Raw genomic sequence first — 57,671 nt, 5'->3', positions numbered from 1 at the left:
TGGAATTGCCATCGCCCAGCCTTTTCACTGCAGCTATAGCTTCACGATTGCTCTTCACTTGGATCCCAATTCGACGAGTCGATCCCAATGAGCTTTCCAGCTCCAATAATATGTCAACGCCGTTGTCCCGGAAGCTTTGGGTCACATTTACCTCGTTACCCAACCGCTTGTAAGAGCGTAGCATCGCATCCACTCTTTGCTTCAGTTCTTTGCATACAAAATCGTGATTAGACCAATTAACTTCATTGAACCCCGCCGTGTCGTCAACTGTGCTTTTATTTAGGCGAAATAGTTCAGCCAACATTGCATCGGGTTGGCAGTCGTTTGTTATGCGCATTTATGTCTTTCCGTAGCTTCGATTTTTTTGGTGGCCATTGCACCTGCCAGGACGGGATTTTGGACTGACTGATAATTGTTGAAAGTAACTATCCTCAACCTTGGAAGGATGAGTGTATCCAATTGATTTGAGCATTCTGTAGTGGTTAAACCAAGGTGGATTCCAGCCGGTGTAGGATAGTTCGGGTGCATAAGAAAGCGGTCTTTGAGGCGATATACGGAGGCACTGCACACCTAGCATCTCCAAATACATTTTTTGCCGGTGTCGTGTAACACTGGGAATCCCAGTCGCATGACCGCAATCGCTGCTGACCTGACATCAACTCGCCTTCATTCACCCATACACGTTCGATTTCAGACCACGCTGGCCAACGCCCGTGCAGATGCTGGCTGGGTCAACGGTTCAATCACCCCAACGCCTGCCTCAGCGCCCACGCCGCATCCAGATGCGCCTGGCGGGATTCGGGGATCGCACGGCCCATTTTGATGAATTCGTGCACCACGCCGCGGTAAAGCTCCAGGTCCACCGGCACACCGGCAGCGCGCAACTTGTCGGCGTAGGCCAAGCCTTCATCGACCAGCGGGTCACACTCGGCCAGGCAAAACCAGGCCGGAGCCAGACCCTCCAGGTCGTCAGCCAGCAGCGGGGCAAAGCGGGCGTCATCGCGGTCAGCCTCGCTACGCAGAAACAGCTTGAAAAAATAGTCAATGTGCGCAGCTTCCAGCAGAAAGCCGTGGCCGAAGGTTTTGTGCGAATGCGAATCCTGCCGCGCGGCGCAGCCGGGGTAGATCAACATTTGCAGCGCCAGTGGGATGCCCGCATCCCGCGCCTGCAGCGCGCAGGCCGCGGCCAGCGTGCCACCGGCACTGTCGCCGCCGACCGCGATGCGGCTGGAATCGAGCCCGTGCGCAAAACCCTGTTGGTGCACCCAGCGCACAGCATCCCAGGCGTCGTCAAAGGCCACCGGAAACGGGTGTTCAGGTGCCAGCCGGTAACCCACCGACAACACCGCGCAGTGCGCCAAGTGGCTCAAGGTGCGACACAGGCTGTCGTGCGTGGCGATGCTGCCCACCACAAAACCGCCACCATGAAAAAACACCAGCACCGGCAGCAACGCGTGGTCAGACCGGGGCGGCGCATACAGGCGCACCGGCACCTCAAAGCCGTCACGCGCGGGCAGGGTGAAGGTTTCGACGCGGTGCACTTTGACGGGTGGTATCTCCAGCACATGGGCCCCGACCTCGTAGGCCAGGCGCGCCTGAGCGGGTGTGAGCGCGTGCAGTGGCAGTTTGCCGGCGCGCGCCATGCGGTCCAGCACGCTGTGCATGGCGGGGGTCAACAAACTGCGCGGGTTGCGGTGGTGGGGCATGGGCTAGACCAGACAGGAAAGAGGCAGGGTCGCCAAGGCGAACGCCAAATTATCCCCGCCGCGCATGCCCGGTACAGACGACTCAGACGGACGTCAAGGCGGCATCACGGCGTTGAGGCCGTTTGGCCACAGCCCGGGCCTTGTTAAAGTGGCGCCCATGACCACCCTGCCCCCCACCGCCATCGTCCTGTTTGCCCACGGCTCGCGCGACCCGGCCTGGCGGCTGCCGCTGGACGCAATTCTGGCGCGGGTGCAAAGCCAGCATGCAGGGCCCTGTCGGCTGGCGTTTCTGGAGCTGATGCAGCCGTCTCTGGCCGATACGCTGGCCGACTTGACGGCGCTGGGTTGCCGGCACATCGCCATCAAACCGCTGTTCTGGGCAGCGGGCAAACATGTCAACCGCGACTTGGTGGACATCGTGGCGGCCTTTGCGCAGCGCCACCCCGAGGTCCGAATTGACGTGGGCGCGCCGTTTGGCGACAGCCCCCAGATGCGCCAGGCCATTGCTGACTGGGCTTTGGGTACCAAGCCCGTTCAGACGTGATTCGATATAAACAAATCACCACAATGTAGTTTGAAATATATCCATCGGACCGTACAGTGCATCCCATGCATGACGTCGCTTTCATCCTCGCTGGTTTTTTGGTAGGCACCGTGGTCGGCCTGACTGGCGTGGGCGGCGGCTCTTTGATGACGCCGATCCTGATCTTTGTCTTTGGCGTCAAACCTTACATGGCGGTGGGCACCGACCTGCTGTTTGCCGCGTTCACCAAGATGGGGGGCACCGTGAAAATGGCCCGCACAGGCCTGGTTCCGTGGCGGGTGGTGCTGCACCTGAGCGCAGGCAGCATTCCGGCCGCACTGGTCACCCTGTGGGTACTGAAGACGATGGGCCCGGCCGACCCCGCCGTGCAACATCTGATGACCTCCACGCTGGGTGTGGCCTTGTTGCTCACCGCAGCCGCCACACTGTACAAAGCGCTGCGCGGCAAGGCCGCCCCCAAAACGATTGCCGCCGGTCAGGAAGCCCTGGCCGCCACCGCCCGCCACTGGAGCCTGCCGCTGCTGTTTGGTGCGCTGATTGGCGTGCTGGTGTCGATCACCTCGGTGGGTGCGGGTGCCATTGGCGTCACCGTGTTGATGGTGCTGTACCCGCTGCTGCCGCTGCCGCGCATTGTGGCCGCCGACATTGCCTACGCGGTGCCGCTGACCCTGGTGGCTGGCTTGGGCCACGCCTCGATCGGGTCAGTTGACTGGCACATGCTGACCTTGCTGCTGCTGGGTTCGCTGCCCGGCATTTGGCTGGGATCGCACTTCATGACCCGTGTGCCGGAACGGGCCATACGGTCCTTGCTGTCTTTGTTGCTGGCCTATGCTGGCACGAAATTGATTGCCATCTGACCCCACTGCTTTACCGGACAATCTGTCGCCGCCGCCCAGGCTGGCTTGAACCCTTTGCATCAACCTGACCATGTACCAATACACCGACTTTGACCGCCACTTCATCCACCAGCGTGCTGCGCAGTACCGCGACCAGCTGGAGCGCAACCTCAAAGGCGAGTTGAAAGACGACGACTTTCGCCCGCTGCGCCTGCAAAACGGCTGGTACGTGCAGCGTTATGCGCCCATGTTGCGCGTGGCGGTGCCCTACGGCGAGCTGGCCAGCCGCCAGTTGCGCGCGCTGGCCCGCATCGCGCGTGAGTTTGACCAGCCCAGCGCCGAGGTGCTGAACACCGCACTCGACACCCAGGCCGAGCTCGGCACCACCCACCTGCCGGTCGGCTACGGCCACTTCACCACGCGGCAAAACGTGCAGTTCAACTGGATTCCCCTGACCCAAAGCGCCGACGTGATGGAGCTGCTGGCCAGCGTGGACATGCACGGTATCCAGACCAGCGGCAACTGCATCCGCAACATCACCAGCGACGCGCTGGCCGGTATTGCGCCTGACGAGGCCATTGACCCGCGCCCGTATGCCGAAATCATGCGCCAGTGGAGCACGCTGCACCCCGAATTTGCGTACCTGCCGCGCAAGTTCAAGATCGCCATCACCGGCGCGCTTGAGGACCGTGCCGCCACGCACTGGCACGATGTCGGCCTGCAACTGTTGCGCGACGCCAACGGCCAGGTAGGCTTCAAGGTGATGGTGGGCGGCGGCATGGGCCGCACGCCCGTGATTGCCACGACCTTGCAAACGTTCGTGCCCTGGCAGCAGATCCTGAACTATCTGGAAGCCGTGGTGCGCGTCTACAACCGCTGGGGCCGACGCGACAACCTGTACAAGGCGCGCATCAAGATTTTGGTCAAGGCCGAGGGCCAGCGTTATATCGACGAGGTGAATGCCGAATACCAGAACATTCTGGACCACGACGGCGGCCAGCACACCATTCCGCAGGCTGAGTTGGACCGTGTTGCAGCCTACTTCCAGCCACCAACCGTGTCAGAAGCCGCGCCGTTGGCTGCGGACGCGACGACATCACAGCTGTCGCCCAAAGACCAAGCTGAATACCAGCGCTGGCTGCAGCAAAACGTGCAGGCGCACAAAAACCCGGCCTTGCGCGCGGTGACCTTGTCCTTCAAGCGCCTGGGTTTTGCCCCCGGCGATGCCAGCGCCGACCAGCTCGACGCCGCCGCCGACCTGGCAGACCGCTTTAGCGCGGGTGAGGCGCGTGTCACCCACCAGCAAAACCTGCTGCTGCCCTGGGTGCGCGCCACCGACTTGCCCGCGCTGTGGCAAGCCGCCAAGGCACTGGGCCTGGCGCGCGCCAACATCGGCCTGCTGACCGACATGATCGCCTGCCCCGGCGGCGACTTTTGTGCGCTGGCCAATGCCCGCTCAATCCCGATTGCCGAGTCCATCACGCAACGTTTTCAGGACTTGGACGAGCTGTTTGACCTGGGCGCGATCGACCTGCACATCAGCGGCTGCATCAACTCCTGCGGCCACCACCACAGCGGCCACATCGGTGTGCTGGGCGTGGACAAAGACGGGCGCGAGTGGTACCAGGTGTCACTGGGCGGCTCGGACGGCAGCACGCTGAGTGGCCCCGCCACGCCTGGCAAGGTGATTGGCCCGTCGTTTGCCGCCAGCGAAGTGGCGGATGTGGTGGAGGCGCTGCTGGAGGTTTACCGCCAACAGCGCGAACCCAGCGAGGCGTTCATCGACTGCGTGCGCCGCCTGGGCCTGGAGCCCTTCAAGGCCGCCGCGCAGGCCGCCCGCCACGAAACCCGTGACGCCGGCAAGGTGGTGCATGTGCACTTGAGCACGGCCGACGCGATGACCGACTGAGCCCACCGCACGCCCTAAATTCAAAAGCCTTCAACCGTATTGAACCCGCGCACCTGGAACACGATGAAAACCATCCAATTGATCACTGCCAGCCCCGATGACGACGTGGCGGGGCGCCCCAACGTTTTGCAACTGCCCAACGATGCCGATCCGGCACAAGTCGCGCTCGACGGTGTGCAGCGCATTGACCTGGTCTTTCCCAAATTCACCGACGGCCGCGCCTACAGCCAGGCCTTTTTGCTGCGCCGCCGCCTCGGCTTCAAAGGCGAGCTGCGCGCCACCGGCGATGTGCTGGTGGACCAACTGCAGCTGATGCAACGCAGCGGGTTTGACTGCGCCGTTCTGCGCGCCGACCAAAGCCTGGCCGCCGCCGAACGGGCGTTGGCCCTGTTTGCCGACTTTTACCAAGGTGATGCAGCCCACCCGCAACCCCATTTCAGACCCACAGGAACTGCCGCATGAGCGCCATTGAGCTGAACGCCCGGCCCTCCCCCACCTTTGACGCCAAACTGGCCGACACCACCGCGCTGTTAACTCGGGCCGCGGCAGACTACGCCGCCAGCACACCCGGCGCCGCCGCGCGCATCACCCTGGCATGCAGCCTGGGCGCCGAGGACATGGTGCTGGCCCATTTGGTGAATGCCTTGCAGCTTGACATCGGCATCTTTGTGCTGGAAACCGGGCAGTTGCATCCCGAGACACTGGCTTTGCTGGCGCGCCTCCAAGCCACCTCACGCGCACCGGTTGCGGTCTTCACACCCGTCACTGAATCGGCAGTGCAATTTGTGACCCGCGAAGGCAAAGACGCCATGTACAAGAGCATTGAACTGCGCAAAGCCTGCTGCCACATTCGCAAAATGGAGCCGCTGAGCCGAGCCCTAGCTGGCAAAGACGCCTGGGTCACCGGCCTGCGCCGCGAACAGTCCGGCGCACGCGCTGACGTGCCGCAGATCGACACGTCGGATGCCACCCGCGTCAAATTCAACCCGCTGGCCGACTGGACCTGGGGCGATGTGTGGCACTACATTGCCATCAACCAGGTCGACTACAACCCGCTGCACGACCAGTTTTACCCCAGCATCGGCTGCGCACCGTGCACCCGCGCCATCAGTTTGGGAGAAGACTTCCGCGCTGGGCGCTGGTGGTGGGAAGATGAGGCCGCCAAGGAATGTGGCTTACACGTCAAGGACAAAACCCCCGCATGAACCACCGTACCCCTCCCGAACTGCTGCAAGCCATGACACACCATCACCGCCCCGACCACCTGAGCAACGCGCACCTGGACGCGCTGGAAGAGGAAACCATCTTCATCTTGCGTGAAGTGGCCGCCGCCTTTGAGCGCCCCACGCTGCTGTTCTCGGGCGGCAAGGACTCATTGGTGATGCTCAAATGCGCCGAAAAGGCCTTTGGCACCCCAGCCACCGGCGGCAAGATTCCCTACCCGCTGCTGATGATCGACACCGGCCACAACTTCCACGAGGTGACCGATTTCCGCGACTTCCGCGCCAAAGAACTCGGCGCTGATCTGATCGTGCGCAGTGTCGAGGACTCGATGGCACGCGGCACCGTGCGTCTGGCGCACCCGGGCGAGAGCCGCAACGTGCACCAGTCGGTCACGCTGCTCGAAGCCATCGAAGAATTCCGCTTTGACGCACTCATTGGTGGCGCCCGCCGCGACGAGGAAAAAGCCCGCGCCAAAGAACGCATCTTCAGCCACCGCGACAGCTTCGGCCAATGGCAACCCAAAGACCAGCGCCCCGAACTCTGGACGCTGTTCAACACCAAGCTGCAACCCGGCGAACACTTCCGCGTGTTCCCCATCAGCAACTGGACCGAGCTGGATGTGTGGCAATACATCTCCCGCGAAGCCATCGCCCTGCCCTCGCTTTACTACAGCCACAAACGCGAAGTGGTGGAACGCAAGGGCCTGCTGGTGCCGGTAACCGAACTCACCCCCCTGAAACCCGGCGAAGTGGCCGAACTGCGCGACGTGCGTTTCCGCACCGTGGGCGACATCACTTGCACTTGTCCCGTGGAGAGCCTGGCCGCCACACCCGAGCAGATCGTGCTGGAAACCCTGGCTGCGGATGTGAGTGAACGCGGCGCCACACGCATGGACGACAAGACCTCTGAGGCGTCGATGGAGAAGCGCAAGAAGGACGGGTATTTCTGATGGCCAAGGCTATTGTTGCTAGGTATGCCAAGGCATCTCAAGGTCTTCAAGGCCTTGGGTTTGAACCCGGCGCGGCGACTGGGTAATGTGCATGCGGTTTTGGGGTGAAAACACACGCGAAACCGAGCGTTCAGTTCGCCACCCACCGCAGGCGCGCGCCTTTCACCCCAAAGCCCGGTCACATCACCCAATCACCCCGCCTAGCGCCAACGAAATGAACCCAACCGGAACGACCGCAATGATCCCAACAGCGCCTAGCAGTGTGCGTTGGGTGTCTGACGCAGCGGAATTAAGGAGGAGGCCCGCAGGGCCGGGGGACATCCGCGGAGTTAGATACCCAATGCGCGCTGCGGGTTAAAGCCACATAGACACAACGAACTGGTATTCCAAGCCAACAGACTGCCCGTAACGGAAACGAACATGAACACTACAAACTCAGTAGCTAACAGCCCAGAAGATACCAGGGCTACAGGCCAATTTGACCAACAATCCGCCCTCAAGTTCATCACCTGCGGCAGCGTCGATGACGGCAAAAGCACGTTGATTGGCCGCCTGCTGCTCGACAGCAAAAGTGTGCTGCAAGACCAACTCGCCAACGTCTCCAAAAGCGGCGAGGCCGACCTGGCCCAATTCACCGATGGCCTGAGTGCCGAGCGTGAACAAGGCATCACCATCGACGTAGCCTACCGCTACTTCAACACCGCCGAGCGCAAATTCATCATCGGCGACGCACCCGGCCACGAGCAATACACCCGCAACATGGTCACCGCCGCCAGCAGCGCCGACGCCGCCGTCGTGCTGGTCGACGCCACCAAACTGCAGTGGCAAGACCCCAACCTCAGCCTGCTGCCCCAAACCCGCCGCCACAGCTTGCTGTGCCAACTGCTGCGTGTGCCCAGCATCGTTTTTGCCGTCAACAAACTCGACGCGCTCGAAGACGCGGCCAAACCCGAAACCGCTGGACAAGCCACCGTGGCCTTCAAACACATCCAAGCCGCGCTGGAGAAATTTGCGCAAGCTGCGGGCATTGAAGTGACCACCATCGTGCCGATTTCGGCCCTTAAGGGCCACAACGTGGTGGACGCCTTTGAGGGCTGGTGCGGCTACACCGGCCCGAGCCTGCTCGACATTTTGGAGCTGCTGCCAGTGACACCCGCCGACACCGCGCTGCCCTTCGCTTTCCCGGTGCAGTGGGTCGAAAAATTCAGCAACTCATCCGACACCTCCCAAGGCCGCCGCATTTTCTGGGGCCGGGTTGCCAACGGTGTGGCTCAAGTGGGCCAGCAGGTCAAGGTGCTACCCAGCGGCCAGACCGCCACGGTGGCGCAGGTGCTCGGCACCACACGCCAGCCCGGCACCGTCCAGGCTGGCCACAGCGCCGGTGTGGTGCTGGACCGCGAAGTGGACGTGTCACGCGGTGATTGGCTGCTGGCCCTTGTGCCACCGGCACCAGCGGCCATCACTTCTGATGATGACTTTGGCGACACCCCCAGCGCTACCAGCCTGCCACCCAGCCGCGAAATCAGCGCCACCGTGGCCTGGATGGACGACGAACCGCTGGTCGCAGGCCGCGTCTACTGGGCGCTGCACGGCCACCGCTGGGTCAAGGCAAGGGTCAAACGCGTGGTGCACCGCCTGGACATCAACACACTGGCCGAAGAAAACGCCGACACCTTGCCCGCCAACAGCATCGGTCACATCGAGCTGCTGCTACAGGAGCCAATCGCCGCCCTGCCCTTTGCCCAGTCGCGTGTGTTGGGCTCGCTGGTGCTGGTCGACACCGCCACCCACCGCACAGCGGGGGCTGTGCTGGTGAATGGCTGAATTCACCGGCCTGCGCCGCTTCACCCGGGCTCGGTGGAGTGATGCTTGCGCATCGCGTGATGGACTGGCAAGCACCTCATGAATGTATGGGCGATGCGGAGAGCTTCACACCGAGAGCGCGAAGAAGTTTGAGCATCGTGTCGTAGCGAGGCTTGGCGCCTGGCGTTAGCGCTTTGTAGAGGCTTTCACGCCCAAGACCAGCATCTTTGGCGAGTTGTGCCATGCCACGGGCGCGGGCCACATCTCGCACGGCGGCTAGAAATACGTCCGGGTTGGCATCTTCGAGCGCAGCCGTAATGTAGGCCGAGATAGTTTCTTCGTCGTCGAGATAATCAGCAGCGTCGAATGGGGAAAATTCGGCCATGGTTTACTCCTTGTCCAAAGCCCGCGCCATCTCAATGGCTCGTTTGATGTCGCGCTTCTGTGTGGATTTGTCACCTCCCAACAGAAGCAGATAGAACACCTCACCCCGACGAGTGAAATAGACGCGATAGCCAGGCCCGAAATGAATGCGCATTTCAGAAACCCCCTCGCCGACGGGTTCGCAATCTCCGAAGTTGCCGTGTTCGGCAGATCGAATGCGAAGAGCGATGCGAGCACGACCTATCTTGTCCTTTAATGCCGCGAGCCACGCGTCAAACTCATCTGAGCGGTGAAAGGTGCTCATACGCTTAATTGTATCCAGTCGGATACCAAAAATACGAGCTCTGCAAGATTGTCAGTTATCGAGCTGCTACATGAGCCGATTGCTGCACTGCCATTTGCCCAGTCACGTGTGCTGGGTTCGCTGGTGCTGGTTGATACCGCCAGCCACCGCACAGCGGGTGCCGTGCTGCTGAACTGATTGCCACGAATTCACACCCCGGTAAGCTAGACAAAGGGGTTGCCGTGGGACACTCCTGGCGGGGGGCGACACCCCGACTGGCACCAACATTGCTAGTCAGTCGCTGTCTGTCACCGCTTTATTTGAGACCCACGCATGTCCATCCACGCCGCCCTGAACCACGTCACCCACTATGCGTATGACCGGCTGGTCGCGCTCGGCCCCCAAGTGATCCGCCTGCGCCCTGCCCCGCATTGCCGCAGCAAAATCATCTCGTACTCACTCAAGGTGGAACCAGAAGGCCATTTCATCAACTGGCAGCAAGACCCGTTTGCCAACTACCAGGCGCGCCTGGTGTTTCCGGACAAGACCAAAGAGTTCAAGGTCACGGTGGATGTGGTGCTGGACATGGCGGTGTACAACCCGTTTGACTTCTTTCTGGAGCCCGAGGCGGAAGAATTCCCCTTCAGTTACCAGCCCGAGTTGAAGCAGGAACTGGCGCCCTACCTGACACCCGACCCGGTCACGCCGCTGCTGCAGGCGTATCTGGACAAGATTGACCGAACCAAGCGCCGCAGCGTGATCTTTTTGGTGGACCTGAACCAGTCGGTGCACAAGGCCATCAACTACACCATTCGTATGGAACCCGGCGTGCAAACGCCCGAGGAAACCTTGACCCTCCAATCAGGCTCCTGCCGTGACTCGGCCTGGCTGATGGTGCAACTGCTGCGCAACTGCGGGCTGGCGGCGCGCTTTGTCTCGGGCTACTTGATTCAGCTCAAACCCGACGTGAAGTCACTCGACGGCCCCAGCGGCACCGAGGTCGACTTCACCGACTTGCATGCCTGGTGCGAGGTGTACCTGCCCGGCGCGGGCTGGGTGGGGCTGGATGCCACCTCCGGCCTGCTGGCCGGTGAAGGCCACATTCCATTGGCCTGCACACCGCAACCGTCGGGCGCTGCACCAATTGAGGGCGGCGTGGACGAGTCGGAGGTGGAATTTGCCCACCACATGCAGGTCACCCGCATTTACGAATCACCCCGTGTCACCAAACCCTACACCGAGGAACAATGGGCCGACATCATGGCCCTGGGCGAGGCGGTGGACGCCGACCTGATCACCAGCGACGTGCGCCTGACCATGGGTGGCGAGCCCACGTTTGTGGCGGTGAATGACCGCGACGCACCAGAATGGAACACCGATGCACTGGGACCGACCAAGCGCGGCTTTGCCACCGAATTGGTGCACAAACTGCGCAAGGAATACGGCGAAGGCGGCTTTCTGCACTACGGTCAGGGCAAGTGGTACCCGGGCGAACAGTTGCCGCGTTGGGCACTCAACATTTATTGGCGTGCCGACGGCCAGCCGGTCTGGGCCAACCCCGCTTTGTTTGCGGATGAGCGTGTCACCAGCCACTACACCAGCGACGACGCACAGCGCTTCATCAACGTGCTGGCGGGCAAACTGGGTCTGACCGACAAATACGTGCAAACCGCGTTTGAAGACAGCTGGTATTACCTGTGGCGCGAACGCCGCCTTCCGGTCAATGTGGACCCGTTCAACTCCAAACTCGACGACGAGATGGAGCGCGCCAGGTTGCGCCGCGTTTTCACGCAGAAGCTCGACACACCGGTGGGCTACGTGCTGCCGGTCAAAGTGGCGGGGTATGACGAGGTGTATGGCGCTGCCTGGACCACTGGCCCCTGGTTTTTGCGCGATGAGCGCATGTACCTGATGCCTGGTGACTCGCCCATGGGCCTGCGCCTGCCGCTGGATTCCCTGCCGTGGGTCAGCGAGGCAGACTTTCCGTACATGATCGAGCAAGACCCGTCCACCTTGCGGGGCGACTTGCCGGTGTATGCCGACCTGGCCGCACGTTACGCACCGAGCCAGATGGCTCCTGACTACAGCACCACCACCAGTGGCCCTAGCCATGCGCCCGGCAAAGCTGGCTTGGCACTGGGTGCTGCGCGTCGCGCCGCTGCTGCGACTGCCGCAGCAGGTACCGCTACCGCATCAACCAACTTGCCGTTTTTGGCCGGTTCCCTGCCGCCGACAGAAGCCACCCGGTTGATGCAAAACCCCACGGCCTTCGCCAGCCATACCAGCACGGCCATCAACGCACAAAGTGCCTTGCAGGCGGAGCCTGCCGACTTTGTCAACGCGTCCGAACCGGCTGACTTTGCCCGCGCGCCAGAGCGCCAGGAATCTGCCCACTGGATCACCCGCACGGCCCTGTGTGTGGAAGTGCGCGACCCGCGCCGTGCCAGCGGCCCGAAAGCCGAAGCGGTGGGTGAAAAATCCAGTGCCATCTACGTCTTCATGCCCCCACTGGAGCGCCTGGAGTACTACCTGGACCTGCTCGCGGCTGTGGAAGCCACCGCGCAAAAGCTGGGTGTGCAGATCGTCATCGAAGGCTACCCGCCGCCGCGCGACCCGCGTCTGAAATTGCTCAGCGTCACCCCTGACCCGGGCGTGATTGAAGTGAATATTCACCCGGCCAACAACTGGAAAGAGCTGGTTTACAACACCGAATTCCTCTACAACGCCGCGTTCGAGTCGCGCCTGAGCGCCGAGAAATTCATGACCGATGGCCGCCACACCGGCACCGGCGGTGGCAACCACTTTGTGATGGGCGGTGCCACACCGTCTGACAGTCCGTTCCTGCGCAAGCCCGAACTGCTGGCCAGCCTGCTGCTGTACTGGCACAACCACCCGTCTCTGAGCTATTTATTCAGCGGCATGTTTGTCGGCCCGACCAGCCAGGCACCACGCGTGGACGAAGCGCGCAACGACCAGTTGTACGAGCTGGAAATTGCCATCGAGCAGATCTACAAAAATCGCGAAATCCACGGCCAGTCGATGCCGCCCTGGCTGATTGACCGCACGCTGCGCAACATCCTGATCGACGCCACCGGCAACACGCACCGCAGCGAAATCTCGATTGACAAGATGTATTCGCCCGACTCGGCCACCGGCCGCCTGGGCCTGCTGGAACTGCGCGCATTTGAGATGCCTCCGCACCCGCACATGAGCAGCGTGCAGCAGCTGCTGCTGCGTGCGCTGATCGCCCGCTTCTGGAAAACGCCGTACCGCGCCCCCGCCACCCGCTGGGGCACCGAGTTACACGACCGCTTCATGCTGCCCAAGTTCATCGAGATGGATTTCCATGACGTGATGGCCGAAATGCGTGATGCCGGTTACGCCTTTGACGACAGCTGGTTTGCCCCGCATGTGGAGTTCCGCTTCCCGCTGATCGGCTCAATCTGCACCGCCGGCATCCAGATGACCCTGCGCAACGCGCTGGAGCCGTGGCATGTGATGGGTGAAGAAGGCGCACCGGGCGGCACCGCACGTTATGTGGACTCGTCGCTGGAGCGCATCGAGGTGCGTGTCACCGGCATGAACGAGAGCCGCTATGTCGTCACCTGCAATGGCCGCGCCATGAGCCTGCAGCCCACCGGCGTACAAGGTGAATACGTGGCCGGTGTGCGCTACAAAGCCTGGAACCCGCCCAGCAGCCTGCACCCAAGCATTGGCGTGCACGCCCCGCTGACCTTTGACATTGTGGACACCTGGATGAAACGCTCGTTGGGTGGCTGCCAGTACCACGTGGCGCACCCGGGCGGCCTGAGTTACCAGAGCCTGCCGGTCAACGCCAATGAGGCGGAGAGCCGCCGCCTGTCGCGCTTCACCGCCATGGGTCACACACCGGGTGTCATGAACGTGCCCCCGGCGACCATCAACGTGCCCGGCAGCCGCGAGTTTCCGTTCACGCTGGATTTGCGCCGCGGCTAAACTCCGTGCGCTGTATCTGGCGCCAACCCGCCTGATAAAGCTCCTTAAACCATAGCTTCCAGCCCTTGACCAAAAAGGGCTGGAAGCTAATTTCATTTCAAGGAACGACACCTGTGATCTCCCGCCCTCTTGACCCCGGTGAAGCGTTTTTCTTCTTGTCTGACCATGTGTCGTGCATGAACTTTGTGGTGCTGGCCGAGCGCACCGGCACCTTGTTGCCCGAGCGCATCCGCCGCGCGCTGGACACTGTTCAGCAGGAACACGCGCTGCTGCAAACCCGCATCAGCTGGACCGAAGACACCGGCCTGCGCTTCGAGCCCGCACCCGGCGCAGCGATTGAGCTGCTGTGCCACGCCAGCAGCGCGGCGGGCTGGCCAGGTCCGATCGAGCAGGAGCTCGCCAGCCCCTTCGCCCTGGGCACCGCGCCGCTGATGCGCTGCCTGTACCTGGAACTGGCTGCCACCGAGGCGCCCAATGGCCCGGCCTCTGCCTGCGTGCTGGCGCTGACCTTTCACCACAGTGTGGCCGACGGCCGCTCCGGCACCGAGATCCTGCGCCGCCTGCTGAGCCTGATGGCCCATGACGACACCGACCGCGTTGACAGCGCCGCCCAGCCCCGTGATACGGCGACGCATTTGCCCTCCATGGCCGAGCTGATGCCCGCGCACTACCGCTGGGCCGAGCAGCCCGACGCCGCCAAACAGCTGCGCACCACCCTGCTCGCCGACTACCGCCGCCACGGCGCGCTGGCTGTGATGCCTTGGCTGGCCACTGAGGCAGAGCACCGCACCCCCCGGCTGATCCGCCTGCAGCTCGGTGCCGATGCCAGCCAGCGCCTGCTGGACCAGGCGCGCGCCCATGGCACCACCGTGCATGGTGCGTTGTGCGCCGCGCAGTTGCTGGCGCAGTACCAGTTGCAACAAACTGAGCAGCCCGCCGCGTTTTTCCTGTCCTGCCCGGTGGACTTGCGCCCGCATCTGCAGGACACGCCCCCCACCAGTCCCACCGGGTTTTTCACCTCACTGATCTCAGGCACGTTCCAGATCAGCCCGGACACCGACCTGTGGGCGCTGGCACGCGAGATCATCACCCAGACGCGCACCCAAATCGCCCGTGGCGAAGGTCACCTGCTGTACCACCTGTACGGGCTGGATGGCTCGCCAGTGCCACCTCAGTCCCTGGAGCTGTTCCGCAAAAAAGTGCTGGCCTCGCTGCCCAACACCATGATCAGCAACGTGGGCGCCATTGCGCCCGTGCCAGACGACCCGGCCGTACAGACGATATCGTTCGCCTTGTGCCCGATGCCTTACCAGACCTTGTTCACCGCCGCCAGTTCGTACAACGGCGCGCTGATCCTGAATGTGGGTTATGACGCTGCCCGCCTGTCGGAGGCCACCGCGCAGGCGCTGGTGCAGCACATCCAGCAGACCTTGTCGATCTGAAATAAAAAATCAGGTGTTTTGGCTGGCGGGTTGAGCCAGCGTTTGCAGCGCCTCACACACCTGCGCCAGCACCGGTGTCCAGTCGTTGCCCTTGGGCTGGCGCCATAGCCGCATCACTTGCGGGTACCAGGGCGAATCAGTGCGCTCCTTCAGCCAGCGCCAGTCCGTCATGTAGGCGGGCAGCAGCAGCCAGCAGGGTTTGCCCAGCGCGGCGGCCAGGTGCGCGACGGCGGTGTCGACACTGATGACCAGGTCAAGTTGCATGATGGACGCGGCGGTGTCGGCAAAATTTTGGAGCTCAGGGGCCAAGTCGATGAGCGGCTGCTGTCCCTTGAACCGCTTGACCTCGCGCTCGCCGTTGCCCTTTTGCAAGCTGAAAAACTGCACGCCGGTCGCACGCCACAAGGGCGCCAGCGTCTGCAGACTGGGCAGCGAACGCTGGGCGTCGTTCTCCGACGCCGGGTTGCCATGCCAGACCAGCCCCACCCGCAACGCGGGCCGCGGGGATAAGCGGTCAACCATCTGGCGCCAAGGGTCCAGCCGGTCCGCGGGCGCCCACACATAGGGAATCGCCGCCGGAATGGTGTCAAGCTGGGTGAGCGCATACAGCGGCACACTCATCGCCGGCACCCAGTAATCCCAGTCGCTGACGCTGGTGTCGTCCTCAAATCCAAACACATCACCCACACCGTCCAGCGTTTGCAGCACGGGTTTAAGATCCGGGTGGCTCAGCACATCCACCTGGGCTGCGCCCAGCGCGCGCAACACCGCCACGTAGCGGCAAAACTGGATCGTGTCGCCAAAACCGGCCTCACACATCACCAGCACCACCCGGTCTTGCAGCGGCTGACCTTTCCAGCGGCTGCAACGCAGGCGCTTTTCGATCGGGTTGACCCAGTGCCTGAACTCCAGGTGATGCCAACCCTCGTCAAAACGTCCCTGGCGCAGCAGCAGGCACGCCAGATTGACATGGGCAGCCGCGTGTTTGGGGTCAAGCGCCAGGGCTTTGCGCAGATGGGCTTCGGCTTCGGCATCGCGGCCATTCTGGGCCAACAGCACCCCCAGATTGCGCCAGGTGCCAGGCAGCGTCGGGTCCACCAACAGCGCTTTTTGATAGGCCGCCTCGGCGGCATGAAAAAACTTCAGCTCTGCCAGCTTGGCGCCAAAATTCAGATGAATCCGCGCGTTGTCGGGCTGCGCTTCGATGGCCAGCTCGTAATGCCGCACGGCTTCGCTGACGCTGCCCCGGCGGTCCAGCAGCCAGGCCAGGTTGGCGTGGGCTTCGGCCATACCGGGGTCCATGTCGAGGGCTCTGACCAACAGCGCCTCGGCTGTATCAAAGTGGTCTGCTTGGATTTCGCTGCTGCTTTGGGCACAGAGCCGCTCAGCCTGTTCGTGGAGTGTGTTCATGATGGCGCTAATGTAAACGCTAGGGCTTTCTGGAAGATTCCAATCTGCCGGTTCCAACGAACGCTATTTTGACACCTTGAAAAGCAGCGGTCCACCATCGCATAAGCCATCCGAGATTACCAGCAATTGATAGCCCCGCGGCGTCTCGGTCAGCACGCTCAAAGCCTCGGGTTTGATCTGAACGTCACACGCGCGCTGCTTGACACCCCCGAGGTCCAGACGGGCCAGCAGCTTCGGACTTTTTATCTGGCTACTGGGCGATCCGTCCCAGTGAAAAATGGCCCAACCCGCGCCGTCGCTATCACCATCATCGTCAGGCCCGGCCAGAATCAGAACACCATCGGACACCGCCACCATGTCACGGATGCCCCGATGGGCGCCCAGGACCAGCCGGGTGACTTGTGGCTTGGCATCACCGCCCTCAAACAGCGCCTTGGCATCCACCGCCAAGGTGAATGCCGCACCGTCGATCACCGGCCCCCTGAAGCCAAAGACCAGCCGACCACCCTGCAGCGCCAAGCCTTCGATGTTGATGCCCTGCTGGCCCTGCAGCAAAGGCGCTTTGGGGGGTGGCTTGGTGCCCAGGCATTTGCGCTCACCCACAAAGGGCTGCAACTCGGGTTGCGCTTGCATCAATGCCCAGAGCCGCCCGCTCACTACCTGGCTGCTCGGCACGGCGCGGCCCGTGACCGGGTCCAGCCCCAGGCGCAGCACAAACCGGCTGCCGGGGTTGCTGGCGCAGTCAGCCCGTTTGGCGGAATGGGAGCCGATGATGTACACAAACTGGCCATCGGTGGCCGCGCCTTCGGCATCCAACTCACCAACTAGGCCCGTGAAGCTCAACGCCTGCGGGTCCGGCAGCAGCGCACCCTCTTTGACCGTGGCAAACCCGGCCTGGGTGCCTTCGTCAAACACCACCAGGCAAACACGTTGCTGGCCGGGTGTCACCGTGCAGGCGATGCCACTGGCGGATTGGCGGGTTTTCTGCAGCTTTTTGGCCTTGACGTCCAAGGCAAAACCGTCGCCACTGTCCCAGATCGCCCCGTTGGGCGGCACCAGAGGTGCTGGCGCCAAAACAGCGGTTTGAGCGGTGGCCAGGGTGTGGCACATGAGCGCAGTCGTCATGGCAAGCCACTGCGGCCAAAACTGCCGTAGCAAGTTCAAGGCGGTGCCAGCGTGCGGCACCCACCAGCGACTCAGGTTCATGCCTGTTCCTCCATGTTCAAACCCCCACTGCGCAAAATCTGGGCCGCCACGGCCTGGCGCAACACCCCGGCCTGTGGCACTACCAAGGTCAGCTGGTGTTTGGCGCGGGTGATCCCGGTGTAGAGTAGCTCACGCGTCAGCACTGGCGTCATACGCTCGGGCAGCACCAGCGCCACCTGGTCAAACTCGGAGCCTTGTGATTTGTGCACCGTCATGGCAAACACTGTCTCCACCGCATCCAGGCGACTCGGCAACACCCAACGCACACCAACCACCCCGTCTGCCCCCACCACCACAAAAGCCACGCGCAAACTCCGCGCCGTGGGCAGGCACAGGCCCACGTCACCATTCATCAGGCCCAGGTTGTAGTCGTTGCGTGTCACCATCACCGGGCGCCCCGGGTACCAGCCCTCCAGCGGAAAACCCAGCGCGTGGGCCAAGCTGCGGTTCAGCGCCAGCACCCCGGCCGGGCCATCGCGCAGGGCACACAGCACCTGAAAATGCCCCAGGGCCTTGAGCAGTGCCAGCGCCTGTGCGTCGCTGCAGCTGGCCCCCGGCGCCGACAGGGTATGTAGGCTGGCCAGGGTCGACTGCCACCCGGCGCGCACCAGCGCAGCCAGACCCACATCGCCGCCAGGGCCGGGTTGCAGCCGGGTCACACTGGTGTCCTGCGTACTTGACCAGCGCGGGCTAGCCTCCCACAGCGCGGCCACGGCCTGCCTGTCACCCGCATTCACGGCACTGGCCCACTGGCCAATCAAACTGTTGGCCGCAAAGCGGTGGCTGTGGCGCAGCATCACGGTCTGCTGTGCCAGCGCTGAGCCAGTTCCCGCCCAGGCGCTCACATCCTGGCCGGTGTGGGTCTGCAGCCAAGTCACTGTTTCTGCGCTGTAGCCCCCGGCCTGGGCACCGGCGCACAGCTGGCCCATCACCGCGCCCGCCTCCACCGAGGCCAGCTGGTCCTTGTCACCCAGCAGGATCAGGCTGGCCGACAGCGGCACCGCAGCCATCAGGCGCGCCATCAGCTCCAGGTCAATCATCGAGGCCTCGTCCACCACCACCACGTCCAGCGCCAGCTGGGGTGCGGCGGTGGCCGCCACCGTCGAGCGCACCTGCAGCAGCTTGTGCAGGGTCTGCGCCTGGGTCGGGATATGAGCCTGCATGGCCAGCGGCAGGCGCTGAATGGCCTGGGAAATCGACTCACCCAGACGCGCCGCCGCTTTGCCGGTGGGCGCCGCCAGCGCGATGCGTAGAGGCCGAGTTGATTGCGACTGCAACAGCGCCAGCAGCCGCACCACGGTGGTGGTTTTGCCGGTACCCGGGCCGCCGGTGATCAGGGTGAAGCGGCCGCGTGCCGCCAGGGCGCAGGCGACCTTTTGCCAGTCTGGTGCGGTGCTGGCGTCGACACTGGCCGTTGCTGAGCGAGCAAACAAGCTGTCGAGCGCCTGCGCCAAACCCTCTGGCACACCACAGGGCTGGGCCAGCCGCGCCAGGATTGAGCTGCGAATGCTCTGCTCGGCCAGCCAGTTGCGTCGCAAATACAGGCGTGTGCCGTCCAGCACCAGCGGGCTGGCCTCACCCTGACACCAGGGCAGGCTATTGGCGGCTTCGGCCAGATCACTCGGCAGCAGCGCTTGCCAACGAACCTCCCAGCCCAGGGCCAACACCCCGCTCTGGCGCAGCAGGTCCAGGTCCAGGCAGGCGTGGCCACGACCAAACTGGTGGCTGGTCAGAGCGGCCAGCCAGGCGTGGCGCACATCCTCACTGGGCTGGGCCTGTTGCAGGTAGCGGGCGAAGGCGCGGTCAAGCGCGGTAAGCGGCAGCTCGGGCTCGTTCATTGAGCCATCTGGTAACCAGAAAAGGCTGGGTTCTGGAGCTCGGGAAAGGCAAGGGGTTTGCATCCCTCAGAGGATAACTTTGGGACCGACCTTCACCCGGCCAATCTTTCAATCTTTGTCCACTTGCCCGCCAAATTTGATCAGCTGCGTTTTCGTCGCTTCCCTGGTCAGCGCAAGCTTGCGCTTGGTATCACGGCGCACGCACTGGCCGTGGCTTAGCGCCTCGTATCAGGAGAATGCTTCGGCAACTTCCGCTTGCTCAGGAAGCTCAAAGACGACTCGCTAGGTCACAGATGGACACCAAGCGTTTCGGCAATCTGAGCCAGTGTTTTCCCAGCGGGCGGGTGACTGTCACGCCAATTGGCGCGGCGCGCCAATTCGTCAAGAACTTCCGGGCGTGGCTCTGGTGTGGACCCGGCAGAAAACTCATCCCAGAGGTCTTCCACCAATTGCAAACGCTCGAATCGGCCGAGATGTTCAATGGGTTGCAGTGAGGTTTTCATGTTCAAAGTTTAGTGTGGCCTGGCGCAGCGCACCATCCTGGCGGACATCCTCGCCGGATGACTCGGCATGATCTGGCCGCAGTTGGTGCGCCTTGGCGCGGTGGTAATTGACTATGGCATCAACCGCCTGCAGAACAGGCGCATCGTCGGAGACGTGGACTTTGAAGCCGTGAAGAAAAAAACCGCGTGGATCAACTCGGGGCCCGGCTGCGTTGGCACGATGACCGTGACCATGCTGATCAAAAATTACCCTGAGCAGTGCGCACCGACGGGGTGGCGAGGGTACGGGGATTGGGTCAATGGGGTGGGATGCGGCTACGGTGCGGGGGCATTGATGGGGTTAACGATCCTAGATAGACGACGCTTTGAACCAACCTTTTCACCACATACTTAACCAGGTTTGCTGCGTGATCGTCCTTTCGGAGAACTATCGTCTGAATAGTCAGGCAAATCTCTGACAAGTTTCGCCAGTTCATTTGCTAAGCTTATCGCCCGAGCACGTGGTGATACAGGGGGAGAATCAAAGTGTCCCGTATCCAAGGATGCTTGCCCCTCGCCCCAGCGTGGACGATTTCGAGACTGGAAGGTAAACGATGTTGATACATAGGGGACTATTTCAACCTGCAGCTCACTCGCGTGACCGATTCTTCCTGCCATTGCATCTAATCCCGCACGAGCCACAATCTTAAGCTCCGTATACGAGATGTCTGCAATTGGAGGTGCCAGCTTCTCTTCAACTCTGAGCAAATCACGCATCAAGCGGAATCCCAAGCCACCATGAAGCGAAAGAATTTCCTTCGGATTTTGAAGCGCTGCATATATTGCATACCATGCAAGCAACTCTGGCTTAGACGCGCTTTTGAGCACATCCAGATGCTCTAACGACCCTGGAGCGATTCGCGTAGCCAAGAATGCGCAAGCTGCTGTCATTTCTTGGTTCTCTGCACGACTGCTGATAGAAGCTAATGAACGAAGCGCATCCTGAAGATACAAACCACGCTCCTCCCGAGCCAGGGAATGAAGGTCTTCAATGCTCACAGAACGCGGAAGATGTGCCGCAAGACGCTGCCACGCCACTTCTTGGTCGTCCTTGTTGTTATTCAGAAGTTCAAACGCCAACGCCCCGGGTGCTGTATTGGGTTTGATTCCGATAGTGAGTTGAGCCAAAAGACTAAGTCCACTTACCACTGAGTCAACTGTTCGATTAGCCGTTTCTATTGCAGAAGGTGTGTTCAGCATGGAGTAAACATCCAACCAGCGCTCAGGCAACTCGATGAATGATTCAGGTGCAACGCAAGAGCCCATTGCTTTACCCCATGCATAAGCCAAGGTTCTTTTGCATATGAGTGGGGTCAACTGCTTCAGTCCAAGCCGGCCATCCCCATGAAGTACCGCCTCGACAAATATTAGTGCAGCGAGAGCTGGAAAAACTCGCTCATTCAACGGAAGAGTATCCGAATCAAAATGCTGCTTTGCCTCTTCTTGGGTAATAACTCGACTGAGTGCCGTTATCGGCGAAGGAACTTGTGGCGCGGCAATTACTGCGCTTAGAAGCGACTGAATATCGCCATCAGTAACGATGACCAAATTGGGAAGAGCAATTCTTTCAAGAGGATGCGACTCCCAAACCAAAACGAGATCGCTACCACTTTGAACGTTGATCTGCGAGTTTTCAGAGACTCGACTTTCAACATTTTTAGTGGAACCCATATAGAATTCAAAAAATTCACGTCGATTAACTTTTGCTGTCCACATGGTTATACCTTACCGAAGAGCTGTTTCTTAGTGACGGGGGCTTTGGGCGGAGAAGCATTTTGTATCGCCGACTCTAGGTATCCAGGAATTGACTTATGCCAATACATTGTTAAAGAAGTTTTAGCACGTGTAATTCCAGTATATATAAGCTTTTTTTGAACACCACCCATGCGACAAAGGTAGTCAAGACCGGCAATGTGCAATGCGCGAAACTCTAGTCCTTTAGCCGCAGTAAGGGTGGATAGCCAAATGGGAAAAGTTGGGTCAAAGTTCCTTGAATTGGCCCGTGTAATGCTAGTACCCAAGCCGGCACGAACCAGTCCGGTATGCACGGCATCTAATTCTTCATTGCGAGGGCATAGGATTCCAATAAGCTCATCTGGGTACGCAAACCTTTGGTCATTAATCTGCGCAACCATCGCAGAAATTTGGTCATCAAGCGAGATTCCGCCTTTTGGTAGAAAAGTCGATGGGTAATCACTCTCCGTGTAGTTGGTGTGCATTTTCAGAGGAATGTAACCCGGTGTGTTCTTGAATATCCCATCAGCAACACGACATATCGCCATTCCATTGAGAAAATGAAACGTCAGTTGATGAACTTGGTCCGTACATGCCCGAAGTGCTTCGGTGCAGTCTTCAACGTTATAAATTTTCTGTCGAGAATCAGCAGTCGCGATGAACACCTCCGTTAGGCTCCGCATCAGCCTGATTTCCTGTGGTGAGTAGTCTTGTGCCTCGTCCAGTAACAGTGCTTCAAACTGCTTTCCGACTCGACCTGCATCAACTAACTCTTGCAGTTGGTTCGCTCGTGCGACTCTGGCGTCATTAAGGTCAAGATCTTCACCATCAACTCCCAGACCCTCAGCGCGCAAAATGTCGTTAAAAAGTTTAGCGTGCGTAACGATTTTTTCGTTTGGAAAGTCGTATTGAGACCCACCAAGTTGAATGAATTGCTTTAGCAACGATCCGAAAACAACGATATGTAGGTTTGGACGATCACCAAGGTAGAACTGATTGGCTCGAAGGAGAAGCAAATTAGTTTTCCCACTGCCCGGTGGCCACTTAATCAAAAGATTTTTGTCTTCATTAATATCCAGAAGTTTTGCTTGTTCAGGAACAAGCTCATCTTCATCTTTCCACCAAGTATCACTCACAAGACTCCCTCCTTAATAGCTAGGCTGACGACCTCTCCCTCAATAGGCACTATGCTCTGCTCAGTGCGCGTGTAAGCGTCATCAAGCGCGGTAAGAAACACCCCTTCAAGAGTTGGGCTATCAAGCAGTTGTTTAAGCTCACCAACTTGTATTGTTTCAGGAGTTGGTAACTCATCTGTTGGAATTTCGTGTTCGGTCCAAGTTGCCGCTGCCTCAGCACGAAATATTAGCCTTCCTGAGTTTTCATCAATCAATACAACGCGAATGAGCACAGCAATCCTGAATTGAAGTCCTTTTTTTTTCATCTTTTTCAAAGTGAATATATGTTTCGCACACACCCTGTTCAACATTCTTCACTGACTGAGTTGTACGCAGGGGAAAAGCCTGAATATCATTCAGTAGTGCCGCAATCCGAGACTCAATCCGATTACAGACATCATCCAACTCTTTTTTACTCAGCCTGTGATTTCTATCCGTAGACTTACTTGGAGCAACTGCCTGATAATATTTTTGTCGAGCAGCAATCCGGTCACGTGTTGAAGCAAGCGAGGAATCATCTATGCTGAGCGATTGAAATCGCTCCCATGTGACAAGTGCTGTACGTGTCGTCGGATTCTTAATTAAACAGTGGTTTGCCAAGGCAACACACTTGGCGCTTTCAGCGTGTATTACTGGAATATTTTCGTTTACTGCCTTAACAAGGAGTGAAAATGGCTCCGTATCCTCCTCAAACAAGACCCGTTTCATCAGCAAATCATGCAGGACTGCTCCTAGCTGATAGAAAGTGATTGCGCGCCAGCCTTCCAGCGTGTCTTCTTTTTTACGCTGAAGAAACTCGGGAGAACTGTAACGCAGCGTTCCGATAAATGATCGTTGATCAATATCAGTTAAGTTGGAAATTCCGATTGGCCGTAATACACCAAGATCAAGAAGTACCGCTCTCGTGAAATCAGGAGATACGGCAATATTCTCAGGCTTAATATCACGATGAGCCAGATTCCGATCTTCTAGAAACCGCGCTGCTGATGCAACCTGCGCAATCAAGGTGAGAATTCTCTCCGCAGGTACGTGCAGCAGTAAGTCGTGTAAATTTGAATACTGGAGGCGTTCCATTACGACGTATAAGTGCCCAGTTTCCGGACAATCGCCACCGTCAAGAATACTCACAAGGTTTGGATGAGAGGCCCCGATGAGACTCTTTTCCCGCATGATTCGTTCGATTTGGGTTGTTCGACCATATCGCTCAACGAGTTCAGGGTGGAAGACTTTTATTGCACCGATCTCAACTCCGCGTGTGCAAGCCATTACAACGGCTGATTTACCTTTACCCAATAAACTATCGATATACCATCCAGAAATGCTTTTCCCAATAAGACTGCTGATCAATATTCGCGCTTGTGTTGAGTCCATTTTCACCCTGAGAAAAAGTTATCGTGCTTTTTCCCAGAATATACATCTAGTCAAACGAAAAAGCCCAGCACGGCATCCACATCAGGCAAATAGTTTTTTGGGAAAATCCAGCCAGACCGGGGAACCGTTTACATCCCATACCGCTGACCACCGTGGCATTGGTAACACCAACCATAAGCTAAGTGCTCAACACCCACAGCGAAAATGTCCGGCATCCTTACAACTCCCATGCCCCAATCCCTCACCACCCCCAGCACCAGCGAACTGCTGATCAAAAAGAGCCGCTTCATCGGCTGCGTGCAGCCCGTTGCGGATCGGGCAGCGGCGCAGCAGGTGGTGGCTGCGTTGCGTTCGCAGCACCCGGCGGCGGCGCATGTGTGCTGGGCGCTGCTGGCGGGCGGGCACTCGGCGGCGGTGGACGATGGCGAGCCAAGCGGCACGGCCGGGCGGCCGATGCTGGAAGTCTTGCGCCACCAGGATCTGGACGGCGTGTTGGCCACGGTGGTGCGCTACTACGGCGGCGTCAACCTGGGTGCCGGTGGCCTGGTGCGGGCCTACACCGACTGCGTTGCCCAGGCGTTGCTGGGCGCTGAAAAGTCACCCATCGTGCGGCTGATCACCCTGCGCTGCGCCGTGCCCTATGCGCTGGAAGGTTTGGCCCGCCGTGAGTTGCAAGCCGCAGGCGGCACGCTGGGCCCGGTGCAGCACAAGACCCAAGTTGAAATGACCTTCACCCTGCCCGAGCCTGCGGCGGCCTCGCTGGTCGCCAAGCTCAATGAGGCAGGTCATGGGCAGATGCGTTGGCTGGGGTTGGACGAGGGGGCTGAGGGACTGTGGTGAATGGTATGCAATGGGAATGCAGCTGCCCCGTGCGGTTTCCTCTGAGTACAACGCACGCTATTGAGTTAATAGCTGCTTACGCAAGTGGAAAAGGGCTATCGGCCAAAATGACATATGAGTTCACGACTCATGAAGCGCCATCCGTTTGAAAACCTTGAATCAATCGCGGGCCGCCACTTTGAAGGTTTTGCTGGATCACCGTGAGGTCATCATCGAATCGCTGATGGACCGTGACTTGGCATCTGTAGAAATCGTTCCAGCTTGACACTTTGTCCATTGCGCCGATTCAGTGCTACCAGCCCCGACTGGCCAGTTTGGCGCCCAGCATGCTGACCAGGACTGAACGCTTCAATCAATATCCTGCCGATCCAGCGTCGGTGATCGGGAAAACACCTCATCCAGCGCCTCGATCAAAGCCACGGGCGGGCTCACATGCAGCAGGCCGCAGCCAGGCTGATCAATGCCGCGCAGGAACAGGTACAGGGCGCCGCCCAGATGCTGGGCCGGGTCGTAGTCGGGCAAACGGCTTTTGAGCAGCCGGTGCAGCGCCAGCAGGTACAGGGCGGCCTGCACGTCGTAACGGTGTATCAGCATGGCCTGCTGCAGGGCCTCGGGCAGGTAGGCCGTCAGGCGGTTGGACTTGTAATCCAGCACGTAGTAGCGCCCCTGGTGCAGCAGCACCAGGTCCATGAAGCCGGTCAACATGCCTTGTAGCTGGCGGTGTTGCAAGGCTGGGCGGGCCTGGCCGGGCCAGATCTGGCGGGTGATCAAGGCATCCAGCGCCTCGCTGGCCAGGTGGTGCACCGGCAGGCTAAAGCCCATTTCGGGCCACATGTCCTGTACCTTGATGTCACTTAAATTGATAGCTGTCTGCCCTTGATTTATGAGGGCTAGAGGCAGATTTGACTTCAAAATCAAGTTGACCCAAGTCTCCAGCAGCGCGCTATGTGTGGGGCTCAGGTGGTGGCGCTGGCTTAAGCGCGCCAGCAGGGTTTGCCATGGCTGGGCCAGCGGGGACGGGTCAGCGTCTGTGGCAGCAGGCCAGCCGTGGACCGCCTGCCACTCCAGCAGGTCGTGCAACAAGGTGCCATAACGGCTGCCCGCCGGGAAGTCGTTAAAACGTGGCGCCTCGCTCAGCAGGTCGGCCCCTGTTGGGTTCGCGATGCGCTGGTCCTCTTCAAGCAGCAGGCTGTCGGTCTGGGCGTCGAGCAGGCGTTCATCCCGCTCGCTGGGCAGCGTTGCAGACGCGCCGTGTGCCAAGTCGCGCGTGAGTGCGCTGAAACTCGCACTCCACCAGCGGTTGTAGATCAGCCGCTGCGGCACCCGGGCGCTCTGCGGCTGTTTGACCTCAACCACCGGTTGGTAGACGTCGTCAGTGGGCTCGGGGGCGGTCAGCACCGCGATGTGTTCCCCGGCCCAAGCTTGCAACTTATCCCACAAATCGTCTGGCGTGCTGCGCCCGAGCAGACTGGAGATGGCACTTTTGACCTGAGGCGTTTTGCCATCCAGATCACCCTTGACCTGGGCCACACCCAACCACAACGCTTGTTTGGCGCGCGTCAGCGCCACGTACAGCAGGCGGATGTCTTCACTGAGGCGCTCGGCGTCATCGCGGCCACTGTCTTTGTCCTCGGCGCGGTAGAGCGAGATGAAGGGCAAAAACACCAGCGGGTACTCCAGCCCCTTGGATTTGTGCAGCGTCACCACCTGCACCAGATTGGCGTCACTCTCCAGCCGCAGCTGCGCGGCCTCGCCACTGGCCTGCGGGCGGCGTAACTGCTCCTCCAGGTAACGGATCAAGGCGCCCTCACCTTGTACCTGAAGGCTGGCCGCTTGCAACAGCTCACCCAGGTGCAGCAGGTTGGTCAGTGCACGTTCACCCTGCGCCGGGTCTTGCAGCAGGCGTGTTGCCAGGCCCTGGTCGTGCAACAGCCGGTACAACATTGGCAAAAAGCCCTGGGCGCACCAGATGCGTTGCCATTGCAAAAACTGCTCGACCAGGGTGTCCCAGGCCGCCTCATCAGCCAGCAGCGTGTCGAGTGCACCCCAACTCAGCGACCATGTGGGGGTGGCCAAAGCGGCGCGTACCAATCGGTTGGAACCCGGGCTGGCCACTGCACGTAACAAACGCCACAAGTCCTTGGCCTGCTGGCTGGCGAACACGCTGTTGCGCTCGGACAGGTAGACGCTGCGCACACCACGTTGTGACAGCGCCTGGCGAATCGCGTCGGCCTCGTTCCAGTTGCGCACCAGCACCGCCATGTGACCACTTTGCGCGGCGCCACTTTGCAACAGCGCCACCATCTGGCTGGCAAACACGTCGGCCATCTGGCTCAGAAAATCGTCTTTGGTCGGGGTTCTGGCAAACGGCAGATGCCACACCGTCATTGCCACCTGGGGCTGGCCTGCCACCTGCAGCGGTTGGATGCTGGGGTTGCGCGCATCCACCTTCACAAAAGGCACACTGCCAAAAGGCTGGTGCGCTAACTCAAACACCCGGTTCACCGCCGCCACCACACCCGTCGTGGAGCGGAAATTGCCCGGCAGGTTGTAGATGCCTCGGGCCTGCTCACGCGCCAGCAGGTAGGTGGCCAGGTCGGCGCCGCGAAAGCTGTAGATCGCCTGTTTGGGGTCACCAATCATGATCAGGCCGGTGTCTGATGAAGAAATCAGGCTGTAGCCCTCGTCTTCATTGGGCAGATCGCTATAAATTTTGCGCAAACTGCCAAACTGCCAGGGGTCGGTGTCCTGGAACTCATCGACCAGCGCCACCGGATACTGGGCACGAATCGCGCTAGCCAGCCGCCCATCGGGCGCCTGCAGTGCGTGGTAGAGGTTTTGCAGCAGGTCAGAAAAGTCAAACTGCGCGGCCTGCGCCTTGGCGCACTGATAACTGCGTTGCACCTCTTGCGCGGCATGGGTCAACAAGTCGGTCACCACATCGGGCTCGGCGCTCAGGTGCTCAGCCAGGGTTTCCAGTTGGGCAAACACCGGCCACTGGTCAGCCGTTGCCCAGCCTTTGGCCACCAGGGTGCGGGTGGTGAAACGCTCCAGCGTGGCCGGGTCAATCTCGGCGCCCTGCGCCCAGTCGGCCATCTGGGCCAGCCAGCCGCTTAGCCAGTCCGGGCGGTAGTTTTTGAGTGTTTTTGCGGCTGCCACATCCTGCACGGCCTGGGCCACTTCAGCAGTCCAGCCCAGGCGTGCCGGGCTTTCCAGTTCCACACGGCGTTGTTGCCAAGTTGCCCAGCGTGCCAGCAACACATCAGGCGGGGTGGGTGCTGTCCCCAACGTTTGTGGGGCGCGATCGAATTCGCGCCAAAGCGCCTTGAGTTTGTCGAGCAGGGCCTGCGGGGTGTCACCCACGGCTTTGAGTGCGGCCAGGGTCTGGGCATCGAGCGCGTAAAACCAGCGGCGCCAGTAGTCTTGTGTGGCCACCAGTTGCAGGCGTTCACCGTCCTCAACCCGGTTCTGTGTGAACAGGCTGGCGCTGTCAAACGCATGGGTTTTGAGCATGCGGCTGCTCCAGCCGTGGATGGTGAAGATGGCCGCGTCGTCCATCCACTGCGCCGCCATGTCCAGCCGCTGGGCACAGACTGGCCAGTGTTCGGGGGCGATGCTGGCGCGCAAATCACACAAAAAGCCATCGACCTTGGTCTCATCACCGGTCAAGAAAAACCGGGCTGATAACGCCAGCCGCTCGCGGATGCGTTCACGCAATTCAGCGGTGGCGGCTTCGGTGAAGGTCATCACCAGGATTTGCGGCGGGTACAGGCCGACACCGGGTTGTTCTGAATCGGCGGTGTGGCCCAGCACCAACCGCACATAGAGCGCGGCCAGCGTCCAGGTTTTGCCGGTGCCCGCCGAGGCCTCGATCAGCTGCAGGCCATGCAGCGGCAGGGTCAAGGGGTTGAGTGTGTGTGTCACGGGCGATGTCGTGTTGGGAATGCTGCTCATGCCGCCACCCCCGTGCTCACCTCGGCCTGGGCCAGCAGATCACCATAGAGCTGCTGCGCCCAGTGTGGCAAGGCTTCTGCCAGATCGTCATAACTCGAAAAGGCGCGCTGCAGGTAGGCTGACTCGGCGCGTTCACCCCCACGCTGGCCTCCTTCAAAAGCGTCGCGGGTGGCCTCGTGCGAGTCTTTGGTGGGTTTGCCTGCGACCAGCAGCGCCTGGTTTTGGCGCTCGGCCAGCAGGTAGGCCCAGGCGGTTTTGCAGGCGACTGGCAGCGGTTGTGCCCAGGCTTGGGCATAGGCTTGTCCCAGGCGGCTCAGCGTGGCCAAGGCGGCGTTGGCTGCCAGCGGGCGAAACACCACCTGGCCGTCGACCCCGAGCTGCACACTGGTGATGTGGAGCCCACTGGCACAAGCCACCAAGTGCCGCAGCCACAGGCCCACCAGCACATGGTGACGCGCGGCCAGATTGGTGCCCCGGCCTTGCAACACGGCGCCGGTGCGTTCGGCCAGCTGCAGGCACGGTGCGTCGTCGCCCTGCCCCTGCGACCACAGGCCACTGAGCGTGCCGGTCAGGGTCAACCCCGCAGACAAGTTCAGCTCAATCGGCACAGCGTCCAGCACCACCGGGTACGCCTGCAACCAGGTCGCGCGGGACATCAGCACGGTCTGCGCCTTGTCCATCAGCTCAGCCGCCACCCGGTTGCCAAAACCCGCCAGCGGCAGCTGGCCAGCGGCGTACAGGCTGCGCAGGGCCACAGCGCTGCCATCGGCTTGCAACAGCGCCGCACCGGCCTGGTACTGCTGCAGGTGGTTCAGGGCAAAAGGTTCGTCTTCCTGCTCCAGCTCGTCCAATTCATCAAAATCGACCTGCAGCCGCTGGCGGAAAAACACTTCGACCGGCTGACGCAGCAGGCGTTGTATGTCGCCCAGTGTCAGGGCGCTGGGGGCCGCACTGACCGCTGTTGCCTCAGTCACTTCACTATTTATAGCTACCAGCCGACGATTCATCAGGGCTAGAGGCCGAATCTTCTCCCAATCGGCGTCAAAGGTCTGAAATCCCGAACCGGCCTCAAAGTAAGCCTCAGAAAACGGTTGTAGCGGTTGCGCCTGCGGCACCCGCTCGGGTGACCAGCTGGCGTTGACCACATCCAGCAACTGCGCCACCAGCACCGACGGTGGGCGGCTGCTGTTGTCGGCCGCGCTGTGGCCTTGCCAGCTGATGTAGAGCTTGTGGCGCGCCGACAGCAGTGCCTCCAGAAACAGGTAACGGTCGTCCTCGCGGCGCGAGCGGTCACCGGCGCGCCAGCTGCTAGCCATCAAATCGAAATCGCGCGCGGCCTGCACACGTGGGTAGGCGCCGTCGTTCATGCCCAAGAGGCCAATCACCTTGAATGGGATGGCGCGCATCGGCATCAGAGTGCCAAACTGCACACCGCCGCCAAAAAATCGCTGCTGCAGACCGGCCTCGGTGATGTTGGCCAGCCAGTGTTCACGCACCACCTCCAGCGGCAGGGGGGTGTCCAGCGCTGCGTCATCACAGGCTTGTTGCCAGTCGGCCAGCGGGGTGAGCAGGCGCTCGATGGCGCGCTCATCCGCGTCGTCGGCCGGGGCAAAAAAGCGTTCGACCAGGGTTTGCAAAAGTTGACCCCACTGCGCGGGCGTGTGTTCCAGCTGCAAGATGGGCAAAGTCTGTTCAATGGCATCCAGCCAGTCCAGCAGGCCTGCTGCCAGCGGTGCGTCCAAGCCACTGAGTGCCGGCTGCGCTAAGGTATCGCACCAGATCGCGCCGCTGGTGGCATCCTGCTCAGGCAGCGCCCCGGTGCTGCCCAAGGCGTAGCCCAGCAGCAGGCGGCGCAGGCCAAAGGCCCAGGTGTTTTGCGCCAGACCCTGCGCGCCCGCAGGCAGACCCCAGGCCAAGCGGTGATTGGCGTCCAGCCCCCAGCGCACACCGGCGGCGCTCAGCCACTGCTGCACCTGGCGCACGTCGGCTTCGTCCAGGCCAAAACGCTCGCGCACGGCGGCCACCTCAAACAGGCCGAGCCAGTCGGCCAGCGAGAGGCGGCTATTGGGCAGGTTCAGCAACTGCTCCAGCGCCTGCACCAGCGGGCTCAAACGGGGGGTGCTGTCGGCCACCGAGTACGGGATGTACCGCGGCTGGCCCGGCGTGAAGCGGCCAAACACCGCGTGGATGTGCGGCGCAAACGCCGCCATGTCGGGCACCATCACCATCACCTCACGCGGCTGCAGGGCGGGGTCGGCCTCCAGCCAGGCCAGCAGCTGGTCGTGCAAAACTTCGAGCTCGCGCTGGGCGCTGTGGCAGGTGACAAACAGCAGCGAGCCGTCGTCCGGCTGGGCCAGCGGCACAGCGGGTGGTGGTGTCAGGTTAAAGATGGCCGACTGCAGCTGCGCCAGCTGGGTGGCGGGCGTTTCCCTGTCAGCCGGGTCCACAAACACATCGACCCGGCTCCAGTGCGCGCGGTAAGACTCGGGCTCGTCAAAGCCGTCGAGCAGATGCAAATAATCACGCCCCTGTTTACCCCAGGACGCCAGCAAGGGCTGGGCGGTGCTGGCTGGCAGCGCGGAACTGACCGCCTGTTGCGGTTTTCCCAACTGCCTGCGGCGCACCTGGGCGCGCAGGGCCGCGTGGCCCTCGACCACATCACCCCAGAAATACTGACACGGGTTTTGCACCAACAGCATCACCTGGCACACCTGACCCAGCGCCGCCAGCGCTTGCACCGCCTGCATCGGCAGGGAGGAAATACCAAACACCATCAAACGGCGCGGCACACCGGGTGGGCGCTGGCCGCTGTTCCCGCTGCTGACCCACTGCGTCAGCGCCGCCAGAAAACGTTCATGCACGCTGGCACGAGAGGCTTCCATCAACTCAGGGCCCACATCGGTGCGGATGTCGCGCCACAGCTGGGCCTGCCAAGCGTGTTCAGGCGGCAGCGGCTGCGGCGCACCCAGAGGGCCGCGCAACTGGTTCAGGCCATCGGCCCAGTCGGCCAGCCAGTCGGCGCGGTAACTTTGGTAGGCGTCCAGCACGTCGGCCAGTTGTTCGGCCAGCTGGTAGAGCTTGCGCGCCGGGTTGTCGCCCGACAGATAACGCTGCAACGGGGCGTACACCGGGTTGCTGACGCACAGCGCGGGCAGCAGGCGCACCAGCCGCCAAAGCAGCGCGCTTTTGTCGAACGGCATGTGTTCAGGCACCGCGTCGGCCCCCAGCACCGCGCGGTACATCTGCCACAGGTAGCTGCTGGGCAGTTCCATGCGGGTGGCGGCACAAATGCCCAGGGCGCCGTCCTGGGCCAGCGCCAGCTCCAGCCAGTGTTTCATGCCGTTGCTTTGCAACAGGATGACCTCGGGCTCCAGGGGGCTGAGCGGGTGCGCCGCCACATAACTCACCAACAGGTCGCGCAGGTCCTCCAGCCGGTTGCCGTGCAAGACCATGAAACCGCGTGGGCTGCCAGGGTCGGTGGCTGGGTTGGCGGGAGGGTTCACATCAGGATTCAACATGTTGGCGATACGGGGCGGGTGGCGACAACGAGTGTAGTGAGGTGGGCTGCGGGTTTGCCCTCGTTGAAGCGTCAGTTTCTGTGTTTGAGCCGAGGTATCTGCGTCGTTGAGCCCTTGGTTCGCGTGGCGCCAGGAGGGCGGCAGGCTTACCGTTCTCCGGCCCCTAGCGGGAGACTGCGTCGGCTAACTTGCTATCGGAGTGTTGCGACTGGCGGTGGTGCGCCACCTGCTTCATCACGCAAATGGGTTCTGCGCCCGGCAAGCCCACCACCCGCCTTCAGTGGCATGGAATGCACCGCAGGTCAGCTTCTGGCTTTTGCTGACCTTCGACTTTTCCACCTGGTGGCTCCAGACCAGCCGTTCGGTTGAGCTTGGAAGGTGCCGCAACATGGCGTAGATTTCAATGACGGGAATACCTAGATAGACCCTTACCGGTAGTTGGGTTTACCAAACTGCCAAAACCAAACCAGCCGCCCACATACACCTTGCACGGTAGCGATGCGGCCATTTTTTCACAAACAGGCGGAGCGAGGCTTAATCAGGACCGGAGTTTGTAACGCGAAGAATCGTCTTGACCAGCTCCTGAGCAGCTTACCGTGTGCTGGTGACTGCCTCCCACCATGGCATAAACGTTTGTGCACGACCATTGAGATAGATCGGTCGGCCGATTTCTGGTGTCCATAACGCATAGCTTCGCCCTTGGCTGGCGGCGGTGATGCGTTTGAAAGGGTCATCCCAATCATGGGGCGAGATAGAGAAGCGCCCGACATGCGCAGGCGTCAGCGCACGGGCCCGCAGCTCTCCAGCCGCCTGGGCGGCCTGATCCGGGTTCATGTGAACGTTGGCCCAACGCGGATCGTATTGGCCTGCATCCAGCGCCACCCAGTCGAACGGGCCCAAGCGTTGGCCAAGCTCGGCGAAGTGCGGGGCGTAGCCTGAGTCGCCGCTGAAAAAAATCCGGCGTTGCGGGGTCACCAGCGCAAAACCCACCCACAAGGATTGGTCGCGGGTCAGCGCGCGCCCGGCGTAATGGCGTGCTGGGGTAACGTGGATCTGCAACTGGGCAACGGGTTGAAGGCTGGCGTACCAGTCCGCCTCTTGCACAGTTCGCTTGTCGTAACCCCAGGACTCAAAATGCGCACCCACGCCCAGCCCCGTCACGACCTGCTTGACCTTGGGCTGCAGCGCCTGGATGCTGGGGGGTCGTAATGGTCGTGCGTGATCAGCAGCAGGTCGATCTCGGGCATGTCATCTGCCGCATAGATGCTGGTGCCATCAAAAGCCTGGTTGACCAGCGGCACCGGTGCGGCGGTGCTGCTGAACACCGGGTCGATCAGGATTCGTTGCCCGCCGAGTTGCACGAAGTAGGACGAGTGGCCCAGCCAGATCACCAGGTCCTGCTGGGCATCCAGCGCCTTCAGGTCGGTCTTGATCGCTGGAATCGCGCCCGGTGAACGGGGCTGGCCCTTCTTGCCAAAAAGGGTTTCCATCCACATCGACCACTGGGATTGGTCGGTGGTCAGCCTCGGTGAGTCAATCTGATTACGAAACACGCCTTGGACGAAATGAGGCGACTGCGCCACGTCTGCCAGCCGAGCGCCCTGGTGCAGTTGCCCGAACAGCGGGTGCTGCAGGTAGGCGGCGGTGGCCAGGGCAGACAGGGTAATCACGGCGACAGGGGCTTTGAGCAGGCGCATGCGGGTATGGACGACCATTCAGGAACTCTGAGAGCACCCCGTGCCTCCAGGAAAGAGACCGCGCAAGCCCTTGCATTCGGCCTGGGAGGGTTGGCTGGTTAAACGGCCAGCGTCGCGCAGTCGATGACAAAGCGGTATTTCACGTCGCCCTTGAGCATGCGCCCATAGGCTTCGTTGATCTCATCCATGCGGATCATTTCAATGTCGGAGACGATGCCGTGCTCGGCGCAGAAATCCAGCATCTCTTGTGTCTCGGGAATGCCGCCGATCATCGACCCGGCGAGGCTGCGGCGCTTCATGATCAGGTTGAACACGTTGGGCGACGGATGTGGCGTGGCTGGCGCACCCACCAGCGTCATCGTGCCGTCGCGCTTGAGCAAGACCAGAAAGGCATCCAGATCATGCGGTGCGGCCACCGTGTTCAGAATGAAGTCGAAGCTTTTGGTGTGTTGGGCCATTTCGTCGGCGTTGCGCGAGACCACCACCTCATCCGCTCCCAGCGCCTTGGCCGCGTCGCGCTTGGACTCCGAGGTGGTGAAAGCCACCACATGTGCACCCATCGCGTGTGCCAGCTTGAGGCCCATGTGGCCCAGGCCACCGATGCCCACCACGCCGACCTTCTGGCCAGGGCCAACCTTCCAATGCTTCAGCGGCGAGTAGGTGGTGATGCCTGCGCAAAGCAACGGTGCCACCGCAGCCAATTGCGCTTCGGGGTGGCGGATGCGCAGCACATAACGCTCGTGCACCACAATCTGCTGCGAGTAGCCGCCCAACGTGTGGCCGGGCGCGTCCGGGGTCGGGCCGTTGTAGGTGCCGACCATGTGGTCGCAGTAGTTCTCCAGGCCGTCATCACAGTCCTCACAGTGCTGGCAGCTGTCAACGATGCAGCCAACGCCCACCAGATCACCCATCTGGACGCCTGACACATGTGCGCCCAGGGCCGACACGCGGCCCACTATTTCGTGGCCGGGCACGCACGGGTAAAGCGTGCCCGGCCACTCGGAGCGCACTTGGTGAAGGTCTGAGTGGCAGACGCCGCAGTAAGCGATGTCGATCTGCACATCGTGTGCGCCAGGTGCGCGCCGGGTGATGTCGATGGGTTCGAGGGGTTGGTCACCGGCATGGGCGCCGTAGGCTTTGATGGTCATGGTGTGTTGTCCTTGGTTGGATAAAAATGAATTACTTTTTGGAAAAATGGATCCGCACCGCTTGCTGGCCAAGCGCCTGCGCCAAGCCTTCGGGGTCGTCCACACGACCCAGGCGGGTATAGGCATACGAGGTGTCGAAGCTCAGATAAAAAACAACCAGGGTGCTTGAACCGTAGAGCATCAGGTCACCCTGGCGGATCGTTCCCGGTCGGCTCGCACTCACCGGCAGCGCTTTGGGCAATTCGGCATGTTTTTCATTGCCGTTGAGGTCCGCCATGTTGAGGATCAGCGGCAGCTGCGCCGCGAAGGCACGGGCAGCGGCATTGTTGGTCAAGGTGATGGCAAAGCGACGTTCACCGACAGTCATCCACATGCGTGATTCCTCCGGGTTCAGCGCTAGTGCACCAGCATCTGCGACAGCCAAAGTGCGTGGGCTGGGAACGGGTGGCTGCTCGGCGTCACAAGTGCCGCCGAGCACCAGCAGGCCGAGTATCAAGCCAAAGCCCCGCAGTTGACACCAGGCTCGGAGATGTTGGATCTTGTTGGCGAAGGGGCGCTGGCCGATGCAGGCGCGAAGGCTGCTGATTGTCAAAACATGTCTCCTTGTTCTGAGTGTGGCTTAGGCAAGCCTTGGCGTGGGCGAACGCGCGGTCAGAAAAGTCAGGAAGGCCGCCAGCAACAGCAGAACTGCGCTGGCCACAAAGGTGCTCTGGTAACCGCTCACATCGAACAACCAACCACCGATGGCGGAGCCCAAGGCAATGGCCAACTGGATCACGGCAACCATCAGCCCACCCCCTGCTTCTGCATCCTGCGGCAAGGTTCTTGCCAACCAGGACCACCAGGCCACCGGTGCTGCGGTGGCCACCAAACCCCAGACAGCGAGCAGTGTAGCCACCACTGCAAGTTGGCTGCCAAACAGGCTGAGTGCCACCGCGATGGCAGCCATCAGGATCGGAATACCGATCAAGGTGCGATAAAAGTCCCATTTCAGGACGGAACCAATGGCGGTGGTGCCAATGAACCCGGCGACACCCATCGTCAGCAACACCAGCGAGAGCGTGGCGACATCCACACGGGTCACCGTCTCCAGAAATGGGCGCAAGTAAGTGAACAATACAAACTGCCCCATGAAGAAGGTGCTGACCGCCAGCATCCCCACAGCAAGCACCGGAAGCTTGAACAGTCTGAAGACGTTGCCGGAGCCCGCCGGGCGAGTTTGAGTCGGCATGGACGGCAGGCTGACCCCCTGCCAGACAAAAGCGATCAAGGCCACCGGCACCAGGCAGAAAAACGCCCCGCGCCAGCCGATGACCGAACCCAGGTAACTGCCCAACGGGGCGGCGATGACGGTCGCCAGTGCGTTGCCACCATTAAAAATGGCCAGGGCGCGCGGGACCAAAGAGGCCGGCACCAACCGCATTGCGGTGGCGGCGGACAGAGACCAAAACCCACCAATGACAACGCCAATCAGCGCCCGACCGACTATGTAGATCAGGTAGTTCGGGGCCAGCGCCACCACCGCCCCGGAGACTGCCATCAGCGCGGTCAGCCCCAGCAACAGTGTTTTGCGGTTCATGTTGCCAGCCATCGCCAATATCGACAGACTCGTGAGCACCGCGAACGCGCCAGAGATGGCAATGCCCAGCCCAGCCTGCCCTTCGCTCACCCGCAGATCGCGCGCCAGCGGTGTCAGCAGACTGACCGGCATGAACTCCGAGGCAATCAGTGCAAAAACGCACAGCGCCATGGCAAAGACGCCACCCCACTTGGCGGGCTGTGCTGCCGATGTGCCCCAAACGGGGCCATCCACTGTGGTGACCCCACTTGCTTGTGCTGTCATGAAAGTCGCGTTTATGCCAGGTTCTTCTTGTAGAACGCGTTGAGCTTGTCCCAAGGGATGAGGTTGACGCGGTCATACAGGTCCACGTGGCCCGCTCCCGGCACAAGCACCAGCTCCTTGGCGGGGCCAGCCAGTCGATAGGCCTCTTCGCTGAACTCCTTGGAGTGGGCCTGGTCACCCGTGATGAACATCATCGGGCGCGGCGAGATGGTTTCAATGTCGTTGAACGGGTAAAAGTTCATGAACTTGATGTTGCTGGTCAGCGTGGGGCGCGTCGTCGTTTCAGTCGATGCACCCGCAGGTGTGAACTCGCCGCGTGGGGTGCGGTAAAAGTCAAAGAACTCGCGTTGAATGGGGTGTGTTTTTTCATTCAACACAAGGTCTGTACCGCCGGTGTATTGGGTTGCGCCGCCCGTGAATTCTGCATAACGCTGCTGGGCCGCATCGGCAATGATTTGCTTGCGTTGTTCAAGCGTCAGCGAGTGGTTCAGCGCGTTGCGGTTGGCTGCGCCCATGTCGTACATGCTGACCGTCGCGATGGCCTTCATGCGCGGGTCGATCTTGGCCGCGCTGATGACAAAGCTGCCACTGCCGCAAATGCCAAGAACACCGATACGCTCCCTGTTCACAAACGATTGAGTACCCAGGAAGTCCACCGCCGCGCTGAAGGCTTCGGCGTAGATATCAGGCGAGACCAGGTTTCGCGTCTGGCCCTCGCTCTCGCCCCAGAATGACTGGTCGATGGCCAGGGTGACAAAGCCTTGCTCTGCCAGTTTCTGCGCATACAGGTTCGAGCTTTGCTCTTTGACCGCACCCATCGGGTGGCCGACGACGATCGCCGGATGTTTGGCGTTGCGATTGAGGTCCTTGGGGGTGAACAGGTTCCCGACCACCTTCATCTTGTACTGGTTGTTAAAAGCCACCTTTTGCGTCGCCACTTTCTCGCTTTTGAAAAAGTTATTGGCGCCATTGGACATATCTGACACGGGCTTGTTGTCCGCCGCAAAAGCGGCGCTGCTGGCAACAGACAGAACACCCAGCGCAGCCACGCTGGTGCCAGCTGTTTTGAGGAATTCACGACGGTCGGATGCTTGCTTGGTCATGTTGATATCTCCATGGGTGTTGACATGGCGGGTATCTTCGCCAACGCAGACAACCTTGACTAGCTAATGAATGCTTAATGGGCATATTAGCCATACTAATTAATAGCCAGGTAAAAATGGGGCATGGTGAAACGAAACCTCAACGATCTTTTGTACTTTGTCACGGTGGCACGAGAAGGCAGCTTTACCCGTGCGGCTGCACTCTTGGGTGTGACCCAATCGGCGCTGAGTCAAGCGATCAGCGGCCTGGAGCAAAAACTCGAAATCCGGCTGCTCACACGCACAACGCGCAGTGTGTCCCCCACGGCTGCTGGAGAGCGGCTGTTGCAGGCCATCGGCCACCGTTTTGATGAGATCGAAGCGGAAATGGACGTATTGACAGCGTTGCGCGACAAGCCCGCTGGCACCGTGCGAATGACCTGTGGCGATCACATCGTGCGAACGACGTTGCTGCCAAAGCTCGTCCCGTTGTTGAACGAGTTCCCCGATATCAAGATCGAGTTTGACATCAACTATGGCTTCAGAGACATCGTGGCAGATCGTTTCGATGCGGGCGTGCGCATGGGCGACACCATTGACAAAGACATGATTGCGGTACCGATCGGCCCGAAGCTACGCATGGCTGTTGTGGCCTCACCTGCGTACTTCACCAAGCATCCCGCACCCAAAACGCCTGTTGACCTGGTGGCGCACCGCTGCATCAATATGCGCTTTCCAACGCATGGCGGTTTGTCAGTCTGGGACTTTGAGCGCCGGGGCAAGAAATTGAATGTTCGCGTGGATGGCCAGATGGTGCTCAACAGCACACCCCACATCGTGTTCGCGGCGCTGGAGGGGTTGGGTATGGCCTACCTCCCGGAAGAGGAGTTCTCGCCGCACATCGAGGAGGGGCGACTGGTTCGCGTCCTGCTGGACTGGTGTGCCCCCTTTGAAGGCTACTACCTCTACTATCCAAGCAGGCGACAGCCATCGCCCGCTTTCACGCGTGTGGTGGATGCCCTGCGTTTTAGCGAGGGCAAACGTGAATAGAGCAATGTCTGCCACGAAAGGCTGCTGCACGGACACAACATCTTGAAATTGGACTTCTGGATACCGGTCACTGGTGACTGACTCTTTACGCTGCACACCTGCCATCCAACATCCAAAGCAACTATCTCCCAAAAAATAGAAAAATATGCCAAAAGCCCTTGTCTGAAAAGGTTTAACCGCTATCAAAATAATTCAATACTCACAACCATCATCAAGGCCAGCACCCGTTAGCGATTGACCTCCACGCAGGCGATCAGTTGGATATTTTGTTCGGCCAGCGGTCGATCAGTGCGCTGGACTCCAGCATCTGCTGGTGCAGCTCGGCCACCGACAACTGCCGCTGGTTCACCTATGCCAAGCCGACAGCCCAGTTGCCAGACCGTGGTCGTTCAAATGATTGGACTGGGTGCCTTTACGTCAAAGTTCAGCGGTGCGCGTAGCAGCGCGACTGCTGGTGCGCCCCGTTGAATTTTTCACTGACCGATTATTTCGGACCAGCCGGACCTCCAAGCTACAACCCAAGGCCTCAGCATACTTGGACAGGGTTGCCAAAGACGGTGAATGTTTTCCGCGCCCTGATTCCATCCGGGCCACCGCAGACTGCGTGGTGCCGATTTTTTCTGCCACTTGCGCTTGAGTCAGACCTTGTGCAGCACGGGCTTTCAGGAATTCATCCAGCAGCGCAAATTCGCTGCTCAGCTTGTCGTATTCGGCCTTGACCTCGACATTGCCAAGGGCTTGGGCACGCATTTGTTTATGTGTCAACATCTTTCCACTCCTTCATGCGCTTGCGCGCGAGGGCCAATTCTTTGGGCGGGGTTTTGTCCGTTTTCTTCACAAACTGATGGAGCATGACAATTTTTCGGCCCACCAGCGTGCAATAAAACACCCGCCCAATACCTTCACGCGATTTCAGGCGCAGCTCAAACAGACCTGCGCTCATCGCTCGCGTGTGCGGCATTCCCAGATCAGGACCAAACACCATCATGCGATCTGTGCAGTGGAAATACCTTGCCAAGATTCCCGCAGGCAAGCCGAGTACCTCCGCCTGCAGCTTTTCGTCGTGATATTTGATGTCCCAGGCCATGCTCAATATAGCATATTTGATATAAATTCAAGACTCTGAATGACAGCCACCACCCATCAACCCCGCCTCTCCAAATAGGTCAGCAATGACGAAAACAGCAGCCCTGGGGCCACCGGTTTGATTAGCACGTCGTCCATGCCGGCCTCCAGGCAGCGCGCCCGGTCCTCATTGAAGGCATTGGCGGTCATCGCCAGGATGGGGATGTGCTGGTAGTTGGGCAGCATTCGGATCTGGCGTGTGGCCTCCAGGCCGTCGAGGATTGGCATCTGCATGTCCATCAGCACCAGGGCGTAGGTCGCCATCGTGGCCCGCTCGATGGCCTGCATCCCGTCTTCGGCGGTGTCCACGAGCAGGCCGACAGACTCCAGCAGGTAACGCGCCAACTCCAGGTTGATCGGCTCGTCATCAACAATCAGGATGCGTGCACCTTGGAAGTGCTCGCGGATCAGGGTTTCGGGGTCGCCAGCGGCTGCCGGTGCAGCCAGGGTCTTGCGACGCTCCTGGCGCAGCAGGCGGGCGGTGAACCAGAAGCTGCTGCCAGCGCCGGGCACACTCTGCACACCCGCCTCACCCCCCATCAGTTCAGCCAGCCGTTTGGTGATGACCAGCCCGAGCCCGGTGCCGCCGTATTTGCGGGTGGTCGAGTTGTCGGCCTGCTCAAAAGAGTTGAACAGCCGGGGCAGTGCTTCGGGTGCAATACCAATCCCCGTGTCCGTGACCTCAAAACGCACACGCACCCATTGGGCTGTTTCTTCGAGCTTGATGGCCCTGATGGTGACTGTGCCGTTGTCTGAAAACTTGATGGCATTGCTGACGTAGTTGAGCACCGCCTGCTGCAAGCGTGTTGGGTCGCCGTGCAAGTCGGCCGGGAAAGCGTCGGCGCTCACCTCGAGCTTGAGTTTCTTTTCCTGCGCGGAGGCATGGGTGATCGACACCACGTTCGACAACAGGCCGGGAATGGTGAGCGGGACGTTTTCGAGAACAAAACTGCCCGCATCAATTTTGGACAAGTCGAGAATATCGTTGATGACATGCAACAGGTGCTCGCTGGCGATGTCGATCTTGTCGAGCCGGTCCGCCTGATCGGCGGTCAGGCCACCCCGGCGCAGCAGGTTGGCCATGCCCAGTATGGCGTTCATCGGGGTTCGGATTTCGTGGCTCATGTTGGCCAGGAAGCTGCTCTTGGCCAGGTTGGCCGCTTGCGCCGCGTCCCTGGCCAGCACCAGCGACTGGTTGGCCTGGTCCAGGTCGGCGGTGCGGGTGGCCACCAGCTCTTCCAGATGGTGGCGGTAACGCTCCAGTTCTGCGTCGTTGAGCCTGCGCTGGGTGATGTCGCGGTAGGCGCCATAACTTGTGCCATCGGGCAGCAAGATGGCGTTGATCTCAACCGGCACCAAGCTGCCGTCCTGGCGCTTGAGCAGGAGTTCGGTGGTCACACGCCCGGTATTTTTGAGCGCCACGAAGGTGTTCGCCGAGTGCTCGGTGTCCTCGGCTGGTGTGATGTCGGCCACCGACATGTGCAGCAGTTCGTCGTTGGTATACCCCAGCAGCTGGCGGGCTTGTTCGTTGACGTAGAGGAACTGGCCCTGCGCGTTGGAGATGAAGATGGCGTCGGCGGCATGGTCCAGCACACTTTGGTAGCGCGACTCACTCGCCCGCAGTGCCGCTTCAGCGGCTTTTTGATCGGTGATGTCCTGGATGGCGCCGTGTACCCAGACCACCTTGCCTTTTTCCACCACCGGCTCACCGATGGTGCGGACCCATTTGCGACGGCCTTTGGCGGTCAGCATCTCCAGCTCCAGGTCGTAGGGCTCGGCTTTGTCGATGAGCTTACGGATGGCCGCCTGGATCCGTTCGCGGTCCTGATCGCCGTAGTAGCTGAGGCCTTTGCTCACATCCACCGGGGCGTCTTCGGGCAAGTCGTGAATGCGGGCGGTCTCTGGCGTCCAGTTGCCCTGCCCTGTTACCGGGTCAAAAGCCCAGCCGCCGGTGTGCGACATGCGACTGGTGGCATTGAGCAGGGCTTCGCGCTCAGCCAGCGCACTCTCAGCAAGCTGACGCTCGGTCAGGTCGATGAAGGTAACGGCCAACGTGTGGTGCTCATCCACTTGCAGGTGGGTCAAAGCCATGTCGATGTGAACCAGGTGACCATCTTGATGCAGCACTGGCAAGTCACGCACAAAGTCTTTTTGACGCTCGACGGCCAACGCAAACTGCGCCATGACATGCGCCTGGTCCTCGGGGCGAAACAGGTCCGCAATTTTCTTGGCCAGAAATACACTGCGGCTGTAACCCAGCAAGGTCGACGCAACCGGGTTGACATCGGTGAGCCGCCGCGCTTGCGGGTCGACCAGCAGGATGGCGTTTGGAGAGTCCTCAAACAGGGCACGAAAGCGCAACTCACTCTGTGACAAAGCCATGCTGGCGGCCAGACGCCGCCTGAACTCTTTGCCAAAGGCCAGGGCCAGCACCACAAAAAGGACATAGAGAATCACTTTAGCGGCCACGACTGGATACCACTTCGCCAACAGGCTGTCGTATCGGGCCGTGATGACGATGTCCAGGCTGCTGCCACCGACCTTGCGAAAAACCGCGACGCGTTTGACGTTGTCTGTGACAGCGATGCCAAGATAACGCGTGGTCGGGCTGTCGGAGCGCAGGTAGAGCTGAAAAGCCTCGCCATGGGCGATGTTCTTGCCAATGTGCTTTTCGGGGTTAGGCAAGCGATAGAGGATGTCGCCTTGCAGCGTATGGACGGCCACCGTGTCGACCACATCGTTGGTCAGGACATCCTGAAAAATCGGTGCGAAGAAGTTGGGGATCAAAGTCGCGACCACCGCACCCTGAAACTCACCCTGCGGGCCACGGATGGCCCGCGACGCCACGATGATCCACCGTTTGGAGACCCCGACGAAGGGCCGCGAGATGTACATCCGGTCATAGTCTTGGGGCTGGGCATTCTGGTGGAACTGGAAGTACTCGCGCTGGGAATTATTGAAAGCGCGTATGGTCGCTACATCTTGCGGCGTTTGCAGGCTCTCTGCGGCCAGAACGCGGCCCGTTTTGTCAGTGGCGGTGATCGTCCTGACTTCGGGAAACTCTTTCAGAAAAGCGAGCTGATGTTGCGAAATGGCTTGTGCGGGCAGCGGCGGCTGGGCTTCCTGGTCTGCTGCCAGACTGCGCAGGCCCACATTCAATCCACGCAGAACACCACCCACCTGGTACTCGGCCAGACGTGCCTGGCGTTCGAGCACCTGATACTCCGTGGCCAGCAGTTCCTCGAAATCCTGGCGAATGACAGCAGCGGTGACCAGCCCGGCCAGAGCGAGCACCAGCGCCAGACCCTTCCATGATGAGAGGAATCGGGTTACCGAGCGTGATTCGCTGATTGCCTGCATTCACCTGCTCCCTAGAAATCACGGCCTGAGAAGATGTCACTGTGAACAACCCGGCGGGTCAATGCCCAGCCTGTTTCCTCTCAGTCCACGCCTACATGGCCAAGTACACCATCGTATAGGCTCACTACCCGGAAAACAAGGCACGCGGGCCACACAAGCTGTTGCGTGTGCCTGACGCTGCAGTTGGTACGCCTGGCCGATGCTCCCCAAGCAGGTCAACCCTTCCAGTCAGGTGGCAACAACCCCTTTTGACACAACACATGCCGCCTTCTCTGCAACCTCTACAAAAAAACGGGCTTCATCCCCTGGCATAACAGGGTCAAAAAGCGATCAAAACAGCTTGTAGGCCACCACCACAGCCAGCGCCACCAACACCACCGCCAGCGCCAGCACCCGTTTGCGATTGACCTCCACGCGGGCAATCAACTGGGTGTTTTGCTCGGCCAAGGAACCAATCAGCGCGCTGGATTCCAGCATTTGCTGGTGCAACTCGGCCACCGATGTCTGCAATTGCGTCACCTGCGCCTGCAGCGCGGCCACCGGCTCAGGCACATCCACCAGCGTGCCGGTCACAGGCGCAGCAGCAGCAGGCGCTGTCGGCTTTTTGCCAACGGTATTCCACAGTTTTTTGGCGCCGCTGGCCACCTTGGGCGCGTTTTCAATCACATCGCCCCACGGCACCATTTTCAGAACAGACAGCCATCCAATTGCCATGCAGACACCTCATTGATCAGAACAGGCGCCAAGTATCACCCAGCAACACTTTCCCAGGTGCATCACCGCCCATCTGCCCTAGCCCGCGCAAACACCGAGGCCATGTGCTGGCTCGTGGACAATCTGCGCTGCACCATGCCCCACCACGCCACCCACACCTCTGCCATGCCGCCCAGCCTGATCGTGCTGTTGCTCTCTCTCTTGTTGGGCCTGCAACCGATCACCACCGATTTGTACCTGCCCGCACTGCCAGCACTCACCGCCGAGCTGGGTGCGTCCATGGCGCAGGCACAACTGACGCTGACGGCGCTGCTGCTGGCGTTTGGCGGCTCGCAGCTGGTGTGGGGGCCGCTGTCGGACCGGTATGGCCGCCGCCCCATTTTGCTGGTGGGCATGGTGGCTTATGTGCTGGCGTCACTGGCCAGCAGCCTGGCACCCGGCATGGGCTGGCTGATCATCTGGCGCACACTGCAGGGCGCGGCCATGGGCGCCGGGGTGATGTGCGCCCGCGCCATCGTGCGCGATCTGTATTCACCTGTTCAGGGCGCCCGCGTGATGAGCAAAGGCCTGAGCGGGCTGGGTGTGATTGCCTGCCTGAGCGCGCCGCTGGGCGGTCTGGTGTCTGACCTGCTGAACTGGCGCTACGCCCTGCTGATGCTGAACGTGTTTTCTGCCGTGACGCTGGCGGTGCTGGCGCTGCGCTTTGAAGAAACCGTGCCGCGGAAAAATCCGAACGCCCTGCAGCTCGGTACCCTGATGGCCACCTGGCGGCAGATTCTGGGCAACCGCACGTTTCAGGCGTTTTCCGCGCTGACGGCTTGCTCTTACAGCGGCCTGTTCACCTTTCTGGCGGCGTCATCCTTTGTGTTTATCGGCGTCCTGGGCTTGAGCAAAACGCAGTATGGGTTGGTGATGTTTGTGAACTCGCTGGCCTACATTGGCGGCACGTTCATCTGCCGCCACTGGCTGCCGCAATTTGGTGTGCGCCGCGCGGTGGCTATGGCGGGCGGGTTGTCGCTCACCGGCGGCACGCTGATGGCGGTGCTCACCCTCATGGGCTGGGTCAATGTCTGGAGCATCATGCTGCCGCAACTGATCTTCATGATCGGTCACGGCATTCACCAGCCCTGCGGCCAGAGTGGTGCGGTGGGGCCATTCCCGCAGGCGGCGGGCGCGGCCTCGGCGGTGAATGGGTTCCTGATGATGGTGTGTGCCTTTGCCTGGGGCGGTTGGCTGGGCACCCACATGGACGGCACCGTGCTGCCGCTGACGCTGGGCGTGTGGTTCTGGAGCGGGTTGATTGCGCTGTCAGCCTGGACGCTGGTACACAAGCACGGCTGAGGCGGCCATCAGAATTCCCAAGGCGCCATCAGTTATTGCCAACGACTGCCCAACTAAAACTTTTGCGACGACGGGTCCTGCGGCGTGAGGTTGTGACGCTCGCACAATAATCTGACGACATGTTCGGCGAAACCGCGGATGTTTTCTGCCTCTGCGGGGCCGAGCGCCGTCCGGCCGGGTCTTGCTTCCTGGGTTGCCTTCTGAGGAGGGTCGCCGCGCCCCCCCACTTGATCACCAACGACACCCGAAGTGATTTGATTGTCCATGATGTATTTCGGTGTTTCCATTCAGACTGCGATTGAAGTGACTCAGACAAGTGCTTTTGGATGAGACAGACGCGGTCCAACATTCATGCCTGTCTCAAAAAACAGCCGGTTTAAGGCCTGAGGTCAATGATGCCTACAGGTGACACCCGAGACAATCGGGCAGTTCTGAAACTGACTAAGGAAATCCCTATGGGCGATAGGGTCTCACCAATTAGCTTACCAATCCGCGCTGCATGGCATAGCGCACAAGTTCTGCCAGGCTGGTGATGTTGAGCTTTTCCATCAACTTGGCCTTGTGGGTGCTGATGGTCTTGTTGCTGACGCAAAGTTGCGCCGCAATGTCGTTGACACTGCTGCCGGCCACCAGCAGGTTAAACACCTGCATCTCCCGGTCTGTCAGCGAAAAATGGGGCGCACTTTGGGGGTCGGGCGTCACTTCAAACACCATTTGCTCGGCCATGCCGGGCATGATGAACTTTTTGCCCGCTGCCACGGTGCGAATGGCCGGCAACAAAATGTTCAGGTCACAGTCTTTGGTGATGTAACCCGACGCCCCGGCTTTCAGGGCGCGCATGGCCACTGCGGGCTCGTTGTGCATGCTCAGCACCAGCAGCGGCAGGCCGGGCCACGAGACCCGGATGCGCTCAATCAATTCCGAGCCGCTGATGCCCGGCATGTCCAGGTCCATCAGCAACACGTCGGGCACCGATCGCGACAGAATCTCCAGCAGCTCGCTGCCGTTGGAGGCCTCGCCCACCACGTCAAAATCGTCCACCTGCTGAAAAATCTGCTTGAGCCCGCTGCGCACGATGGCATGGTCGTCGGTGATCAGGATCTGGATCATGCGCTGACCGCCTCCGACGGCGTGGTTTTGGGAATGGTCAAGCGAACGGTGGTGCCTTGTGCGGCACTGCTTTCGATGTCCAAGACGCCGCCCAGCGCAATGGCGCGCTCTCGCATGCCCAGCAGGCCGAACGATTTCAGCTCGCGGGCTTTTTCCACATCAAAGCCAATGCCGTTGTCATGAATTTCAACCACCAGTTCGTCCGTCACATCCAGCGTCACACCCACTTTGCTGGCTTTGGCGTGCCGGACGGTATTGGTCATGGACTCCTGGACGATGCGGTACACCACGATGGAGCGGGTCTCGTCCATGGCGATATCGAATGACGGCAAATCCAGATCAAACGTCAACCCGGCGCTTTTTGAAAACTCGTTGCAAAGCGATTCGAGCGCATGTTTGAGCCCCATGTCCAGCGCGGCAGGCCGCAGGAACAGCACCACATCGCGCACATTGCCAATGCCCCGGTCCAGCAAAGCCTTCATGTCGGCCACCACCTTGGGCAACGCGGGGTCCAGCGAACAAAAGCGCATCTCCATCAGCAGCAGGCTCATGCGCAGGCCGGTCAGCACCTGGCCCAGTTCGTCGTGGATCTCGCGCGCCACGCTTTTGCGCTCGCGCTCGCGGTTCAGTTCATTCTGGACCACCAGCTCGCGCAAGCGCTGGCGTGACACGCCGAGCTGAACTTCGGCACGGTGGATGGCCAACTCTTCCTCGGCCAGGATGCGTTCGGTGATGTCGATCAACATGCCGATGATCTCCTCGCCACCCGCCCTGAGCAGCCCGGCATGGAACGCATACCAGCCACATTCACCGTCCTTGCGCATCAGCTGCAATTCGGTGCGGAAGGTCTCGCCTTGCCGGATCACGGCATACACCTGCTCGCCCAGTTCGGCGAAGGCGGCGTCGTTGGGGTAACACTGGCGAATTTGCTGCCCGTTGAGCTCGCCTTCGGCATACCCCAGCATGCGGTTGAAGGCATGGTTGGACCAGAGAATTCTGCGGTCGAGAATTTTCACGATGCCGACCAGATCGCTGCTGAGAATGGAGGCCTGTTCTTCCAGCAGACGCGCGACCTGAATTTCGGCCAGCTTGCGTGAGGTGATGTCGTCGTGCGCCACCACCACGCCTTGCCCCGAGCCGATCAGCGGGTACACGTTCATGCGAAACCAGCGCTCCTTGTTGGCGGCATCGCCCCGGTAGTCCAGCGTGAAGTTGTCCAGCTCCTTGTTCAACACCGCCTCGATGCCGGCCCAGGCCGCCACCGCGTCGTCACCACTGGGGCGCCCCTCGGCAGCCGCACTCACATCCCGGTAACTCACCCCCAGCGAGGCACGCTCCATATCGGGTTCCTGGGCAAAGCGGTTCCAGGCTTCATTGACGGTGGAAATCACGCCTTTGTGATCGAGCACGGCAATGTGCGCGGGGATCGAATTCAGAATCGTCTGTGTGAAAGCATCACGCTCGCGCAACAACTCAATTTCGATCAACGACCCCAGCTCGGACGCCGAAGCCAGTTCCTCCGCAATCCACGGCAGGCTGGTGCCGCTGACCGTGGTCAGGTACAGGGCAAACGATTGCCGTGGCGACAAGCGGCCACTGGCATCGGCCACATGGGCTTTTTCCGGGTTGCCGCTCCAGCGCACCGTGTGGATTTGCTCCAGCCGAAACCAGAACATGCCGATTTCAGGCTTGCCAGGAACAGACACAAACAGCGCCCCGGCCACATCGCCATCGACTTGCTCCACCTGCAGATCCTTCTGGATCGAATGGGTGGAATAGAGCGCCGGGTTGCCGGGCTGTTCGCGGCGGCGCTGCTGGATTTGCTTGATCTGCTGGATGTTCGGGGTGCGCCCGATGACCTGAATGTCATCGTCAATCTGCAGCGCAAAACCGTCGGCGTTCACCACGGCCAGCAGCTCGCTGGAACGCCCCTGGCGCATCAGGATTCGGAAGTCAATCTGCCGGATCAGCTCCACCAGACGCCGCCGCCGCATCACCAGGTCAAGTTCCAGCTCCCGGCGCTGGCGAATCAATCTGCCTTGGATCAAGGACGCCAGGTCTTCGCAAAACCAGCCCAGGGTATCGCGCTCTGGTGCTGAAAAATACATGGGGCCATTCTTGTGCTGGCATGACAACAAGCCCCACAACACGCCCTCCACGACCAAGGAGCCGACCAGGGTGCTGCTGACGCCCATGTTCTCCAGATACTCAATGTGGATCGGTGACACGCTGCGCAAGCTGGAGCGACCCAGATCAATCGCCCGCCCGTCGCCGCGGGCGATCAGGGCTGAGGGCTGGTACGCGGCATCTGAAATCTGCCGTATTCGGCTGGACTTGAACAACTCGCGCGCCTGTGCCGGGATGTCAGAGGCCGGAAAGTGCAACCCGAGGTAGGGCTCAATGTTGTCGACACAGGCCTCGGCAATGACCTCGCCGTTCCAGTCTTTGTCGAACTGGTAGATCATGACCCGATCAAACCCGGTGATGTCCCGAACCAGGTTCGCCGCCGTGTGGATGATCTGCGTCAGGTCGGACAGGGTTCGCAAGTGGGCAATCGCCTGGCGGCACTGGTAGTGCATTTGCTCGGGCACGCTACCGTCGCGGGGAGGCTCCATGTCGATCAGCCACTGGCCGCTGGTATTGCGGTGCGAGCGGGCCGTCCAGGCTTGCCCATTGATCGGCAGGGGGACCAGCGGCCAAAGCGCGTCGCCTTGGTCGGTCAGAAGCGCCGCCACAGCCGGGGCGGCGAGAAACTCGGTAACCGGTTGGCCCAGCATGGCCGCAGGCGATGTGCCCAGAATCGACTGGCAGGACTCACTGGCGGCTTCCACCCGCCCGCTCCGCGCGTCCAGCACCAGCAAGGCGCCATGCGGCTGAACCGCGCCCGGAAACCGGATCGGCTCGTCCTCACAATTGAAAATATCAACGCTACTCATGCGGGCTCACAGACAGACACATCAGCACCCAGCTGCTTCAGGCAGGCATCCAGGTGGCACGTGATGGCATCAAACACGCCGATGGCGGTGACCACTGCGGTGTCCAGCACCTCGGGCGTGGCCTGCTCGTCGGCAAACTGCAGGAACTCCGCCCATTTTTGCGCTGCCGTGCTGCCGTAGACGCTGAAATGAGCGGTCGGCAAGGGCGCAATCGGCAAGGCTTGCAGCAGCCGCGCAATCATCAGGCCGCCTTGCGTGGCGCCTTCCATCACATACAGCACGCCGATCAGGCCGCCGACGTTCTGCGGCACCGGGAAATCTGCGGCCAAGCCCAGGGGCTGGCGCCCCAGTGCGGCCAGGTCAGCCTCCAGCGCCCAGACCTTGAGGCGGGCCTGATAGTCAAAAGGCTGCGGATGCTGGGCCAGAAACGCCAGAATGCCAACTTCGGCGGCTTGCCCAATGCCATGCAGGGCCGCCAAAGCGTTGCCATATTGCGCCAGCGTCAAGTCCGGGCGCAACAACGGCGCCAGCAGCGGGTGATGGTCGAGCACGTGATGCGGCCGCTTCGTCGCCTGGCGAAGCTGACGATGCAGGGCGGAGTCAGAGGGAACAGGGGTCATGCCGGGTGGTCTCTTTTGTGGTTCCAACAACGTCTGGTTGTGTTGATCTTAGCGAGGTGACGCAAGCAGATGCTGGGCTTGTCAAAACTGAGGGCATCCCACCAACGGACTGGCGCGTGATCAAGCACCGGCCAGGTCCATCACCCACCCTGGCTACAGCGTCAACACCGTGCAGCCGGTGGTCTTGCGCGCCTCCAGGTCACGGTGCGCCTGCTGCACGTCTTCCAACCGGTAACGCTGGTCGATGTGGATCTTGACCTGGCCGCTGGTCACGGCGGCAAACAGATCATCCGCCATCAACTGGGTGGCCTCACGGGTGGCGATGTGGGTGAACAGCGTTTGCCGCGTCACATACAGCGAGCCCTTGGGGCCGAGGATGCCGGGCGCAAAGGGCGCCACCGGGCCGGAAGCGTTGCCAAAACTGGCCATCAGGCCAAAGGGGGCCAGGCAGTCCAGCGACTTGTCCCAGGTGTCCTTGCCCACCGAGTCGTAAACCACCTTGACACCCTGGCCAGCGGTAATCTCCTTGACCCGCACGAGGAAGTCTTCTTTCGCGTAATTGATCGCAAACTCAGCGCCATTGGCCAGCGCCAGCGCACATTTCGACTCGGAGCCCGCGGTGCCGATCAGGCGCAGCCCCATGGCCTTGGCCCATTGGCAGGCGATCAGGCCCACCCCACCGGCTGCGGCATGGAACAACACAAAATCACCCGGCTGCAGGCCGCCTTGGGGTTGGGTGCGTTTGAGCAGGTATTGCGCGGTGAGGCCCTTGAGCATCATCGCCGCGCCGGTCTCGAAAGAGATGGTATCGGGCAGCTGGCAGACGGTTTTGGCGGGCATCACGCGCAGATCGCAATAACTGCCGGGTGGCGTGCTGGCATAGGCGGCGCGGTCGCCCACCCGCAGATGCGTGACACCCTCCCCCACGGCCTCGACCACACCCGCTGCTTCCATGCCCACACGGGCGGGCATGGGCATCGGGTACAGGCCGGTGCGGTGGTAAACGTCGATGAAGTTCAGGCCCACCGCGTGGTGGCGGATGCGGATCTCACCCGGGCCGGGCTCGCCCACCGTCACCTGCACCAGTTTGAGTTGATCGGGGCCGCCGTGCTGGTCAATCTGGATGGCGCGTGAAGTGTGGCTGGTCATGCAAAGTCTCCGCAAGAAAGGAGCCGGGATATTGCCATGATTTCAGCGACAGCGTTTTTGCTGCGAGAATCGAATTTACTTCCCTTCAGTCGCATGTTCTGTTCCCCTTGCTTCCTGTTTTTTCGAGCTGCCCCAGCATCTGACGCGCTGGTGCGCGCGCCAAACGCATGAGCCAAGCCAGGGTGACGCCCTCGGCAGTTTTTCTGCTGACGCTGCCCCCCGTGCTGTGGGCCTGCAACGCGGTGCTGGGCCGGGTGATTGCCGACATGGCCTCGCCCATGACGCTGAACCTGGTGCGCTGGTGCATGGCGTTTGTGCTGCTGCTGCCGCTGGCCGCACCCGTGCTGCACCGCAGCAGCGCGCTGTGGCCCAACTGGCGGCGTTTCATGGCCTTGTCGCTGCTGAGCATTGGTGGCTACAACGCGCTGCTGTACCTGGCGCTGAACACCTCCACCCCCATCAACGTGACGCTGGTCGGCGCCAGCACGCCGGTGTGGATGCTGCTGATCGGGCGGCTGTTTTTTGCCAAGGCCATCAGCAGACGCCAGTGGCTGGGCGCTGCTTTGTCGATCAGCGGGGTGATGCTGGTGCTGAGCCGCGGACAACTCGACACCTTGCTGCAGGTGCGGCTGGTGCCCGGTGACTTTTACATCCTGCTGGCGTCTGCCGCCTGGGCCTATTACAGCTGGATGCTGGTGCACCCCACCTCGGAACCCAGCAGCCTGCGCACCAACTGGTCCGCGTTTTTGATGGCCCAGATTTCACTGGGTCTGATCTGGTCAGGGCTGTTTGCCGGGGCGGAATGGGCCCTGGGTTTTGGCCGGTTTGTACCCAGCTGGCAGCTGGCTGGCATTCTGCTATTTATCGCGATTGGCCCGGCCTTGCTGGCCTACCGGGCCTGGGGCGCCGGGGTGGCACGCACCGGGCCGTCAGTGGCGGGATTTTTCATCAACCTGACACCGCTGTTCACCGCCGTGCTATCCGGCCTGTTTCTGGGTGAGGTGCCGCACCTGTACCACGGGCTGGCGTTTGCGCTGATTGTGGGCGGGATCGTCGTGTCGTCACGGCGCTGAAACCGCCCCACGTGGCGGATGCCAGTTACTGGGCCTTGAACCCGCTGTCCTTGATGATGCGCGCCCAGGTTGTCGCGTAGGCCAGTTCCCGGCTGGCCAGTTGCGCCGAGGTCATGTAACCCACGGTCAGACCCATCGTGGTCAAACGCTCGCGAACGTCGGGCATCGCCACCACCTTGGCCACCGCGCCCGAGAGTTTCTCGATCACCGCGGGTGATGTGCCTTTGGGGGCGAAGATGCCGTAATACGGCACGTCTTCAAAACCAGCCAGACCCAGTTCAGCAAAGGTTGGCACCTCCGGCAAGGCGGCTTGGCGCACACCACCCAGCACCGCCACCACACGGATCTTGCCGGCCTTCTGGCTCTCGATGAAATCAGGCACCGAACCGACACCGGCGTTGATCTGGTTACCCAGCATGTCGGCCATCATCGGCGCGCTACCACGGTAGGGCGCGGCCTGCAAATCCAACTGGTACTTCTGGCCAATCACCTTGACCAGAAACTCGGGCACCGATGCCGGTGCGGGCACACCCACTGTGCCCAGCCCGGCGCCCTGCTTCTGCACAAAACTCACGTACTCGGCCATGCTTTTGGCCGGTGTGCCACCTGACACCGCCAGCGCGTTGACAAACGTGGCGAATCCGGCCACCGCGACAAAGTCTTTGTGCGGCTCGAAACCAGGGTTTTTGACCACCAGCGGCAAGATCGAGATGGTGTGGTCGTGTGACAAAAACAGCGTGTTGCCGTCGGGTGCGGCAGCTTTGAGCGCCTGGGCCGCGATCTGGCCACCGGCACCAGCCTTGTTGTCGACCACCACCGACACACCCAGCTGGTCTTTGAGCTTGTCAGCCAGGATGCGGGCGATGGCATCGGTACCGCCACCGGGCGGGAAACCGACCATCAGCTTGACCGGACCACTCTGCGCCTGCGCCAGCCCGGCGGCCAACAACGAGCTGACCACCAGCGCTTGTGTGAATTGACGAACCCGGCCAAGCAAACCATGCTGAAACATCTGCAACTCCTGAAAAAAAAACAAAAGAGGTACACCAACACCACAAGCAGGTTTCCTGCCAGCTGCGTGCCAATGCAGCGCCGTCAACGGTGGCGCATGAACACAAAAATTCCCAAGATCACCAGCAGCGTCCCCGCAGCCACCCAACCCGTGAACGGCTCACCCAGCACCAGCGCGCCCATCACAATGGTCGACATCGGGCCGACCATGCCGGTCTGTGCCGCCAGCGAGGCACCAATGCGCTCGATGGCCATCATCACCATCAGCACCGGTGCGGCGGTACACAGTGTGGCGTTGACGATGGACAGCCAGATCACCTCGGGCGCCACCACCGCTGCGCTCAAAGGCCGCAACAACACAAACTGCAGGATACACAGCCCGCACGCCACCAGCGTGGCCAGGCCCACCAGGCGCAGCGACCCCAGCCGCTTGACCAGCTCGCCGCTAAAGCTCAAATACAGCGCATAACTCACCGCGCTGCCAAACACCAGCGCCGCACCCAGCGCCGCGTTCGTGCCCGCCAAACTGATCTCGTGCCCAAACACCAGCAACACGCCGAGGTAACTGATGCCCATGCCCAGCGCCTGAAACCGTGTGATGTGGCGCTGGTACAGCACCAGCCCGAGGATCAGCACCAGCGTCGGGTTCAGATACAGGATCAGGCGTTCCAGCGACGCGCTGATGTAGGCCAGCCCGGCAAAGTCCAGAAAACTCGCCAGGTAGTAGCCACTAAAACCCAGCCCCAGCACGCCCAGCCAGTGGCGCCGGGTGAGCGCGGGTTGGCCCCGGCTGGACCACCAGGCCATCACCGCAAAAATGGGCAACGCAAACAACATGCGGTACATGATCAGCGTGACCGCATCAACCCCGTAGCGGTACGCCAGCTTCACGATGATTGCCTTGCCGCTGAAGGCAATCGCCCCCAGCGTGGCCAGCACCAGGCCACTGACCAGATTTTTATGTGCGACCTGCCCTTTAGGCATAAAGGACAAAAGCCGATGGTTTCGCTGTCATGGCGGACTCGATCCGCCATCCACGACGTCCGAAGGCATGGATGCCGGGTCGTCGCCCGGCATGACACTTCTGCTCATTCACGTCAGTCTTCCTCAAAAGCTTCTTCGCGCTGGCGCTTGATGGCGGGCAGCAATACCACCAGCAGCATGGCCGCAGCCGCCGCCAGCAGCACGGCAGACAAGGGCCGGGTCACCAGCACGCTCCAGTCACCGCGCGACAGCAGCAGCGCGCGGCGCAGGTTTTCTTCCATCATCGGGCCCAGAATGAAGCCCAGCAGCAGCGGCGCGGGCTCCAGCCCAAGCTTGATGAAGACATAACCGATGACGCCAAACAGCCCGACCATCCAGATGTCCCAGGTGTTGTTGTTGGTGCTGTAAACACCAATCGCGCAAAACAGCACGATCGCTGGAAACAGCCAGCGGTAGGGCACGCTCAGCAGCTTGATCCACAGCCCGATCAGCGGCAGGTTCAGCACCACCAGCATGGCGTTGCCAATCCACATCGACGCGATCAGACCCCAGAACAGCTCGGGGTTGCTGCTCATCACCTGCGGGCCGGGCTGGATGTTGTGGATGGTCATGGCGCCCACCATCAGCGCCATCACCGCATTGGGCGGGATGCCCAAGGTGAGCAGCGGGATGAACGAGGTTTGCGAGCCCGCGTTGTTGGCCGACTCGGGCGCGGCCACACCACGGATATTGCCTTCGCCAAACGGCACTTCGCCAGGATGCAATTGGGTCTTCTTCTCGACGCTGTAGGCGGCAAAGGCTGCCAGCAAGGCACCGCCACCCGGCAAAATGCCCAACACCGAGCCGATGCCGGTGCCGCGCAACACCGCCGGCAGCATGCGTTTAAAGTCTTCGCGGGTGGGCATCAGACCCTGCACCTTGGCGGTGAACACCTCCCGGTGCGCCACTTTCACCGACAAATTCGAGATGATCTCGGCGTAACCAAAAACGCCCATGGCAATCACGATGAAACCAATGCCGTCGGTCAGCTCCGGGATGTCAAAGGCAAAACGGGCCACGCCCGAATTCACATCGGTACCCACCAGGCCCAGCAGCAAACCCAGCACAATCATCGCCACCGCTTTCAGCAACGAGCCCGAGGCCAGCACCACCGCCCCAATCAGCCCCAGCACCATCAGCGAAAAATACTCGGCCGGGCCGAACTTGAACGCCACCTCGGTCAGCGGCGCCGCAAAGGCCGCCAGAATCAGCGTGCCGACACAGCCCGCAAAGAATGAGCCCAACCCGGCAGCAGCCAAGGCGGGCCCGGCGCGGCCCTTGCGCGCCATCTGGTAGCCGTCAATCACCGTCACCACCGAACTCGCTTCGCCCGGCAGATTCACCAAAATGGCCGTGGTGCTCCCCCCGTACTGCGCGCCGTAATAAATACCTGCCAGCATGATCAGCGCCGACACCGGTGGCAGCGCGTAGGTGGCGGGCAGCAGCATGGCAATGGTGGCGACCGGGCCAATGCCGGGCAACACCCCGATCAGCGTGCCCAGCAGGCAGCCGACAAAGGCGTACAGCAGGTTGATCGGGGTGGCAGCCACAGCAAACCCCATCGACAAATTGGTCAGCAGATCCATACTCGCCGCCTACCCTGCCCCAAACGCGGGCCACACGGCAAACTGCAAATTCAGCAGCAGCACAAAGGCCAGGTAGCAGCCCACCGCCAGCACGGTCGCCAGGAAAAGGCTTTCCTTCAGGCTGAACCGTTCACCGGCCATCCCTGCGACCACCGTCACGCCATAAATCGCCACCATGAAGCCCATGGCCGGCCAACCCATCGACGGCAGCCCGCCCAACAACACACCAAACAGCAGGTTGCCAGCCACGATGAAAAACAGCGGCTTCCAGGCCCAGGGCCCCATCACCTGGCGCAGCGCCGGATCCCGCCGGGCACCGAGTACGGCGATGATCAGCCCCAGCACCGCCAACAGCACCCCCAGCACCAGCGGAATATAACCCGGCCCCATGCGGGCGCTGGTGCCCACCGTGTAGCTGGTCGCGCCCCAGGCAAACGCCGAACCGACCGCAGCCAGCAACGCACCGGCGTAAACATCCTTGTCCTGTGGCGCCCGCATGCAATCCGTTCCAGTTGAGAGGTCAGTGCTCTGACGCCGGCGTGCTGGCCAGCACTTCTTCCAGCACCGTCAGGCCCTCGGCCACCCGCAAGGCGCCGGCCAGGCGCAGCGGACGCATGCCGTCGGTGATCGCCTGGCGCTTAAGGGCCGCGGCATCGGGCTCGCGGGTGATCTGCGCCTTGAAGGCCTCGGACACCACCAACAACTCGTACAGCCCCATGCGCCCGCGAAAACCGGTCATGCGGCAATCGACACAACCCACCGGCTTGAACGGTTTGTAGCTGCCGCTGAGCTGCCAGGGCTTGACCGCCTGCTCCAGCGTCTCACGCGAAGCTGCCGCGTCAGGCGCCTTGCACAGCGGGCATAAGGTGCGCACCAGCCGCTGCGCCAGCACGCCCAGCAGCGTGGCGTTGATCAGATAGGCGGGCACGCCAAGTTCCATCATCCGGGTGATGGCGCTGGGCGCGTCATTGGTATGCAGGGTGCTGAACACCAAGTGCCCGGTCAGCGCCGCCTGCACTGCCATCTCGGCGGTGGCCTGGTCGCGGATTTCACCGACCATGATGATGTCGGGGTCTTGCCGCATCAGGGCGCGCAGGCCTTCGGGGAAGCCAAAGTCCAGCTGCGTCTGCACCTGGGTCTGGTTGAAAGACGCCTCGATC

General features: G+C 61.1%; 49 protein-coding genes (2 of these 49 cut by a window edge). 15 read left to right on the top strand and 34 right to left on the bottom strand.

Features of this window, described 5'->3' with window-relative positions:
- Nucleotides 1–337, bottom strand: the beginning of a protein-coding gene (xopAX, locus tag LHU53_RS12980) for a XopAX family type III secretion system effector (RefSeq protein WP_227333079.1). The gene continues 593 nt to the left of window position 1, outside the view; the window shows 337 of its 930 coding nt (coding positions 1–337); it begins with the start codon at nt 335–337; its stop codon lies off the left edge, out of view.
- Nucleotides 338–743: 406 nt separating this feature from the next.
- The gene (locus LHU53_RS12975; RefSeq protein WP_227333078.1) at nt 744–1,706 is read right to left on the bottom strand and encodes an alpha/beta hydrolase; all 963 of its coding nucleotides are present in this window, start codon (nt 1,704–1,706) and stop codon (nt 744–746) included.
- Nucleotides 1,707–1,863: 157 nt separating this feature from the next.
- On the opposite strand from LHU53_RS12975, the gene LHU53_RS12970 reads away from it, so the two are divergent.
- The 7 genes from LHU53_RS12970 (at nt 1,864) to LHU53_RS12940 (ending at nt 8,992) form a co-directional block, all read left to right on the top strand.
- The gene (locus LHU53_RS12970; protein WP_227333077.1) at nt 1,864–2,250 is read left to right on the top strand and encodes a sirohydrochlorin chelatase; all 387 of its coding nucleotides are present in this window, start codon (nt 1,864–1,866) and stop codon (nt 2,248–2,250) included.
- A gap of 65 nt (nt 2,251–2,315) precedes the next feature.
- Nucleotides 2,316–3,107 carry a sulfite exporter TauE/SafE family protein gene (locus LHU53_RS12965; RefSeq protein ID WP_227333076.1) on the top strand — a complete coding sequence of 264 codons (792 nt, stop codon included), beginning with the start codon at nt 2,316–2,318 and terminating at the stop codon, nt 3,105–3,107.
- Between the two features lie 70 nt (nt 3,108–3,177).
- A complete protein-coding gene (locus LHU53_RS12960) occupies nt 3,178–4,995 on the top strand; it encodes a nitrite/sulfite reductase (RefSeq protein WP_227333075.1) in 1,818 nt (605 codons plus the stop codon).
- Between the two features lie 63 nt (nt 4,996–5,058).
- Nucleotides 5,059–5,457, top strand: coding sequence for a DUF934 domain-containing protein (locus LHU53_RS12955; RefSeq protein ID WP_227333074.1), 399 nt, complete (start codon nt 5,059–5,061; stop codon nt 5,455–5,457).
- The gene (locus LHU53_RS12950) at nt 5,454–6,200 is read left to right on the top strand and encodes a phosphoadenylyl-sulfate reductase (protein WP_227333073.1); all 747 of its coding nucleotides are present in this window, start codon (nt 5,454–5,456) and stop codon (nt 6,198–6,200) included. Before LHU53_RS12955 ends, LHU53_RS12950 begins: the two co-directional genes overlap by 4 nt.
- Complete coding sequence (cysD, locus tag LHU53_RS12945; RefSeq protein ID WP_227333072.1) at nt 6,197–7,168, top strand: sulfate adenylyltransferase subunit CysD; 972 nt, start codon at nt 6,197–6,199, stop codon at nt 7,166–7,168. The genes LHU53_RS12950 and cysD overlap by 4 nt, the downstream gene beginning before the upstream one ends.
- Before the next feature lie 420 nt (nt 7,169–7,588).
- A complete protein-coding gene (locus LHU53_RS12940) occupies nt 7,589–8,992 on the top strand; it encodes a sulfate adenylyltransferase subunit 1 (RefSeq protein WP_227333071.1) in 1,404 nt (467 codons plus the stop codon).
- A 76-nt stretch (nt 8,993–9,068) separates the two neighbouring features.
- Here the strand turns inward: LHU53_RS12940 and LHU53_RS12935 are convergent, their stop codons facing one another.
- Nucleotides 9,069–9,356 (bottom strand): addiction module antidote protein, encoded by a 288-nt coding sequence (locus LHU53_RS12935; RefSeq protein ID WP_227333070.1) that lies wholly within the window; start codon nt 9,354–9,356, stop codon nt 9,069–9,071.
- 3 nt (nt 9,357–9,359) lie between these two features.
- Nucleotides 9,360–9,659 carry a type II toxin-antitoxin system RelE/ParE family toxin gene (locus LHU53_RS12930; RefSeq protein ID WP_227333069.1) on the bottom strand — a complete coding sequence of 100 codons (300 nt, stop codon included), beginning with the start codon at nt 9,657–9,659 and terminating at the stop codon, nt 9,360–9,362.
- 48 nt (nt 9,660–9,707) lie between these two features.
- On the opposite strand from LHU53_RS12930, the gene LHU53_RS19730 reads away from it, so the two are divergent.
- From LHU53_RS19730 to LHU53_RS12920, 3 genes are all read left to right on the top strand, one after another.
- Nucleotides 9,708–9,836 (top strand): hypothetical protein, encoded by a 129-nt coding sequence (locus LHU53_RS19730; protein ID WP_255632031.1) that lies wholly within the window; start codon nt 9,708–9,710, stop codon nt 9,834–9,836.
- 135 nt (nt 9,837–9,971) lie between these two features.
- On the top strand, nt 9,972–13,613 hold the full coding sequence (locus LHU53_RS12925) for a DUF2126 domain-containing protein (RefSeq protein WP_227333068.1): 3,642 nt from the start codon (nt 9,972–9,974) through the stop codon (nt 13,611–13,613).
- A gap of 113 nt (nt 13,614–13,726) precedes the next feature.
- Complete coding sequence (locus LHU53_RS12920; RefSeq protein ID WP_227333067.1) at nt 13,727–15,055, top strand: condensation domain-containing protein; 1,329 nt, start codon at nt 13,727–13,729, stop codon at nt 15,053–15,055.
- A 9-nt stretch (nt 15,056–15,064) separates the two neighbouring features.
- Here the strand turns inward: LHU53_RS12920 and LHU53_RS12915 are convergent, their stop codons facing one another.
- From LHU53_RS12915 to LHU53_RS12900, 4 genes are all read right to left on the bottom strand, one after another.
- Complete coding sequence (locus LHU53_RS12915; protein WP_227333066.1) at nt 15,065–16,465, bottom strand: tetratricopeptide repeat protein; 1,401 nt, start codon at nt 16,463–16,465, stop codon at nt 15,065–15,067.
- A gap of 63 nt (nt 16,466–16,528) precedes the next feature.
- Nucleotides 16,529–17,671, bottom strand: a complete 1,143-nt coding sequence (locus tag LHU53_RS12910; RefSeq protein WP_227333065.1) for a DUF3616 domain-containing protein — start codon at nt 17,669–17,671, stop codon at nt 16,529–16,531.
- Nucleotides 17,668–19,509: an exodeoxyribonuclease V subunit alpha gene (recD, locus tag LHU53_RS12905; RefSeq protein WP_227333064.1), complete on the bottom strand. Its 1,842-nt coding sequence runs from the start codon at nt 19,507–19,509 to the stop codon at nt 17,668–17,670. Before recD ends, LHU53_RS12910 begins: the two co-directional genes overlap by 4 nt.
- Before the next feature lie 287 nt (nt 19,510–19,796).
- The gene (locus tag LHU53_RS12900; protein WP_227333063.1) at nt 19,797–20,012 is read right to left on the bottom strand and encodes an addiction module protein; all 216 of its coding nucleotides are present in this window, start codon (nt 20,010–20,012) and stop codon (nt 19,797–19,799) included.
- A 67-nt stretch (nt 20,013–20,079) separates the two neighbouring features.
- Here LHU53_RS12900 and LHU53_RS12895 point away from each other — a divergent pair, with 67 nt between their 5' ends.
- Nucleotides 20,080–20,406, top strand: coding sequence for a hypothetical protein (locus LHU53_RS12895; protein ID WP_227333062.1), 327 nt, complete (start codon nt 20,080–20,082; stop codon nt 20,404–20,406).
- Here LHU53_RS12895 and LHU53_RS12890 read toward each other — a convergent pair.
- Genes LHU53_RS12890 through LHU53_RS12875 form a run of 4 tightly spaced genes read right to left on the bottom strand, consistent with a single transcriptional unit; the run spans nt 20,403 to nt 24,331 of the window.
- A complete protein-coding gene (locus LHU53_RS12890; protein ID WP_227333061.1) occupies nt 20,403–21,767 on the bottom strand; it encodes a hypothetical protein in 1,365 nt (454 codons plus the stop codon). The genes LHU53_RS12895 and LHU53_RS12890 overlap by 4 nt on opposite strands.
- A gap of 2 nt (nt 21,768–21,769) precedes the next feature.
- On the bottom strand, nt 21,770–22,921 hold the full coding sequence (locus LHU53_RS19885; protein WP_227333060.1) for an ATP-binding domain-containing protein: 1,152 nt from the start codon (nt 22,919–22,921) through the stop codon (nt 21,770–21,772).
- A complete protein-coding gene (locus LHU53_RS12880; RefSeq protein WP_227333059.1) occupies nt 22,918–23,193 on the bottom strand; it encodes a hypothetical protein in 276 nt (91 codons plus the stop codon). Before LHU53_RS12880 ends, LHU53_RS19885 begins: the two co-directional genes overlap by 4 nt.
- Nucleotides 23,168–24,331 carry a protein kinase gene (locus LHU53_RS12875; RefSeq protein ID WP_227333058.1) on the bottom strand — a complete coding sequence of 388 codons (1,164 nt, stop codon included), beginning with the start codon at nt 24,329–24,331 and terminating at the stop codon, nt 23,168–23,170. The genes LHU53_RS12880 and LHU53_RS12875 overlap by 26 nt, the downstream gene beginning before the upstream one ends.
- A gap of 228 nt (nt 24,332–24,559) precedes the next feature.
- Between LHU53_RS12875 and LHU53_RS12870 the strand changes: the two genes are divergently transcribed.
- Nucleotides 24,560–25,171, top strand: coding sequence for a YigZ family protein (locus LHU53_RS12870; RefSeq protein ID WP_227333057.1), 612 nt, complete (start codon nt 24,560–24,562; stop codon nt 25,169–25,171).
- A 348-nt stretch (nt 25,172–25,519) separates the two neighbouring features.
- On the opposite strand, the gene recB is transcribed toward LHU53_RS12870, so the two are convergent.
- The 8 genes from recB to LHU53_RS12830 all read right to left on the bottom strand — a co-directional run bounded on the left by recB (nt 25,520) and on the right by LHU53_RS12830 (nt 38,434).
- Nucleotides 25,520–29,095, bottom strand: coding sequence for an exodeoxyribonuclease V subunit beta (gene recB, locus LHU53_RS12865; protein WP_227333056.1), 3,576 nt, complete (start codon nt 29,093–29,095; stop codon nt 25,520–25,522).
- 26 nt (nt 29,096–29,121) lie between these two features.
- Nucleotides 29,122–32,628, bottom strand: coding sequence for an exodeoxyribonuclease V subunit gamma (recC, locus tag LHU53_RS12860; protein ID WP_227333055.1), 3,507 nt, complete (start codon nt 32,626–32,628; stop codon nt 29,122–29,124).
- 606 nt (nt 32,629–33,234) lie between these two features.
- Complete coding sequence (locus tag LHU53_RS12855) at nt 33,235–33,804, bottom strand: MBL fold metallo-hydrolase (RefSeq protein WP_370632295.1); 570 nt, start codon at nt 33,802–33,804, stop codon at nt 33,235–33,237.
- Nucleotides 33,801–34,358 carry an MBL fold metallo-hydrolase gene (locus LHU53_RS12850; protein WP_227333054.1) on the bottom strand — a complete coding sequence of 186 codons (558 nt, stop codon included), beginning with the start codon at nt 34,356–34,358 and terminating at the stop codon, nt 33,801–33,803. The genes LHU53_RS12855 and LHU53_RS12850 overlap by 4 nt, the downstream gene beginning before the upstream one ends.
- Before the next feature lie 80 nt (nt 34,359–34,438).
- A complete protein-coding gene (locus LHU53_RS12845) occupies nt 34,439–35,488 on the bottom strand; it encodes an NAD(P)-dependent alcohol dehydrogenase (RefSeq protein ID WP_227333053.1) in 1,050 nt (349 codons plus the stop codon).
- Between the two features lie 31 nt (nt 35,489–35,519).
- Nucleotides 35,520–35,861 carry a cyclophilin-like fold protein gene (locus LHU53_RS12840; protein ID WP_227333052.1) on the bottom strand — a complete coding sequence of 114 codons (342 nt, stop codon included), beginning with the start codon at nt 35,859–35,861 and terminating at the stop codon, nt 35,520–35,522.
- Between the two features lie 246 nt (nt 35,862–36,107).
- Nucleotides 36,108–37,331 carry an MFS transporter gene (locus tag LHU53_RS12835; protein WP_370632294.1) on the bottom strand — a complete coding sequence of 408 codons (1,224 nt, stop codon included), beginning with the start codon at nt 37,329–37,331 and terminating at the stop codon, nt 36,108–36,110.
- 11 nt (nt 37,332–37,342) lie between these two features.
- On the bottom strand, nt 37,343–38,434 hold the full coding sequence (locus tag LHU53_RS12830; protein ID WP_227333051.1) for an alpha/beta hydrolase: 1,092 nt from the start codon (nt 38,432–38,434) through the stop codon (nt 37,343–37,345).
- A gap of 123 nt (nt 38,435–38,557) precedes the next feature.
- On the opposite strand from LHU53_RS12830, the gene LHU53_RS12825 reads away from it, so the two are divergent.
- A complete protein-coding gene (locus tag LHU53_RS12825; RefSeq protein ID WP_227333050.1) occupies nt 38,558–39,463 on the top strand; it encodes a LysR family transcriptional regulator in 906 nt (301 codons plus the stop codon).
- A 417-nt stretch (nt 39,464–39,880) separates the two neighbouring features.
- Here the strand turns inward: LHU53_RS12825 and LHU53_RS12820 are convergent, their stop codons facing one another.
- From LHU53_RS12820 to LHU53_RS12805, 4 genes are all read right to left on the bottom strand, one after another.
- On the bottom strand, nt 39,881–40,231 hold the full coding sequence (locus LHU53_RS12820; RefSeq protein ID WP_227333049.1) for a helix-turn-helix domain-containing protein: 351 nt from the start codon (nt 40,229–40,231) through the stop codon (nt 39,881–39,883).
- Nucleotides 40,218–40,550 carry a type II toxin-antitoxin system RelE/ParE family toxin gene (locus LHU53_RS12815; RefSeq protein ID WP_227333048.1) on the bottom strand — a complete coding sequence of 111 codons (333 nt, stop codon included), beginning with the start codon at nt 40,548–40,550 and terminating at the stop codon, nt 40,218–40,220. The genes LHU53_RS12820 and LHU53_RS12815 overlap by 14 nt, the downstream gene beginning before the upstream one ends.
- A gap of 56 nt (nt 40,551–40,606) precedes the next feature.
- Complete coding sequence (locus tag LHU53_RS12810; protein WP_227333047.1) at nt 40,607–43,948, bottom strand: PAS domain S-box protein; 3,342 nt, start codon at nt 43,946–43,948, stop codon at nt 40,607–40,609.
- A gap of 330 nt (nt 43,949–44,278) precedes the next feature.
- Nucleotides 44,279–44,662, bottom strand: coding sequence for a hypothetical protein (locus LHU53_RS12805; protein WP_227333046.1), 384 nt, complete (start codon nt 44,660–44,662; stop codon nt 44,279–44,281).
- Between the two features lie 135 nt (nt 44,663–44,797).
- Between LHU53_RS12805 and LHU53_RS12800 the strand changes: the two genes are divergently transcribed.
- A complete protein-coding gene (locus LHU53_RS12800; RefSeq protein ID WP_227333045.1) occupies nt 44,798–46,003 on the top strand; it encodes a multidrug effflux MFS transporter in 1,206 nt (401 codons plus the stop codon).
- 53 nt (nt 46,004–46,056) lie between these two features.
- Here the strand turns inward: LHU53_RS12800 and LHU53_RS12795 are convergent, their stop codons facing one another.
- From LHU53_RS12795 to LHU53_RS12775, 5 genes are all read right to left on the bottom strand, one after another.
- Nucleotides 46,057–46,290 carry a hypothetical protein gene (locus LHU53_RS12795; RefSeq protein WP_227333044.1) on the bottom strand — a complete coding sequence of 78 codons (234 nt, stop codon included), beginning with the start codon at nt 46,288–46,290 and terminating at the stop codon, nt 46,057–46,059.
- Between the two features lie 190 nt (nt 46,291–46,480).
- Nucleotides 46,481–47,113: a response regulator transcription factor gene (locus tag LHU53_RS12790; protein ID WP_227333043.1), complete on the bottom strand. Its 633-nt coding sequence runs from the start codon at nt 47,111–47,113 to the stop codon at nt 46,481–46,483.
- The gene (locus LHU53_RS12785; protein WP_227333042.1) at nt 47,110–50,049 is read right to left on the bottom strand and encodes a PAS domain S-box protein; all 2,940 of its coding nucleotides are present in this window, start codon (nt 50,047–50,049) and stop codon (nt 47,110–47,112) included. Before LHU53_RS12785 ends, LHU53_RS12790 begins: the two co-directional genes overlap by 4 nt.
- Nucleotides 50,046–50,669 carry a biliverdin-producing heme oxygenase gene (locus tag LHU53_RS12780; RefSeq protein WP_227333041.1) on the bottom strand — a complete coding sequence of 208 codons (624 nt, stop codon included), beginning with the start codon at nt 50,667–50,669 and terminating at the stop codon, nt 50,046–50,048. The genes LHU53_RS12785 and LHU53_RS12780 overlap by 4 nt, the downstream gene beginning before the upstream one ends.
- Nucleotides 50,670–50,822: 153 nt before the next feature.
- Entirely contained in the window at nt 50,823–51,818 is a 996-nt protein-coding gene (locus LHU53_RS12775) for a quinone oxidoreductase (protein ID WP_227333040.1), read from the bottom strand.
- A gap of 167 nt (nt 51,819–51,985) precedes the next feature.
- On the opposite strand from LHU53_RS12775, the gene LHU53_RS12770 reads away from it, so the two are divergent.
- Complete coding sequence (locus LHU53_RS12770; protein WP_227333039.1) at nt 51,986–52,891, top strand: DMT family transporter; 906 nt, start codon at nt 51,986–51,988, stop codon at nt 52,889–52,891.
- 25 nt (nt 52,892–52,916) lie between these two features.
- On the opposite strand, the gene LHU53_RS12765 is transcribed toward LHU53_RS12770, so the two are convergent.
- From LHU53_RS12765 to LHU53_RS12745, 5 genes are all read right to left on the bottom strand, one after another.
- Nucleotides 52,917–53,903 (bottom strand): Bug family tripartite tricarboxylate transporter substrate binding protein, encoded by a 987-nt coding sequence (locus LHU53_RS12765; RefSeq protein ID WP_227333038.1) that lies wholly within the window; start codon nt 53,901–53,903, stop codon nt 52,917–52,919.
- A gap of 83 nt (nt 53,904–53,986) precedes the next feature.
- A complete protein-coding gene (locus LHU53_RS12760) occupies nt 53,987–54,886 on the bottom strand; it encodes a DMT family transporter (RefSeq protein ID WP_227333037.1) in 900 nt (299 codons plus the stop codon).
- A gap of 113 nt (nt 54,887–54,999) precedes the next feature.
- The gene (locus tag LHU53_RS12755) at nt 55,000–56,511 is read right to left on the bottom strand and encodes a tripartite tricarboxylate transporter permease (protein WP_227333036.1); all 1,512 of its coding nucleotides are present in this window, start codon (nt 56,509–56,511) and stop codon (nt 55,000–55,002) included.
- Between the two features lie 9 nt (nt 56,512–56,520).
- Nucleotides 56,521–57,009, bottom strand: coding sequence for a tripartite tricarboxylate transporter TctB family protein (locus LHU53_RS12750; protein ID WP_227333035.1), 489 nt, complete (start codon nt 57,007–57,009; stop codon nt 56,521–56,523).
- A gap of 22 nt (nt 57,010–57,031) precedes the next feature.
- On the bottom strand, nt 57,032–57,671 hold the end of the coding sequence (locus LHU53_RS12745) for a GspE/PulE family protein (protein WP_227333034.1). Its footprint extends 1,148 nt past the window's final position; the window shows 640 of its 1,788 coding nt (coding positions 1,149–1,788); its start codon lies beyond the right edge, outside the window — the gene reads right to left on this strand; the stop codon is at nt 57,032–57,034.

This window comes from Rhodoferax sp. U2-2l (assembly GCF_020594515.1).
Taxonomy (GTDB): domain Bacteria; phylum Pseudomonadota; class Gammaproteobacteria; order Burkholderiales; family Burkholderiaceae_C; genus Rhodoferax.
Note: the sequence above shows the minus strand (reverse complement) of the source record. Positions and strands in the feature narration are given on the sequence as shown.

Excerpts from the sequence above, each read along its gene's own strand:
- LHU53_RS12975 (WP_227333078.1), bottom strand. The coding sequence starts at position 1,706 with ATGCCCCACCACCGCAACCCGCGCAGTTTGTTGACCCCCGCCATGCAC.
- LHU53_RS12970 (WP_227333077.1), top strand. The coding sequence starts at position 1,864 with ATGACCACCCTGCCCCCCACCGCCATCGTCCTGTTTGCCCACGGCTCG.
- LHU53_RS12965 (WP_227333076.1), top strand. The coding sequence starts at position 2,316 with ATGCATGACGTCGCTTTCATCCTCGCTGGTTTTTTGGTAGGCACCGTG.
- LHU53_RS12960 (WP_227333075.1), top strand. The coding sequence starts at position 3,178 with ATGTACCAATACACCGACTTTGACCGCCACTTCATCCACCAGCGTGCT.
- LHU53_RS12955 (WP_227333074.1), top strand. The coding sequence starts at position 5,059 with ATGAAAACCATCCAATTGATCACTGCCAGCCCCGATGACGACGTGGCG.
- LHU53_RS12950 (WP_227333073.1), top strand. The coding sequence starts at position 5,454 with ATGAGCGCCATTGAGCTGAACGCCCGGCCCTCCCCCACCTTTGACGCC.
- cysD (WP_227333072.1), top strand. The coding sequence starts at position 6,197 with ATGAACCACCGTACCCCTCCCGAACTGCTGCAAGCCATGACACACCAT.
- LHU53_RS12940 (WP_227333071.1), top strand. The coding sequence starts at position 7,589 with ATGAACACTACAAACTCAGTAGCTAACAGCCCAGAAGATACCAGGGCT.
- LHU53_RS12935 (WP_227333070.1), bottom strand. The coding sequence starts at position 9,356 with ATGGCCGAATTTTCCCCATTCGACGCTGCTGATTATCTCGACGACGAA.
- LHU53_RS12930 (WP_227333069.1), bottom strand. The coding sequence starts at position 9,659 with ATGAGCACCTTTCACCGCTCAGATGAGTTTGACGCGTGGCTCGCGGCA.
- LHU53_RS12925 (WP_227333068.1), top strand. The coding sequence starts at position 9,972 with ATGTCCATCCACGCCGCCCTGAACCACGTCACCCACTATGCGTATGAC.
- LHU53_RS12915 (WP_227333066.1), bottom strand. The coding sequence starts at position 16,465 with ATGAACACACTCCACGAACAGGCTGAGCGGCTCTGTGCCCAAAGCAGC.
- LHU53_RS12910 (WP_227333065.1), bottom strand. The coding sequence starts at position 17,671 with ATGAACCTGAGTCGCTGGTGGGTGCCGCACGCTGGCACCGCCTTGAAC.
- recD (WP_227333064.1), bottom strand. The coding sequence starts at position 19,509 with ATGAACGAGCCCGAGCTGCCGCTTACCGCGCTTGACCGCGCCTTCGCC.
- LHU53_RS12900 (WP_227333063.1), bottom strand. The coding sequence starts at position 20,012 with ATGAAAACCTCACTGCAACCCATTGAACATCTCGGCCGATTCGAGCGT.
- LHU53_RS12895 (WP_227333062.1), top strand. The coding sequence starts at position 20,080 with ATGATCTGGCCGCAGTTGGTGCGCCTTGGCGCGGTGGTAATTGACTAT.
- LHU53_RS12890 (WP_227333061.1), bottom strand. The coding sequence starts at position 21,767 with ATGTGGACAGCAAAAGTTAATCGACGTGAATTTTTTGAATTCTATATG.
- LHU53_RS12875 (WP_227333058.1), bottom strand. The coding sequence starts at position 24,331 with ATGGACTCAACACAAGCGCGAATATTGATCAGCAGTCTTATTGGGAAA.
- LHU53_RS12870 (WP_227333057.1), top strand. The coding sequence starts at position 24,560 with ATGCCCCAATCCCTCACCACCCCCAGCACCAGCGAACTGCTGATCAAA.
- LHU53_RS12850 (WP_227333054.1), bottom strand. The coding sequence starts at position 34,358 with ATGGTCGTCCATACCCGCATGCGCCTGCTCAAAGCCCCTGTCGCCGTG.
- LHU53_RS12845 (WP_227333053.1), bottom strand. The coding sequence starts at position 35,488 with ATGACCATCAAAGCCTACGGCGCCCATGCCGGTGACCAACCCCTCGAA.
- LHU53_RS12840 (WP_227333052.1), bottom strand. The coding sequence starts at position 35,861 with ATGTGGATGACTGTCGGTGAACGTCGCTTTGCCATCACCTTGACCAAC.
- LHU53_RS12835 (WP_370632294.1), bottom strand. The coding sequence starts at position 37,331 with ATGACAGCACAAGCAAGTGGGGTCACCACAGTGGATGGCCCCGTTTGG.
- LHU53_RS12830 (WP_227333051.1), bottom strand. The coding sequence starts at position 38,434 with ATGACCAAGCAAGCATCCGACCGTCGTGAATTCCTCAAAACAGCTGGC.
- LHU53_RS12825 (WP_227333050.1), top strand. The coding sequence starts at position 38,558 with ATGGTGAAACGAAACCTCAACGATCTTTTGTACTTTGTCACGGTGGCA.
- LHU53_RS12820 (WP_227333049.1), bottom strand. The coding sequence starts at position 40,231 with ATGTTGACACATAAACAAATGCGTGCCCAAGCCCTTGGCAATGTCGAG.
- LHU53_RS12815 (WP_227333048.1), bottom strand. The coding sequence starts at position 40,550 with ATGGCCTGGGACATCAAATATCACGACGAAAAGCTGCAGGCGGAGGTA.
- LHU53_RS12810 (WP_227333047.1), bottom strand. The coding sequence starts at position 43,948 with ATGCAGGCAATCAGCGAATCACGCTCGGTAACCCGATTCCTCTCATCA.
- LHU53_RS12805 (WP_227333046.1), bottom strand. The coding sequence starts at position 44,662 with ATGGCAATTGGATGGCTGTCTGTTCTGAAAATGGTGCCGTGGGGCGAT.
- LHU53_RS12800 (WP_227333045.1), top strand. The coding sequence starts at position 44,798 with ATGCCCCACCACGCCACCCACACCTCTGCCATGCCGCCCAGCCTGATC.
- LHU53_RS12795 (WP_227333044.1), bottom strand. The coding sequence starts at position 46,290 with ATGGAAACACCGAAATACATCATGGACAATCAAATCACTTCGGGTGTC.
- LHU53_RS12790 (WP_227333043.1), bottom strand. The coding sequence starts at position 47,113 with ATGATCCAGATCCTGATCACCGACGACCATGCCATCGTGCGCAGCGGG.
- LHU53_RS12785 (WP_227333042.1), bottom strand. The coding sequence starts at position 50,049 with ATGAGTAGCGTTGATATTTTCAATTGTGAGGACGAGCCGATCCGGTTT.
- LHU53_RS12780 (WP_227333041.1), bottom strand. The coding sequence starts at position 50,669 with ATGACCCCTGTTCCCTCTGACTCCGCCCTGCATCGTCAGCTTCGCCAG.
- LHU53_RS12775 (WP_227333040.1), bottom strand. The coding sequence starts at position 51,818 with ATGACCAGCCACACTTCACGCGCCATCCAGATTGACCAGCACGGCGGC.
- LHU53_RS12770 (WP_227333039.1), top strand. The coding sequence starts at position 51,986 with ATGAGCCAAGCCAGGGTGACGCCCTCGGCAGTTTTTCTGCTGACGCTG.
- LHU53_RS12765 (WP_227333038.1), bottom strand. The coding sequence starts at position 53,903 with ATGTTTCAGCATGGTTTGCTTGGCCGGGTTCGTCAATTCACACAAGCG.
- LHU53_RS12760 (WP_227333037.1), bottom strand. The coding sequence starts at position 54,886 with ATGCCTAAAGGGCAGGTCGCACATAAAAATCTGGTCAGTGGCCTGGTG.
- LHU53_RS12755 (WP_227333036.1), bottom strand. The coding sequence starts at position 56,511 with ATGGATCTGCTGACCAATTTGTCGATGGGGTTTGCTGTGGCTGCCACC.
- LHU53_RS12750 (WP_227333035.1), bottom strand. The coding sequence starts at position 57,009 with ATGCGGGCGCCACAGGACAAGGATGTTTACGCCGGTGCGTTGCTGGCT.